The sequence below is a fragment of the Bacillus ectoiniformans genome (assembly GCF_016908875.1).
Lineage (GTDB): Bacteria > Bacillota > Bacilli > Bacillales > Domibacillaceae > Bacillus_BX > Bacillus_BX ectoiniformans.
In genome coordinates this window covers 57,672-115,342 of the sequence record NZ_JAFBES010000001.1, presented here as the reverse complement: position 1 = coordinate 115,342, position 57,671 = coordinate 57,672, and the positions used below count along the sequence as shown (strand labels likewise).

The window sequence follows — 57,671 nt, the reverse complement described above, 5'->3', positions numbered from 1 at the left end:
GCTTGTGGAACACGGAGTGAAGATTTTAGGCACGAGCCTGGAAGATCTTGACCGTGCAGAAAACCGTGACAAATTTGAGCAGACATTACAAAGTCTTGACATTCCGCAGCCGCTCGGAAAAACAGCTTTTTCAGTAGAAGCAGCGGTGGAAATTGCGAACGAAATCAGCTATCCGGTGCTGGTGCGCCCGTCCTATGTACTTGGGGGACGTGCAATGGAAATCGTGTATAAAGAAGCAGAACTGCTTCAATACATGGAAAACGCGGTTAAAGTGAACCCGGATCATCCAGTGTTAATTGACCGTTACCTTACGGGAAAAGAAATCGAAGTGGACGCGATCTCTGACGGAACGAATGTCGTGATTCCTGGCATCATGGAACACATCGAACGTGCCGGAGTTCACTCAGGTGACTCGATCGCCGTGTATCCGCCGCAGCAGCTGACACAGGAGCAAAAAGATCAAATTGTTGAGTATACAGTTAAATTGGCTAAAGGACTGAATATTGTCGGCTTGTTAAACATTCAATATGTCATCTCAAAAGGTGAAGTGTATGTGTTAGAGGTAAATCCTCGTTCAAGCCGGACTGTTCCGTTTTTAAGTAAAATCACGAATATCCCAATGGCGAATTTAGCTACAAAAGCGATTCTTGGCCACTCTTTAAGTGAGATGGGCTATTCAACAGGGCTGGCTGAAGAAAAACAAGGCGTGTTTGTGAAAGTGCCAGTGTTCTCATTCGCGAAGCTGCGCCGAGTTGATACCACTCTTGGCCCTGAAATGAAATCAACTGGAGAAGTCATGGGGAAAGATACAACAGTAGAAAAAGCGTTATATAAAGGTCTAGTAGCCTCCGGGATGAAAATTCCAACGAAGGGCTCTGTCTTAATGACGGTAGCTGATAAAGATAAAGTGGAAGCCATGGTGCTAGCTAAGAGATTCCATAATATTGGCTTCCAGCTGATGGCCACACGAGGAACGGCTGAGTTCTTAAATGAAGCAGGCATCCCGGCTATGACAGTAGCAAAAATTGGAGCCAAAGGGCCGGATATGCTAGATATCATTCGCAATGGCCAGGCTCACTTTGTCATCAATACATTGACGAAAGGAAAACAGCCAGCGCGTGACGGGTTCAGAATCCGTCGTGAAACAGTCGAAAATGGTGTGCCATGTTTAACTTCACTAGATACAGCAGAAGCGATCTTAAGAGTGCTTGAATCAATGATCTTCTCTGCAGAAGCTATGCCAAAGCCAGACTTTGTTTCAGAAATTGAGGCGGTGCTTTCATGATCAAAAAAGAGCTCATGAAAGTGACAGCCCAAGAACAAATTGCTCATAATATTTACAAGCTCACCCTAGAGGGTGAGCTTGTGCAAGAGATGAACGAACCTGGCCGGTTCGTTCATCTTAGAGTAAATAACCAAATGATGCCGCTGTTGAGACGGCCGATCAGTATTGCAGAGATCGATCAGCCAAACAGCCGATTTACTATGATTTATCGGGCAGAAGGAGAAGGCACTAGTCAGCTTGCAGAGAAAAAATTGGGCGATTCGATTGATGTGCTCGGTCCATTAGGAAAAGGCTTTCCAGTAGAAGAGGCAGCTTCTGGGGAAACGGCGATTTTAGTAGGAGGCGGGATTGGCGTGCCCCCATTATATGAGCTGTCTAAGCGGTTAAATGAGCGAGGAGTGAAAACCATTCATGTGCTCGGTTTCCAAAACCGGGAGGCAGCTTTTTACCTCGATGAATTTGAAGAGTTTGGAGAGACATATGTGGCAACAGTAGACGGATCTTTAGGGACAGAAGGTTTTGTTACCGACGTAATCCGAGAGAATGGCCTTGAAGGGGACGTACTGTTTTCATGTGGCCCTATCCCTATGCTAAAAGCGCTGGAAGAACTGAATTTTACCAAAAAAGGATTTATTTCCTTAGAACAGAGAATGGGATGCGGCATTGGCGCATGTTTTGCCTGTGTATGCCATACCCAGGATGACCCAACCGGGACAGACTACCGAAAAGTATGCAGCGATGGACCAGTATTTCCAATTGGGGAGGTGGCACTATGAAGCGATTGATCACACAGCTTCCTGGGCTTGAAATGAAAAATCCGGTTATGCCGGCATCAGGCTGTTTCGGTTTTGGACGTGAATACAGTGAGCTATATGACCTTAGTACACTAGGTGCCATCATGATTAAAGCAACAACCGAAGAAGCAAGATTCGGAAATCCAACACCGCGTGTGGCGGAGACACCAGGCGGGATGTTAAATGCGATTGGCCTGCAAAATCCTGGACTTCAAAAGGTGAAGGAAAACGAATTAACCTGGCTGGAACAATTTGATGTGCCGATTATCGCGAATGTAGCCGGCTCACAAGTTGAAGATTATGTAGAAGTCGCTAAAACGATCTCAACCGCCGAAAACGTACACGCCTTAGAACTAAATATTTCTTGTCCGAATGTGAAAACAGGCGGAATAGCTTTCGGTACCGTTCCGGAAACAGCAAAGGAACTGACGAAAAAAGTGAAAGAAGTATCCGAGGTGCCAGTGTATGTGAAATTATCTCCAAACGTCACCAACATTGTGGAAATGGCTAAAGCCGCAGAAGACGGCGGAGCAGATGGGTTAACGATGATTAACACCTTGATCGGCATGAGGATCGATATTAAAACCGGGAAGCCGATTCTATCCAACCGCACGGGCGGCTTGTCAGGACCTGCCGTCAAACCTGTTGCGATCCGGATGATTTATGAAGTCAGCCAAGCTACCAGCTTGCCGATCATTGGCATGGGCGGGATATCAACAGTAGAGGATATTATCGAGTTTTATTATGCTGGCGCCAGTGCCGTAGCGATTGGAACCGCCAATTTCGTGGATCCTTTTATCTGTCCAACGCTAATAGATCAGCTAGACCAATATTTAATAGACAACCATATCGACCATATCAGTGAATTAACAGGAAGGAGCTGGAACGCGAATGGAAAGAGAACCTATCATTGCTCTTGATTTTGCCACATGGGAGGAAACTGATCAGTTTCTTGCACTTTTTCCTGGTGAATCTTTATTTGTTAAAGTCGGGATGGAGCTATATTTACAAAATGGACCGATCATCATTGAGCAGCTCAAAAAGCAAAACCACCGAATTTTTTTGGATTTAAAACTTCATGATATTCCTCATACTGTCCAAAAAGCCATGAAAGGACTCGCAAGTCTCGGCGTCGATATGATTAATGTGCATGCAGCAGGCGGCAGACGAATGATGGAAGCGGCCAGAGAAGGACTTGAACAAGGAACGAATGGAAAACGGCCGATCTTGCTCGCGGTCACTCAATTAACTTCCACCTCTGAAGAACAAATGCAAAATGAACAGCTGATTCCGGTAACGTTAGAAGAATCGGTTCTTCACTATGCCCAAACGGCGAAACAATCAGGCTCTGATGGAGTCGTTTGCTCAGTGCATGAAGCCGGAAGAATTAAAGAAGCGTGCGGTACTGACTTTTTAACGGTAACGCCAGGTATTCGCTTGAAGGATGATGCGGCACACGATCAAACACGCATTGCTGATCCGAAACAGGCAAGAGAATTAGGCTCAAGCTTGATTGTCGTCGGCCGTTCCATTACGAAGTCCAGCCAGCCGCTTGAATCATATCAGCACGTAAAACAGCTATGGGGAGGCACACAAAATGCTTAATAAAGAAATTGCTAAACAATTATTAGAAATTAAAGCTGTATTTTTACAGCCCAATGATCCTTTTACATGGTCTTCAGGTATTCAATCACCGATTTATTGCGATAACCGTTTAACACTTTCTTACCCGGTGGTGAGAAAGACGATCGCAAAGGGCCTTGTGTCCTTGATTGAAGAACATTTCCCAGAAACAGAGCTGATTGCTGGCACAGCTACTGCAGGTATTCCTCATGCGGCATGGGTCAGTGATTTAATGGAATTGCCGATGTGCTATGTCCGCTCTAAAGCAAAAGCGCATGGAAAAGGCAATCAAATTGAAGGGAAAGCAGTACCTGGTACGAAAGTAGTTGTAGTGGAGGATTTAATTTCTACGGGCGGAAGTGCAATTACTGCGGTGGAAGCTTTGCGGGAAGCAGGCTGTGAAGTAGTTGGCATTGTTTCTATTTTTACATATGAACTCAAAACAGGCATAGAGAAATTAAAAGCGGCGGATGTGTCATCTTATAGCTTAAGTGATTATTCTGCATTGATTGAAGTTGCAAGAGACATGAATTATGTAGAAGAAAGCGACATAGCAACTCTTAAGAAGTGGCAGGAAAGCCCTGAAAACTGGGGATAATCTTCTTTCATCAACTAGCAAAGCCGGCTGTCCCGAGGCAGCCGGCTCTATTTTATTTCTTTTCCTTCAGCTTCAGTACCAAATCGGCATCAGGCGTAACAAAAACCGTTTGCTGATTATCATAAATCACGAATCCGGGTTTTGCTCCATTCGGTTTTTTGACATGACGTACTTTCGTGTAGTCTACCGGAACGGAACCGGATGATTTCGCTTTGCTGTAAAAAGCGGCAAGGTTTGCGGCTTCTAGAATGGTTGTTTCTGACGGTTCTTCACTCCTGATCACCACATGAGAACCAGGGATATCCTTCGTATGCAGCCAGATTTCATCCCGGCGGGCAAATTTATTCGTTAAGTAATCGTTTTGCTTGTTGTTTTTTCCGACAAACATCAGTGTTCCATCGCTTGATACATACGTTTCAAGTTCGGGCTGCTTGCTTCCTTGCTTTTTCTTTTTGAGGGTCCTTGCTTTCATATATCCTTCTTCTGACAGTTCTTCTCGAATCTCTTCAATGTCACGAGGCGAAGCCGATTCAATCTGCTGGAGAAGATTATCGAAGTAACGAATTTCCTCATTCGTTTTTTCAATTTGTTCTTTCACAGCTAACACCGCATTTTTTGCCTTTTGATATTTTGAAAAATACTTCTGTGCATTTTCAGAAGGAGATTTCTGCGGGTCAAGGGCAATGGTGATATTTCCGCCATTTTCATCATAATAATTGACAACGCTGATCTCAGTCATTCCTTTTTTAACCTCATACAAATAAGCGGTGAGAAGTTCACCCTGCAGCTGGAAACGATCGGCATTTTCAGCATCCGCAAGCGTTTTTTGAAGTTTCTTTAGCTTGGTTTCATTTTTTTCTTTTTCGTTTTTCATAAAACGCTCAAGATCATTGGCTTGCTGTTTCACACGGTCCCGTTCGGCTTTCCCGAAGTAAAACCGATCAAGCATCTCGCTTAAATTCGAAAATGTCTTTCGGTCTCCGCTTAGGTGAGTGAGATTGGTTAAATAAAAGTAAGATTTCTGATCTTGTTCTATAATAACCGGTTCATATTGATGTTCTTTTAACGGGGAAACAACTGTGAAAAAAGCATCGGGCAAAGTTTCTTTTGTCACTAATCCGCATTGATGAATGATCTCCTTCGCTATGAGAGGGGAGAAGCCTGCGAATTGTGAGACGAGCTGTTTCTCCATTTTGCCGCTGTTGAAATCAATTTTGTGAAGAAGACTTTCCCTCTCTGCGTCAAAAGGATTTGCTTTATCCTGAGCAGGAGGAAGAACATATTCATATCCCGGCAGGACAGTCCTGTAGCTGTTGACGACAGCGGATACATGCTTAATGCTGTCGATGATCGTGCCTTTCTGCTTATCGACTAAAATAATATTGCTGTGCCTTCCCATTACCTCTACAAACAGCTGTTTATAGGCGATATCGCCAATTTCATTTTTTCCTTTAAACTCAAAGATGATCAGCCGATCCAGACCGTGCTGGTGAATGTTCTCTAAGATCGCTCCTTCTAAATGCTTTCGCATAAGCGAGCAAAACAGCGGAGGTTCTTGAGGGTTTTCGTAGCTTTCATTCGTCAGCTGCACTCTCGCATAGCTTGAGTGGGCGGATAAAAGCAGTTTATGATTCTTTCCTTGTGAACGGATAATAAGAACCGTTTCATTTTTATAGGGCTGGTGGATCTTATTGACGCGCCCTCCGATTAATTGTTCTGTTAATTCCTTTGTCATGGCTCTTGTAAATAAACCGTCAAATGACATATGCCGTCACCTTTTCTCTGCATTGGATTTTCCTAAAATAAAAAAACTTATTCAAATGATAACATGTTTTGGCTCGCCGCTGAATAATCTTGCTATGAGAAGGACAAGTTTGTTTGTTTGGAGGGAGTGAGCAGATGAATTTTCACCAGCTCAAACAGGAAGAGGTGGAGAGTCAGCTTCAAACCAGCGTACAGCAGGGGCTGACGACAGAAGAAGCCGTAAAAAGGCAGCAGCACACAGGCTTTAATGAACTGCGTGAAGAGAAATTGCCATCTGCATGGCGGATATTTTTTCGGCAGTTTAAAGATTTCATGGTATTGGTTTTAATAGCGGCGACGGTCATCTCAGCATTGATGGGAGAGTATATCGATTCTATCGCTATCTTGGCCATTATCGTCATCAATGGGCTACTAGGTTTTATGCAAGAGAGAAAGGCGGAGAAGTCGCTTCAGGCACTGAAAGAATTATCGGCGCCACAAGCCTTAGTGCTGAGGGATGGCGAGTGGACCAAGCTTCCGTCTAAAGACATTGTACCTGGTGATGTGCTGAAATTCTCAAGCGGGGACCGTGTAGGAGCGGATGTACGATTGCTTGAAACGGTTAACCTTGAAATTGAGGAATCAGCCATGACAGGGGAATCTGTTCCATCAGAAAAAACCGTCTCCTGTATTTCGAGAGAGGAGAGGCCAGCTCTTGCTGATATGAAGAACATGGCGTTTATGGGGACGCTTGTCACAAGAGGCAGCGGTGTAGGTGTGGTGACGGCGATCGGCATGAAGACCGCTATGGGAAATATCGCGAGTATGCTTCAGCAAGCAGGCAAGACAGAAACCCCTCTGCAAAGGCGTTTAGAGCAGCTGGGCAAAATACTGATCGCAGCCGCTCTGTTTTTAACCATGCTAGTTGTCGTCATAGGCGTCTTTCAAGGGCATGATCTTTATACGATGCTGCTTGCGGGTGTTTCGCTTGCGGTAGCCGCCATTCCTGAGGGACTGCCAGCTATTGTGACCGTCGCATTATCGCTCGGTGTTCAGCGAATGATTAAGCGCAGGGCGGTAGTTCGGCAGTTAGCCGCGGTAGAAACACTAGGGTGCACAACGGTGATCTGTTCTGATAAAACAGGAACGATGACTCAAAATCAGATGACTGTTACTGACATTTGGGCCGGTGGAGATGCATGGAAGGTAACAGGCCGAGGGTATGAACCGAATGGTGATTTCTTAAAAAACGAGCGAGAAGTGGCACCATCGGCTGAAAAAAGCCTCTATCAATTGTTAATGTTCGGCATGCTATGCAATCATGCAGAGCTGAAAAAGAATGAAAAAGAGTATTTTATTCAAGGTGATCCAACAGAAGGGGCATTGCTTACTGCCGCTTTAAAAGCAGGGTTAAATAAAGAAGGCTTACTTTCTCAATACACGATTGAGGATGAAATTCCGTTTGATTCCGAGAGAAAAATGATGACGGTGATCGTGAAAGATAAAAACGGGAAACGGTTTGCGATTACAAAAGGTGCGCCAGATATTGTCATGGAGAAGTGTGATTATATTTTATGGGACGAGAAGCAGCGGGTCTATTCAAAAGAATATAAAGAACGCACCAAAGATACGATCCAGTCTATGGCGAGCCAAGCACTTCGGGTTATTGCTGTCGCATTTAAGCCTTTAACTTCCTCCCAGACTGTGAACCTGACAATGGAAGAGGGACTGACTTTCATTGGCATGGAAGGAATGATCGATCCTCCAAGGCCAGAAGTGAAACAAGCTGTAGCCGAATGCCGAGAAGCTGGCATCAAGACCGTCATGATCACAGGTGACCATGCAGCGACAGCTAAAGCGATTGCAAGTCAGCTTGGCCTGTTAAAAAAAGACGGAGCTATTCTTGATGGCCAGGCGCTGGCTCAAATGTCTGATGAGGAATTTGAAAAAGCAGCAGAAAAAACGACCGTCTATGCCCGTGTTACACCTGAGGACAAATTGAAAATTGTCCGAGCACTGCAGAAAAACGGCCATATCGTCGCAATGACAGGTGACGGAGTAAATGATGCACCGGCGATCAAAGCAGCGGATATCGGAATTGCCATGGGAATTACCGGCACAGATGTAGCGAAAGAAGCTTCTTCATTAGTACTCGCTGATGATAATTTTACAACGATAAAATCAGCTGTAGAGGAAGGACGGAATATTTACGAGAACATTCGCAAGTTCATCCGGTATTTGATGGCTTCCAATGTCGGTGAAATTCTCGTCATGCTATTTGCTATGATACTCGCGCTTCCGCTTCCGCTCGTTCCGATCCAAATTTTATGGGTGAATTTAGTTACGGACGGTTTGCCGGCATTAGCCCTCGGTTTGGATAAGGCAGAAGACGATGTCATGAAAAGAAATCCGAGACACCCGAAAGAAGGGGTGTTTGCCAGAGGTTTAGGCTGGAAAATCATTTCGCGGGGATTCTTGATCGGGATTGTTACACTGATCGCATTCATCATCAGCTACAAGCAGCACCCTGGTGATTTGGCTTATGCACAGACTGTCGCATTTGCCACATTGGTTACAGCTCAGCTGATTCATGTATTTGACTGCCGCAGTGAACGTTCGGTGCTGGCACGTAATCCGTTTGGCAATCTCTATTTAATTGCCGCGGTCATTTCCTCATTTGTGTTAATGGTCGGGGTCATTTATATTCCAGCTCTTCAGCCAATTTTCCACACGGTACCGCTCGTGCCTAGAGAGTGGATGCTCGTGATCGGAATGGGAGCTATTCCAACATTTTTACTGGCTGGCTCATTTTTTGCAAGTAATAGAAAATAAATTATGGTATAATGCAAAAGGTAGTAGAGTGACTCTCTATTGCCTTTTATTTTTGTTATAGGGAAGTGAATGGCTGATGGTAGTAAGTATGACAGGCTTTGGCAGGAGTAAAGTAAAGTCAGCCGAACATGCCGTGACGGCAGAAATGAAGTCGGTGAATCACCGATTTAGCGAATTTCATATAAGAATGCCCAGACAATTATTAAAAATTGAAGATAAAATCAAAAAAGAACTGGCACAATACATACAACGAGGTCGGCTTGAATTATTCATCACAATAGAAGGAGACGGCCTTGTCCACCGGGAACTGCAGGTGGACTGGAAACTGGTCGAAGACTATGTTCATTTGATGGAACAGCTGTCAGATAAATTTCAGCTTGCCGGACACGTAGAATTGAGAGATCTGCTCCAGCGTTCTGACCTTATTTCTGTCGAAGAAAGCGAAGAAGAAAATGAGGAATTAGAGCAGCTCGTACTGCAAGCAGTAACTGAAGCGGTTCAGCGGCTTGTAGCTATGCGCAGAGCAGAAGGCGATGAATTGAAGAAGGATTTACTTGTCCTCTTGCAAAAGTTCAAAGAAAAATTAACAGCGATTAAAGACTTAGCGCCGCTGGTTGTACAGTCTTACAGCGATCGCCTTAAGCGGCGCATGCAAGAACTGTCAGCAAGTTCATTTGATGAATCCCGCCTATTAACAGAAGTAGCTGTGTTTGCTGATAAAGCGGATATTCACGAAGAATGCATCAGGCTTGAAAGCCATCTTCAGCAATTTCGCCAAACATTAGAGGCTGGCGAACCGATCGGCCGAAAGCTGGATTTCATGATTCAGGAAATGAACCGGGAAGTGAATACCATCGGATCAAAAGCCAATGATTCAGCGATCGCTTCCGGTGTGGTTGAATTAAAAACATGTCTCGAAAAAATGCGGGAACAAGTCCAAAATATTGAATAAGCAAGATCTGTTTGAATACAGCTCGTTATTGGGAGGGCCTTATGTCCATTCGATTAATTAATATTGGTTTTGGAAATATTGTCTCGGCTAATCGGATAATTTCGATTGTCAGCCCCGAGTCTGCACCGATTAAACGCTTAGTGCAGGAAGCGCGTGACAGAGGAGCATTGATTGACGCTACATATGGAAGAAGAACAAGGGCGGTCATTATGACGGACAGCGATCATGTCATACTATCCGCCGTTCAGCCAGAAACGGTCGCCCAGCGCATTGTTTCAAAAGAAGAAGTTACTGATGAAGGGCAGGGAAAAGCATGAAAGAAAAAGGTTTGCTGATTGTATTATCAGGACCTTCCGGTGTGGGAAAAGGAACGGTGAGAAAAGAGATCTTTTCACAGCCGGATGTAAAGTTTGACTATTCTATTTCAATGACGACACGCGCCCCGCGTGAAGGAGAAGTGGACGGAGTAGATTACTTTTTTAAAAGCCGCGAAGAGTTTGAACAATTGATTGAAGAGGGAAAACTGTTAGAGCATGCTGAGTTTGTCGGCAACTATTATGGAACTCCGGTTGATTATGTTCGCCAGACCCTTGATGCCGGGAAAGATATTTTCCTTGAGATTGAAGTTCAAGGGGCTCGCCAAGTCCGCGAGAAATTTCCTGAAGGGCTGTTTATCTTTTTAGCTCCGCCAAGCTTGTCCGAGCTTCATAGCCGAATTATTAACCGCGGCACAGAAAGTGAAGAAGTCATTAAGGGACGCATGGAAAAAGCGAGAAAAGAAATTGAAATGATGGAACTTTATGATTATGTAGTAGAAAACGATGAAGTCGAGCGAGCATGCAGCCGGATTCAATCCATCGTCGTGGCAGAACATTGCCGCCGCGAACGTGTTCATTATCGCTATAAAAAAATGCTGGAGGGCGAATAAGATGTTATATCCATCAATTGATAACCTATTAACTAAAATTGACTCTAAATATTCATTAGTAAGTGTAGCGGCCAAGCGCGCACGGAGTCTTCAAGAAAACAGCCAGACGAAAATGCTTGATTCTTATGAATCACACAAATTTGTCGGCAAAGCACTTGAAGAGATCTATGCGGATGAATTAACGATGAAAGAGAAAGACCGTAACGAAACGTATTCAGATGAAGTATAATTAGAGACATGAGCATAACAACCTGTAAAAGGTTGTTATTTTTTTACAAGAAAATGAGACTGAATCAAATGATCATTTTATAATACAAGGGGTGTTGGCCGTGTTAAAAGACAAGAAAATATTACTTTGTGTAACGGGTGGGATAGCTGTATATAAGGCTGCAGCTTTGACGAGCAAGCTTACGCAGGCTGGTGCTGCTGTAAAGGTGATGATGTCAGATTCAGCCCAGGAGTTTGTCACACCCCTAACATTTCAAGCGCTGTCGCGTCATGATGTGTATACCGACACGTTTGATGAAAAAGACTCTGCCGTCATTGCCCATATTGATTTAGCGGATTGGGCGGATTTAATTATCGTCGCTCCAGCAACGGCTAACATCATCGGCAAATTGGCCAATGGTTTAGCGGACGACATGATTTCTACGACATTATTAGCGGCGACTGCCCCTGTTTGGATTGCTCCAGCTATGAACGTCCATATGTATGATCATCCGGCTGTAAAAAAGAATATTGCCACATTAGCTTCGTTCGGCTATCAATTCGTTGAACCGAGCGAGGGATATTTAGCGTGCGGATATGTGGGGAAAGGCCGGTTGGAAGAGCCAGAGAAAATCATGGCTGTAATGGAAAGCTTCTTTTCTAATCAGCAAGAACAGCCCTTAAAGGGAAAGAGCATTGTCATTACAGCAGGCCCAACGAGAGAAGCAGTTGACCCGGTACGCTTTTTGACGAATCACTCTACGGGGAAGATGGGCTATGCCTTAGCTGAAGCCGCGAGAGATTTCGGAGCAGAAGTTCATTTAATTTCCGGGCCAGTCAACATAGGCCCGCCTTCAGGAATGAAAGTGACGAATGTGCAAAGCGCGGAAGAGATGTACCAGGCAGTGATGGAAACCTTTAATCAAGCAGACATCGTTATTAAAACGGCAGCTGTTGCTGATTACAGACCAAAAACCATTCATGCTGATAAAATGAAAAAGCAAGAAGGCAGCTTAGCGCTTGAAATGGAACGGACAAAAGACATTTTAAAGACACTCGGTGAACAGAAAACGCATCAGATGCTCATTGGGTTTGCGGCTGAAACGACGAATGTGGAAGAATACGCAAGAAAAAAATTGGTCACAAAAAATGCCGATATGATTGTAGCGAATAATGTAAAAACAGAAGGCGCGGGGTTCGGCAGTGATACGAACATTATTACGATCTATAAGAAGGATGGATCGAAAAAAGACCTGGATCTAATGACGAAAAAAATGGCTGCTAAAGAAATCCTTATAGAAGCAGCAGCTGAGTTAAAAAAGGATGAGGAAGCATGCAAGTAGCAAGCGTGATTGTCGACGTAGCTGCCATGCAGACGGACCGGGCGTTTGACTACCTTATTCCAGAAAAATGGACAGGTCTCATTCAGCCTGGAATGAGAGTGATTGTTCCATTTGGCCCAAGACAAATCCAAGGCTTTGTGACGGAACTGAAACAGGCATCTGATGTGAAAAAGCTTAAATCCATTGTGGAACCAATGGATTTATTGCCGGTTTTAAACCCTGAATTGCTGGAATTAGCGGATTGGCTGACAGAAACAACACTTTGCTTTAAAATTTCAGCCTATCAAGTCATGCTTCCGGCAGCAATGAAAGCGAAGTATGATAAAGTGTTCCGTTTAAGAGAAAGCAGTGAAGGAATCGAGCAAGAAACGATTCAGCTATTCGGCGGACGGAAGGAAATAGCCTGGGATGAAGTGGAGTCCGCTGGCATGCTGACACGTTTTCGCCAAGAAGTAAAAGCAGATCGTGTAGAACTTGTCTACCAAGTAAAGAGCAAAGGCAATAAAAAAACGATGCGGATGATTGGAAGCAGAAGGGCTAAAAAAGAATTAACTGCTTTAGCGAATGAGATTCCTGCGAACGCTCAAAAACAAAAGCTCGTGCTGGCCTATATATCTGAACAGACGAAGGAAACAATCTCAGCAAAAGAGATAATGGAAGCTACCGGTGCGTCCAATTCGACCATCAAGACATTGACTGACAAAGGAATTCTATTTGAAGAACAGCAAGAAATCTACAGAGATCCCTACGAGCATGCAAACTTTCGCCAGACAAAGCCGCTCGATTTAACCGATCAGCAAGCAAAGGCCATCGAGCCGATCATAAATACAATTAATAAAAACACTCATGATACCTTCTTGCTTTACGGTGTGACAGGAAGCGGGAAAACCGAAATTTATTTGCAGTCCATACAAAGAGTGCTCGAAAAAGGCAAAGAAGCCATTGTGCTGGTGCCTGAGATAGCTTTAACTCCGCAAATGGTCAATCGGTTCAAAGGCCGTTTTGGCGATGATGTAGCTGTTCTTCACAGCGGGCTATCTGTCGGGGAAAAGTACGATGAATGGCGCAAGATCCAGCGCAAAGAAGTAAAGGTCGTCGTCGGAGCACGCTCTGCAGTGTTTGCACCATTTGAGAATCTTGGCATCATCATCATTGATGAAGAGCATGAAACGAGCTATAAGCAAGAAGAAAATCCCCGCTACCATGCGAGAGAAGCAGCGATTAAGCGGGCGAGCCACTATTCATGTCCTGTTATTCTAGGGAGTGCAACACCGTCATTAGAGAGCTTTGCGCGTGCGCAAAAAGGAGTTTATCAGCTATTAACCCTGTCAAAGAGAATGAACGATCAAGCACTTCCTGATGTGAATATTATTGATATGAGGGAAGAATTGAGAGAAGGAAATCGTTCCATGTTCTCAAGAACTCTGTTTGAAAAACTCGAAGACCGGATAGCAAAAGGAGAACAAACGGTTCTGTTTCTAAACCGCCGAGGCCATTCTTCGTTTGTCATGTGCAGAGATTGCGGTTACGTAGCAGGATGTCCGAACTGTGATATTTCCTTAACCTATCATAGACATAGTCATCATATGAAGTGTCATTATTGCGGATACGAAGAGCGGGTGCCGAATATCTGCCCGGAATGTCAAAGCGAACATATCCGTTATTTCGGCACAGGCACTCAAAAAGTAGAAGAAGAATTAGGAAAGCTGCTTCCTCATGCCCGCGTCGTACGGATGGATGTGGATACAACGAGCAGGAAAGGCTCTCATGAGAAGTTATTGCGGCAATTTGAGGAAGGCAAAGCTGACATTTTGCTTGGAACCCAAATGATAGCCAAGGGGCTCGATTTTCCAAACATCACGTTAGTTGGTGTGCTGAGTGCTGATACAATGCTCCACATTCCGGACTTTCGTTCATCAGAAAAAACATTTCAATTATTAACGCAAGTAAGCGGAAGAGCAGGAAGGCATGAACTTTCAGGTGAAGTGGTTATTCAGACATACACTCCCGAACATTACAGTATTCAGCTCGCCGGCAAGCAGAATTATGACCAGTTTTACGAGCAGGAAATGATGATTAGGAAGATGGGGAACTATCCCCCTTTTTATTACTTGGCGCTAGTGACAGTCAGCCATGAAGATGTCATGACTGCATCATCTGTCACAGAAAAAATCACGCAGTTTATCGGGTCGCGAATTTCCAGCCAAGCCATCATCCTTGGTCCGGTTGCCTCGCCCATCCCCCGGATCAACAATAGATATCGTTACCAATGTTTGATAAAATACAAGCGTGAACCGAAATTAAATGAGGCATTAAAAAAAGTGACGGAACACTACACCAAACAATATAAAGACAAAAGTTTACAGGTCGCAGTAGATGTGAATCCTTTCATAATGATGTAGAATAAACGTTTGCGATAAAATAGAAAGTGGGGAGATAGAACTTGGCACGTTTACCGATTGTTTTTCACCCAAATGAAATTCTTGAGACAGAATGCCAGCCGGTGACTAATTTTGATAAAAAGCTGAAGAAGCTAGTTTTAGATATGCAGGAAACGATGATTGAAGCGGATGGGGTAGGCTTAGCTGCTCCGCAAATCGGAAAGGATCTTCAAGTGGCCGTGGTGGATGTAGAGGATCACCATGGTTTAATCCCATTGATCAACCCGGTTATTCTAGAATCAAAAGGAAGTCAAACAGACGTTGAGGGCTGTTTAAGCTTCCCGGGAGTATATGGCGAAGTCACGCGCCCTGCTTATGTAAAAGTGAAAGCGCAGGATGTGAAAGGCAGATTTTTCATGATAGAAGCGCATGATTTTCTGGCTCGGGCAATTCAGCATGAGATTGATCATCTTCACGGGGTTTTATTTACATCTAAAATAGAAAAATATCTTACGGAAAAAGAATTGGAAGGAATGGGAGCCGAATGACAAATATCGTATTCATGGGGACACCGGATTTCTCAGTTCCTGTTCTTCAAACATTAATTAAAGATGGCTACAGCATTCAAGCGGTAGTTACGCAGCCGGACAGGCCGGTAGGAAGAAAACGAGTATTAACCCCTCCTCCTGTAAAAGTGGCGGCTTTAGAACATAATATACCCGTCTTGCAGCCTGAGAAGTTAAGGACATCGGAAGAGCTGCAGCAGATCATTGATTTACAGCCTGACATTATTGTGACGGCCGCTTACGGTCAGATTTTGCCTAATCAATTGTTAGAGGCGCCGAAATTCGGCTGTGTGAATGTCCATGCGTCTTTGCTGCCTGAACTTCGCGGCGGAGCACCTATTCATTACTCGATTCTGCAAGGGAAAGACAAAACAGGTATAACGATCATGTATATGGCAGAAAAACTGGATGCGGGCGATATTATTAGCCAGGCAGAGGTTATAATAGAAGAAACGGATCATGTAGGAAGTCTTCACGATAAATTAAGTGAAGCTGGTTCCGCGTTATTATCAGAAACTCTGCCAAACATTCTGGCAGGGGATATTTCTCCAATGAAACAAAATGAATCAGAAGCTACTTTTGCCTCCAATATTAAACGAGAACAAGAGAGAATAGATTGGTCGAAAGACGGGGAAATGATTTATAACCATATTCGCGGTCTTCACCCATGGCCGGTTGCCTACACTACGCTTGACGGCCAAGTAATGAAAATATGGTGGGGAGAAAAAACAGCCTCGTCTAAACAGGCCGAACCTGGGACTGTCATTGAAATAGAATCTGACGGGTTTATTGTTTCCACAGGGAATGAAACAGCCATTAAAGTGACTAATCTTCAGCCTTCAGGAAAAAAACGGATGTCAGCGGAACAATTTTTAAGAGGTGCGGCCTCTGGACTTGCCATTGGCAAGAAGTTAGGAGAATGAAATGAAACAAAGTAAAAAGTCAGTGCGGGAACTCGCGCTAGATTTGCTTGAAGCTGTCGAGAAAAATCAATCATACAGCAATTTATTATTGAACTCAGCTATTGAAAAAAACCGTCTTTCCTCACGTGATGCCGGTTTACTCACAGAATTAACCTATGGAACGATTCAAAGAAAAATGACGCTCGATTATTATTTAGCGCCTTTTGCCAAAAAGAAGCTAGAATCTTGGGTTAGGCAGCTTCTAAGACTGTCGTTGTACCAAATGGTGTACTTGGATAAAATCCCGGAACGCGCGGTAATTCATGAAGCGGTGGAGCTCGCTAAAAAAAGAGGCCATAAAGGAATCTCCGGTTTAGTCAATGGAATATTACGGTCCATCCAGAGAGAAGGAGTGCCGAGTCTAGACGAAATAAAAGAACCTGCTGAAAGAATATCTATTGAAACAAGCCATCCGCTTTGGTTAGTGAAAAGATGGATTATGCAGTTTGGTGAAGAACGAACGAAGAGTATGTGCCAGACCAACTTGATGGCGCCTACTCAGTCTATCCGCGTCAATACAACAAAAGCGAGCAGAGAAGCGGTGCTTGAGCTTTTAAAACAGGAAGGCTATGAGGCAGAGCCAAGTGATATGGTGCCAGAAGCGATTCATATTTTAAAAGGAAACATTGCGCAGTCGGATGTATTTAAGACGGGGCTTGCCACGATTCAAGATGAGAGCTCTATGCTGGTGGCTTATGCGCTGGATGTTCAAACGGGACAAACCGTGCTGGATACATGTGCGGCCCCGGGTGGAAAAACGACACATATCGCAGAGAAGCTAAATAATACAGGAAAAGTGTCTGCGCTGGATTTGCATGAACATAAAATGAAGTTTATTCATGAAAATGCATCTCGTCTTGGTTTAGCAAATATAGAAACCAAAGCCCTAGACAGCCGCAAAGCTGGAGAAATTTTTGAAGAAGAAAGCTTTGACCGCATATTGGTGGATGCGCCTTGCTCGGGACTTGGGGTGCTGCGACGCAAGCCGGATATAAAATATGTAAAAAAAGAAGAGGATTTACTGTCTTTGCAAAAAGTTCAATTAGATATTCTGCATGCGGTATCCCCGCTTTTGACAAAAGGCGGATCTCTTGTTTATAGTACGTGTACGGTAGATAAGGAAGAAAACCTCGGCACTGTGGAAAAATTCTTAGAGAATCACAGTGATTTTGAACTAGCCACTTTAGAAGGGCTGCCTCAAAGTGCGGCCGCTCTGACTGAAAACGGCATGCTGCAAGTCTTGCCGCAAGATTTTGGCGGAGATGGGTTCTTTATCTGCAAATTTAGAAAGAAGGTGCAATAATGGAGCAAACAACAACACAAGATAAGGCGCAAAAAGAGCTGCAAATGCCTTCAATATATTCACTAGAATTACATGAATTGAAAGACTGGTTAAAGGAGCAAGGAGAAAAGCCGTTTCGAGCGGAACAAATTTTCGATTGGCTGTATAAAAAGCGGGTCGTGTCTTTTGAAGATATGCTGAATTTATCAAAAGAACTTCGGGACAAGCTGGCTGCTCACTTTACGATTACCACATTAAAAACACTAATTCAGCAAGAATCCTCTGATGGAACGATCAAATTTTTATTTGAACTTCATGACGGATATTCGATTGAAACAGTTTTAATGCGGCATGAATATGGCAATTCTGTTTGTGTAACGACACAAGTGGGCTGCCGGATTGGCTGTACGTTCTGTGCTTCAACACTTGGCGGCCTAAAGCGTCATTTAGAAGCAGGAGAAATTGTGGCTCAAGTAGTAAAAGTACAGCAGGCATTAGATGAAAGTGATGAGCGGGTAAGTTCAGTCGTTATTATGGGGATTGGCGAGCCGTTTGATAATTATGACGAGATGATGTCCTTCTTAAAAATTATCAATTTCGATCAAGGGTTGAATATCGGCGCTCGGCACATTACCGTTTCTACAAGCGGCATTGTTCCTAAGATTTACAAGTTTGCTGATGAGGAGCTGCAAATCAACTTTGCGATTTCACTGCACGCATCTAACAATGAATTGCGTACGAAGCTAATGCCAATTAACCGTGCATACAAGCTAGATGATTTAATGAAGGCGGTTCGCTATTACGTTGAAAAAACAGGACGCCGCATCAGCTTTGAATACGGATTGTTTGGCGGTGAGAATGATTCGATCGCTCATGCTGAAGAGTTAGCCAAATTAATTAAAGGCATTAAGTGCCATGTGAATTTAATTCCGGTTAACTATGTTCCGGAGCGCGATTATGTGCGCACACCGAAAAGACAAATTTTTGAATTTGAGAAAACATTGAAGAAACATGGAGTAAATGTAACCATTCGCCGTGAAAATGGTCACGATATTGATGCCGCATGCGGCCAGCTTCGTGCGAAAGAGCGGTCAGAAGAGACGAGGTGAGACACTATGGATTCTGTCTTTCGAACGGACAGAGGTCGAATTCGTGCTCATAATGAAGATAATGGCGGTGTGTTTGTAAATACCGTAAATGATTGCCTAGCCATCGTAGCCGATGGCATGGGCGGTCATAATGCGGGTGACATTGCCAGTCAAATCACAATTGAGTCGATGAAGTCAAAATGGGAAACTGTCAAACAAATTGAAACACCAAATCAGGCGCAGGAGTGGCTTGAATCTGCGATCTATGAAGTCAATCAGGCAATTTTTGCCCATTCAAAAGGAAATGAAGAATGTTCTGGAATGGGAACCACTTTGGTAGCAGCGATTTGCACCACCCGTTTTTGCACTATTGCCAATATTGGTGACAGCCGATGCTATTTGTTTAATGAAAGCGGATTTAATCAAGTGACTGAAGATCATTCTTTAGTCAATGAACTAGTCAAATCAGGTGAAATTACGAAAGAAGATGCTGAACACCATCCGAGAAAAAATGTTTTGACTCGTGCACTGGGGACAGACTCTGTGGTGAAGGCGGATTTTAAAACCATCACTTTTGAAGAGGGAGATTCCCTGTTATTATGTTCAGATGGTTTATCGAATAAACTAACACAACAAGATATTCAGCAAATTTTACAGGCCAATTTACTACTTGAGGAAAAAGCTGATGCGTTTGTCCGAGTGGCAAATGAAAACGGCGGTGAGGACAATATTACATTAATTATTCTCGAACATTCTGCTGGCCTTGAAAGCGGGTGAGAGAGTTATGCTAATTGGAAAGCGCTTAAACGGCCGCTACAAAGTCATCAAAATGATCGGCGGCGGCGGAATGGCAAATGTGTATTTGGCACGGGACATTATTTTAGAACGAGATGTTGCCATTAAAGTGCTGAGACTGGAATTTGCCAGTGAAGATGAATTTTTAAGACGTTTTCATAGAGAAGCTCAATCGGCAACTAGCCTTGTTCATCCTAACATTGTAAATATATATGATGTTGGCGAAGAAGAAGGCATGAACTTTTTAGTGATGGAATATGTGGACGGAATGACACTGAAGGAATTTATTCAAAAGTCGCCCATTCCTGTCGAAAAAGCGATAGATGTTATGAAACAATTGGCATCAGCCATCGCATTTGCTCATCATAATTCAATCATTCATCGTGATATTAAACCTCACAATATTTTGATTGACCACGACGGGAACGTAAAAATCACTGATTTTGGTATTGCCATGGCCTTAAGCGCCACCTCTATTACACAAACAAATGCTGTTCTGGGCTCCGTTCATTACATATCTCCTGAACAGGCAAGAGGAGGAATGGCAACAAAGAAGTCTGATATTTATGCTTTAGGGATTGTCATGTTTGAATTATTGACAGGAAAGCTGCCCTTCTCTGGCGAGTCAGCTGTTTCGATTGCGATCAAGCATTTACAGACTGAAACGCCTTCATTAAAGGAATTTCAGCCGGGCATTCCGCAAAGTGTCGAGAATATCGTCATGAAAGCGACTGCGAAAGATCCATTGCATCGATACGAAACAGTAGAGGCAATGGAAGAAGATTTAGCCACCGCATTAGACCCTGAGCGTTTAAATGACCCTAAATTTATGATCCCTGATTTAGATGATGAAGCAACAAAAGCGATTCCTATTATTAAAGACCCGGCGATAGCAGAGGCCGAGGAAGAGACGAAGGTTCGTCCGAATCCAGCTATGAAGCAGGCGACAGCTGAGATTAAAGAAAAAAAACCGGAAAAGAAAAAAAGAAAATGGCCGCTTATTGTTTTCATCTTTTTATTATTGGCGGCACTAGCTGGGCTTGCTGCAGCATTTATTCCGGGGTTAATTGGACCGAAAGATATGGAAGTACCTAATGTAAATGGGAAGAAGCTCGATGCCGCAGTATCAGAAATAGTGACGAAAGGGTTAACTGTAGGCGAAACCACCGAGCGTTTTAGTGATGAAGTGCCAGAAGGAATGGTCATTGAAACAAAGCCAGAGGCTGGTTCTAGCGTGAAAGAAGGAGATTCTATTGATCTGCTTGTCAGCGCAGGGAAAGAAACAGTGGAATTCGGTGATTATCAAGACGAAAATTATGAAGAGATAGCAGAAGAATTAGAAAAAGAAGGCTATAAAGAAGTCAGTCAGGAACTGGTGTACGATGAAAGTGAGCCGGGAACGATCATTGATCAGGATCCGGAAGCAGGGAATAAAATCATTCCAGGTGAAACAGAAGTCGTATTTACAGTCAGTCAAGGACTAGAGAAAGTTTCGCTGATTGACCTGACCGATTATAATCAAAAAAGTTTGCAAGATTACGCTCAATCCACTGGATTAAATATTGAAGTCATCAAAGAGGAATACTCAGACACGGTTGGAGAAGGACTGGTGATCTCTCAATCTCCTGAACAAGGATCCAAGCTGCATGTGGGCGAGAAAGTGGAAGTCGTCGTCTCTAAAGGGAAACGTGAAATTCCCCCGAAAACAGTGACGAAAGAAATTATCATTCCGTATGAACCAGAGATTGATGGAACTCCTCAAGAGGTACAAATTTATGTGGAAGATATGAATCGCAGTATGACGGAGCCGTATGAAGTCTTTATGATTCAGGGAGAAACGAAAAAGACACTTGAGTTTATTATGCAAAGAGGGATGAAAGCAGGCTATAAAGTCATACGCGATCAGCGGGTCATTATGGATGAAACGATTCCATATCCAGAAGAAGAAGAGAATAATGAAGGAGGCGCCTGATGCCAGAAGGGAAAATTATTAAAGCGTTGAGCGGCTTTTATTATGTGCTTGATGGAGAACGCGTCGTACAATGCCGGGGAAGAGGCATTTTTCGGAAAAGAAAAGTGTCTCCCCTCGTTGGAGACTATGTCGAGTACCAAGCTGATAATGATAAAGAAGGAACGATTGTAGCAATAGAGGATCGGAAAAACGAAATGATTCGCCCGCCAATTGCCAATGTGGATCAAGCGATTTTGGTCTTTTCTGCAGTTCAGCCTGATTTCAGCACGGCTTTATTAGATCGCTTTCTTGTGTTAATTGAGTCGAAGCAGATCGAACCTCTGATATGTATTACCAAGATCGATTTATTGTCCGAAGCAGAAACCAAGCAGATTCAGCAGTATGCAGATGAGTATCGGTCTATCGGGTATTCGGTTCTTTTAACATCTTCCATGGAAGAAGACGGATTAGAAGAATTATTAAGTTATTTGCATAAACGGATCTCTGTATTTGCTGGGCAATCCGGAGTGGGGAAATCCTCTCTTCTAAATGCATTAAGGCCTGAATTAGAACTGAAAACGAATGAAATTTCAGATTCGCTTGGCCGGGGAAAGCATACGACGAGACATGTTGAATTGATCAAAGTAAACGATGGATTAGTGGCTGACACCCCTGGTTTTAGTTCGCTGGAATTTACCGAGATTGAAGCGGATGAACTTCCTTTCTGCTTTCCAGAAATGGTGAAGCTGAGTCAGGATTGCAAGTTTCGGGGCTGCCTGCATTTAAATGAACCGAAATGTGCAGTGAAAGCAGCTGTTGAAGCCGACGAATTGCTGCCGTACCGATATAAGCATTATCTGCAGTTTATGGAAGAAATTAAAGAGAGAAAGCCGAGGTATTAATATGGTAAAAATCGCACCGTCAATATTATCAGCTGATTTTTCTAAATTGGGAGAGGAAATTAAAGAAGTAGAGGCAGGCGGAGCCGATTACATTCATGTAGATGTGATGGATGGCCACTTTGTGCCGAACATTACAATTGGGCCATTAATTGTGGAAGCGATTCGTCCGGTTACGAAGCTTCCGCTTGATGTCCATTTAATGATCGAAAATGCCGATCAATATATCGAAGCCTTTGCGAAAGCCGGAGCCGATTATATTACCGTTCACGCGGAGGCTTGTCCGCACCTTCACCGTACGATCCAGCTGATTCGCTCATTTGGGGTGAAGCCTGGAGTGGTTCTAAATCCGGCTACTCCGGCGGAAGCCATTCAGCATGTGTTAGAAGATATCGATATGGTGCTGATCATGACCGTCAATCCTGGTTTCGGCGGACAGTCGTTTATTCATTCGGTCGTACCCAAAATCCGTCAGGTGAAGCAAATGATTGTGGACCGCGGACTGGATATTGAAATCGAAATTGATGGCGGCGTCAATGCAGAAACAGCTAAGCTCGGTACAGATGCCGGCGCGGATGTGTTAGTTGCGGGATCTGCCGTTTATAACCAGCCTGACCGTAAACAAGCGATTGAAGCGATTAAGCAGTCGATTGAAATAATGTAAAGCCCTTTTTGAACCAGGCTTTAATTGAAAAACTGGACTCATTCCATTCTGGATTGGTCCAGTTTTTATCGTTTATCTGTAACCGACTAGCATACATATTCTTGAACAAATTGGCCAAGTCACATAAAGAAATAAAGGAGTTGGCCGTTTTTTGCAGTAGGATTAAGATAATAGGTTACTAGCGTTAGGTTAATTGGAGCGGAAGGTGCGAGACTCCTGCGGGATCAGCGGGACAGGTGAGACCCCGCAGGTGCTTTAGCGCTGAGGAGGCTCACCGCACGCCCCGCGGAAAGCGAAGCATCCTGGAGTTCCAATCAACCGGCATGTTTAACAAAGTTACCTTAAGAATTTTTAAAGCAGTTTGTCTTACGAATTGTACATAAGGAGGGGATGAAATGAAAATAGCTCTAGTTGCCGGAGGGCCAGAATCGGAACTGGCTGATATTCGTTCTTTTATCGATCAGGATCTATTGTGGGTCGGTGTGGATAGAGGAGTCCTTTACTTATTAAAAAGAGGGATTCGTGTATCTCGCGCGTTTGGCGATTTTGATTCGGTTACACTCGATGAATTTCAAAAGATACAAAACCATGTGCCGGATGTAATGAGAGTGCGGGCTGAAAAAAATGAAACGGATCTTGAGCTGGCCTTGCTTTGGGCTATGCAGCAAAACCCAGAAACAATTTATATTTTTGGTGCTACGGGCGGAAGGCTAGATCATTTTTTCGGCAATGTTAATCTATTATTGAAGAAACAATTTCTCACTTCGCATATAGATATAAGGATAGTGGATCAGCGCAATCAGCTGTCTTTATATGAACCGGGGTGCTATCAGGTATTGCCGGATCCAAACTTAACATACTGTTCTTTCTTTTCGATTCTTGGGGATGTGACCGGTCTCACACTTGAAGGGTTTAAGTATCCTTTAAGAAATCATACGATCGAAACAGGGTCAACTTTATGCGTGAGTAATGAGTTAATAAGAGAAAGCGGTACTTTTTCTTTCGGGACCGGCATATTAATGATGGTAAGAAGTTCTGATGCTGAAGCAGTTTAAACTGGAGGGGTGGCAATCATGAAATTTTATACCATTAAACTTCCTAAATTTTTAGGCGGCCTGGTGCGAGCCATGCTTGGAACAATGAAAAAATAACTTCAGGCAATGGACAGAGATAGATGAATGTTACTACATGCAGGCTTGAGTAGAAAAAAGGTCAAAAAAAGAACAACCGGCTGAATTCAGCTGGTTGTTCTTTTTTTGGAAAGTATTATACACGCTCAATTTTTCCGGATTTAAGTGCTCTTGCTGAAACCCAAACACGTTTAGGTTTTCCGTCTACAAGAATGCGAACTTTTTGAAGGTTAGCACCCCAAGTACGCTTATTGGCGTTCATTGCGTGGGAACGAGCGTTACCGGAACGAGCTTTACGACCTGAAACAACACATTTTTTAGGCATGTTATTCACTCCTCACTGATTGAAGCAGAACATCATTAGTTTCATCACTTCATTATAGTCTAAAAGATACTTTAATAATTTACCACACAACTTTTTCGATTGCAATAGTTCTCTGAAAGTCTTTCAAGAAAAAAACCTTGACATTAGATAGAGAATTTTGAAATGATAGGGTGCGGATAGTTGATTGCTTTTAAAAACACAATAAGTATAGTAAAATGTCTGTAGCGTAGCAACAATCATAAGGGGGGTTCTCTGTGACTATTGAGCTTAAAACGAAGTACGGACAAATTGATATTTCTAACGATGTGATTGCGATGATTGCAGGCGGAGCAGCAGTTGACTGTTACGGCATCGTCGGTATGGCATCCAAGAAACAATTGAAAGATGGACTGACTGAAATTCTTCGCCGCGAAAACTTTACGCGCGGAGTGGTGGTTCGTCAAGAAGAGGATCAGGTTCATATTGATATGTACATCATTGTCAGCTATGGAACGAAGATTTCAGAAGTAGCCAATAATGTCCAGTCAGTAGTTAAGTACACTCTAGATAAAACAGTCGGATTATCTGTCGACTCTGTAAATATTTTTGTACAAGGTGTTCGGGTGACGAACCCATAGTGTGAGGAGGAAAGATTCGTGTCAATTACTTCATTGGATGGGAAACGTTTTGCCCAAATGATTCAGGCAGGAGCCAGCCATCTTTCAGCAAATGCGCAAATGGTGGATGCGCTAAACGTTTTTCCTGTTCCTGATGGTGATACAGGAACAAATATGAATTTATCAATGACTTCTGGTGCGAAAGAAGTCCAGCAGCAGCCAAGTGAACATTTCGGCAAAACAGCCGCTGCTCTTGCAAAGGGCCTTTTAATGGGCGCACGCGGAAATTCAGGTGTAATCTTATCTCAACTATTCCGCGGTTTCTCAAAAGCCATCGAGCAGAAAGAAACAGTCAGCACGAAAGAACTGGCTCAAGCATTTGATGCCGGCGTTCAATCCGCGTATAAAGCAGTCATGAAACCTGTTGAAGGCACGATTTTAACTGTAGCCAAGGATGCGGCTAAAAAGGCAGTTTCTGCTGCTAAGAAGCAAACAGATATTGTTCAATTGATGGAAGCCATTGTAGAAGAAGGCAGAGCCTCACTTGCCCGCACTCCGGATTTGTTGCCAGTTCTAAAGGAAGTTGGCGTGGTTGACAGCGGCGGACAAGGACTTCTGTTTGTCTATGAAGGATTTCTTGCGGAACTGAAAGGTGAAAAGCTTTCAAATGTGAGTGTATCCGCTCCTAAGCTTGACGATCTTGTCCGGGCTGAGCACCATAAGAGCGTGCAAAGCTTCATGAATACAGAAGATATTGAATTCGGCTACTGTACCGAGTTTATGGTGAAATTCGAAGCGGACAAAGCGAAAGCGAATCCGTTTATTGAAGAGAAATTCCGTGAAGATCTTAGCCAGTATGGAGATTCTTTACTCGTGATTTCTGATGATGAAATCGCCAAAGTTCATATCCATTCCGAACAGCCAGGCGAAGTTCTGACATACGGTCAGCGCTACGGCAGCTTGATCAGCATGAAAATTGAAAATATGCGTCAGCAGCATACAGAGCTATTGTTTGACACTGCTCAGCACACTGAAGCGCCTCCTGTGAATAAAGAACAGCAGGAATATGGAATTGTCACAGTGGCAATGGGTGAAGGAATTGCAGAATTATTTAAAAGCGTCGGCGCTTCAGCGGTCATTGAAGGCGGACAGACAATGAATCCAAGTACGGAAGATATTGTCCGTGCAGTGGAGAAAGTCAACGCGAAGAAAGTGATCATCCTGCCTAATAACAAAAACATTATCATGGCTGCAGAACAGGCTGCGGAAGTGATTGACGGAGAAGCCATCGTCATCCCTTCTAAAACAGTTCCTCAAGGCATATCTTCTTTATTAGCTTTTAATCCTGAAACGGGATTAAAGGAAAATGAATCGGTTATGACAGCTGCCTTGAAAAATGTAAAAACAGGCCAAATCACTTTTGCCGTCCGAGATACGAGCATTGATGGCATTGAAATAGCTAAAGATGATTTCATGGGCATTCAAGAAGGCAAAATTGTTTTAACAGGCAAAGACCGGAAAACGACAGCTGAAGGCTTGCTTGAAAAAATGATTGATGACGAATCAGAAATTTTAACGATTATCTATGGAGAAGATGCTACTGAAGAAGAAGTAGAGCATGTAACGTCCTTCATGGAAGAAAACTATACAGATGTAGAAGTGGAAGTTCATAACGGCAAACAGCCGCTTTATTCTTTCATTTTTTCAGTGGAATAAGAAGGAGGGGGAAACCCCTTCTTTTTCCTTATGTTTAAATATGGGTAAACGATGGACAATAAGGGTTGAAGGAGGCATGGCAATGAAGTATAAAAGTGTCTTTGATATTATAGGTCCAGTGATGATTGGTCCATCAAGCTCGCATACGGCGGGAGCTGCTCGGATAGGGAGAGTAGCCAGAAGCCTGTTTGGACGGGAACCGAAGTGGGCAAAAATTTCCCTTTACGGATCTTTTGCTCAAACCTATAAGGGTCATGCGACAGATGTGGCCATTATTGGGGGACTGCTGGATTTTGATACATTTGATGAACGGATTAAAGATGCGATAAAAATTGCAGAAGATAAGGGCATGTCTATTCAGTTTATTGAAGAAGAAGCTGTTCCAGAGCATCCGAATACAGCCCGATTGAAGATTGGAGACGACTCGGGAGAAATGGAGCTCGTGGGCATTTCAATCGGTGGCGGAAAAATTGAAATTACCGAACTGAATGGTTTTGAATTAAAACTTTCTGGACATCACCCGGCGATACTTGTGGTGCATAATGATCGTTTCGGTGCAATTGCAACTGTTTCTAATGAACTAGCTAAGCATCAAATTAATATTGGCCACATGGAGGTTTCCCGAAAAGCGAAAGGGGATATGGCCTTAATGACAATTGAAGTCGACCAAGGGCTTGATGAAACCATTCTAGATGCGATTCGAGGTCTTCCTCATATTATTCAAGTGGCAAGGATCGCTGAATAACTAATAAGTATGGTGGCGCTTACACCAAAGGAGGCGAGTGACTTGTTTAAAAATGCAGCTGAATTAATTGAACTGGCCGAGAAACGGCAGAAGAAAATATCACAGATTATGATTGAGCAAGAAATGGAAGTAACCGGGAAAAGCTTAGATCAAGTAATGGAGCAGATGGATCAAAACTTGACTGTAATGGAACAGGCGGTTGAAAGAGGAATTAAAGGTGTTCATTCCTTGTCCGGATTGACAGGTGGAGATGCCGTTCTTCTTCAGCAATATATTTCAAAAGGCAATACGCTCTCCGGCACGCTGTTACTCGACGCTGTCAGCAAAGCGGTTGCTACCAATGAAGTGAATGCAGCCATGGGTACGATTTGCGCAACTCCGACAGCGGGAAGTGCCGGCGTGGTGCCAGGCACGTTGTTTGCCGTAAGGGAAAAATTAAAGCCATCACGTGAAGAAATGATCCATTTCTTGTTTACAGCGGGGGCATTTGGTTATATTGTCGCGAATAACGCTTCCATTTCAGGTGCAGCAGGAGGATGTCAGGCTGAAGTAGGGTCAGCATCTGGCATGGCTGCGGCAGCAATTGTAGAAATGGCTGGCGGAACACCCGCCCAGTCGGCAGAAGCCATGGCGATTACATTGAAAAATATGCTCGGTCTCGTTTGTGATCCAGTAGCTGGATTAGTGGAAGTGCCGTGTGTGAAACGAAATGCGATGGGGGCTGCTAATGCGATGGTCGCAGCTGATATGGCGCTTGCTGGTGTCACAAGCCGAATTCCTTGTGACGAAGTCATTGATGCGATGTATAAAATAGGACAGACGATGCCGGTTGCACTTAGAGAAACAGCCGGTGGCGGACTTGCTGCTACACCGACGGGGCGAAAGCTGGAGGAGAAGATTTATGGAACATCCATCCGTAAAGACAAATCATGATCACCAGCCGCTCCATCAGCCTGTCCACACATTAAAAGGAATTGGAAAAGAAACGGCTGCCCAGTTATCAGAACTTGGCATCTTTACAATTGAAGAGTTGCTTGAGTATTTTCCTCATCGTTACGAGGATTATCGTTTGCGTGACCTGGCAGAAGTGGCTCACGATGAACGTGTAACAGTGGAAGGGAAGGTACATAGCGTACCTTCTTTAATGTTTTATGGCAAAAAAAAATCAAGGCTGACACTGAAAGTTCTTGTCGGCCGTTATTTAATCAGTGTCGTATTTTTTAACCAGCCTTACTTAAAGAATAAAATGAATGTCAATGATACAGTCACTATAACGGGAAAGTGGGATAAACATAGACAGACCATTAATGCCCAATTATTTGAAGCAGGCCCTCATCAAAAGCAAGGAGATTTTGAGGCGGTATATGCCCTAAAAGGTCTTGTGTCAGGAAAGCAGTTCCGAAAATATATGGGTCTTGCTTTATCTCAATTTAGCGACCATCTGCATGAAACGCTGCCGGATTCGTTTTTGCAGAAGTATAAATTGCTGCACCGGCGTGAGGCATTGCGAAGCTTGCATTTTCCTGCTTCACAGGAAGAAATGAAGCAGGCGCGGCGCCGATTTGTCTATGAAGAATTTTTATACTTTCAATTAAAAATGCAAGCGCTCAGAAAATTCGAAAGAGAACAATCGAAGGGGATGTCTCAATCCTACGATTTACAAAAGCTTAAACAATTCATCGATTCACTGCCGTTTTCATTAACCGGCGCGCAAAAGCGGGTAGTTAATGAAATCTGTGCCGACCTGTTATCGCCATATCGCATGAACCGTCTGCTGCAAGGTGATGTAGGAAGCGGAAAAACTGCCGTTGCGGCAATTTGCCTGTACGCAACAGTAACAGCAGGATTCCAAGGTGCGTTAATGGTGCCGACAGAGATTTTAGCGGAACAGCATGCGGAATCTTTGCATGCGATGCTTGAGCCGATGGGAGTAACGGTGGCTCTTTTGACAAGCTCAGTTAAAGGCAAGAGGCGAAAAGAATTACTTGGAAGATTAAGTGCAGGGGAAATAGATATATTAATAGGGACGCATGCTTTAATTCAAGACGAAGTTGATTTTCAACGGCTCGGTTTGGTCATAACTGATGAGCAGCACCGCTTTGGCGTGCAGCAGCGCCGGGTACTTCGGGAAAAAGGAGAAAGTCCGGATGTATTATTCATGACGGCTACTCCGATTCCGCGAACATTGGCCATTACGGTATTTGGTGAGATGGATGTATCCATTATTGATGAAATGCCAGCGGGAAGAAAGGCGATTGAAACCTATTGGGCAAAAGAAGAAATGCTTGATCGAGTGTTAGGATTTATGGAAAAGGAATTAGTGAAAGGGAGACAAGTGTATGTCATTTGTCCGCTGATTGAAGAATCAGAAAAGCTGGATGTGCAAAATGCGCTCGATGTCCATTCTCAGCTCGTTCACTATTTTCATAGCAAGTATCAAGTGGGTCTTATGCACGGACGCCTGCCTTCTGAAGAAAAGGATCGGGTGATGAAAGAATTCAGTGATAATCAGCTGCAGGTTCTTGTCTCCACAACTGTCGTTGAAGTAGGTGTAAATGTGCCGAACGCGACCATGATGGTGATTTATGACGCGGAGAGGTTTGGCTTATCCCAGCTTCACCAGCTTAGGGGACGAGTAGGCCGAGGAAGCGAGCAATCTTATTGCATTTTGCTGGCCAATCCGAAAACAGAAGTCGGCCAGGAGCGGATGAAAGTTATGACTGAGACGAATGACGGATTCGTTTTAAGTGAAAAGGACTTGGAGCTTCGGGGACCAGGAGACTTTTTCGGCAGAAAGCAGAGCGGCCTTCCGGAATTTAAAGTAGCGGATATGATTCATGATTATCGTGCGCTTGAAGTGGCAAGAGACGATGCGAAAAGATTAATAGAATCAAAAGAATTTTGGGAATTAGAAGAGTATGCTGTCATGCGGGAGTATTTAGTGCAAACCGGTGTCACTTCAGGTGAGAAATTGGATTAATGGCAGAATGTAAGTTTTTCCTTGCATTCTGCTTTTTTTGATTTTATACTACTATTAGTACCTAGTCCTAATATCGGATGGTGTGAATTTATGAAACGTTCAAAGAAAGATAGACAGCGCCAGCTGCAGGAAAAAATTAAAGAGCAGCCGTTTGTGACGGATGAAGAGTTAGCAGATTTCTTCGGGGTCAGTGTTCAAACCATTCGTTTAGACCGAATGGAACTGTCCATTCCGGAGCTGCGGGAAAGAATTAAACATGTAGCTGAGAAGAAATTAACAGACGAAGTCCGGTCTCTTCCGATTGAGGAAGTGATTGGAGATGTAATTGATATAGAGCTTGATAAGAGTGCGATTTCCATTTTTGATGTAAAAAAAGAACATGTATTTAAAAGAAACGGGATCGCGAGAGGCCATCATTTATTTGCGCAAGCGAATTCTTTGGCGGTTGCGGTGATCAATGATGAACTAGCGTTGACCGCGAAAGCGAATATTCGCTTTACTCGTTCAGTGAATGAAGGTGAACGAGTGGTCGCTAAAGCAAAAGTAACAGAGATCCAGGAACGTAAAGAACGGACAACTGTTCAAGTCAGCAGTTATGTCGGCCAGGAATTAGTGTTTGAAGGGGACTTTATCATGTACCGTTCCAATACATCAGTAAAGGATGAAACCAATGAAAATAGCTATTGATGCAATGGGCGGAGATCACGCGCCGAAGGAAATTATTTTAGGAGTTAATCAGGCGTTGAAAGAATTGCCGAATCTTGAAGTGATGATTTTCGGTGATGAAAAAGAAATCAGCAAATATTTAGAGGCCAATGACCGGGCGGAAGTCATACATACAGAAGAAAAGATTTTAGGAACAGATGAACCGGTCAGAGCCGTCAGACGGAAAAAGCAAGCGTCTATGGTTTTGATGGCTCAAGCAGTGGCGGATCAGAAAGCATCTGCCTGTGTATCAGCTGGAAATACAGGGGCTTTAATGGCAGCAGGGCTTTTCATTGTCGGACGGATCGAAGGCATACAGCGTCCTGCACTAGCACCAACCTTGCCGACTATTGACGGTAAAGGGTTTGTGATGCTTGATTTAGGAGCGAACTCAGATGCGAAGCCAGAACACCTAATGCAGTATGCCCTAATGGGGTCCATCTATGCGGAAAAGGTGCGCGGTATTGCCAATCCACGAGTCGGACTTCTCAATATTGGAACAGAAGAAAAAAAAGGTAATGATTTGACGAAAGAAAGTTACAGGTTATTGAAGCAAAGCGGCGAATTAAACTTTATAGGCAATGTGGAATCCCGCGATTTACTAAACGGCGTGGCAGATGTTGTCGTGACAGACGGGTTTACAGGTAATATGGTGTTGAAAACACTAGAAGGAACTGCCTTATCGATTTTTTCTATGCTGAAGTCTTCCTTAACTTCTTCACTGAAAGCAAAAATCGGTGCAGGTCTATTAAAAACAGAACTTTATAGTCTTAAGAACAAAATGGATTATACAGAATATGGCGGAGCGGGACTATTCGGTCTTCGTGCGCCTGTCATCAAAGCCCATGGTTCATCGAACGCCAATGCGTTTTATAATGCATTGAAACAGGCTTATACGATGGCTGAAGCAGATGTGCCAGATAAAATTAAACAGGCAGCCAAATTAATGCCAAACTCAGAACAAGAATAAGGGGGAGAAAAGTATGGGGAAAATAGCGTTTATTTTTCCGGGACAAGGGTCTCAAACAGTTGGTATGGGGAAGACACTTGCGGATGAGCATCAAGAGATTAAAGAGATGTTTTCAGCTGCGGATGAACGGTTAGGTTATGATCTAAGCGAGATTATTTTTAATGGTCCGCAGGAGCTGCTGACGCAGACGACGAATGCGCAGCCAGCGTTATTAACTGTGAGCCTGGCGGTTTTGAAACGGTTTGAAAAAGAAGGAATCAAACCTGACTTTGTGGCCGGACATAGTTTAGGAGAATACACGGCTCTCGCTGCAGCAAAAGCGATCTCGTTTGAAGATGCTGTTTACGTTGTACATAATAGAGGACGTTTCATGGAGCAAGCTGTCCCATCCGGAGAGGGAACGATGGCGGCTGTGCTTGGATTAGATCGGACTGCCTTGCAAGAAGTGTGTGCAGAGGTATCTGAACGCGGTGATCTAGTAGGACTGGCCAACCTAAACTGCCCGGGACAAATTGTCATTTCAGGAACAAAAGCTGGAGTTGAGCAGGCAGGAGAACTGGCGAAGGAAAAAGGTGCGAAACGAGTGCTGCCTCTAAACGTCAGCGGACCGTTCCACTCAGAATTAATGAAGCCAGCGACAGAACAGCTGGAGAAAGTATTAAATGAAGTGGAAATCAAAGATTGCCAAGTGCCTGTGATTGCGAACGTGGATGCCTTGCCAGTCGAAAAGTCAGCGGACATTCAAGCTAAATTATTAAAGCAGCTGTATTCACCAGTATTATGGGAAGACAGTGTTGAAACATTGCTGGCAAATGGTGTGGATACATTTATCGAAATCGGCCCTGGAAAAGTGCTTTCCGGCTTAGTAAAGAAAGTGAACCGCCGAGTTCGTACATTTGCTATTCAAGATGAAGAAACGATTCAAGCAGTAATCGAAGAGTTAAAGGAGGCCGCACGATGAATTTACAAGGGAAATCTGCACTCGTTACAGGGGCTTCTAGAGGAATCGGCCGTGAAATCGCGCTCGAACTTGCCCGTCAAGGTGCGGATGTAGCGGTCAATTATTCAGGAAGTGAAGCAAAGGCTGCCGAAGTAGTTGATGAGATTAAGGCGCTAGGCAGAAATGCTTTTGCTGTACAGTGCAATGTATCGGATAGTGAAGCCGTTCAAGAAATGGTCAAAATGACGGTAGAAACGTTTGGGAAGCTAGATATTTTAGTCAACAATGCAGGAATTACGAAAGACAATTTATTAATGCGCATGAAAGAATCCGAGTGGGATGATGTCATTAACATTAATTTAAAAGGTGTGTTTTTGTGCACCAAAGCGGTTACGCGTCAAATGATGAAGCAGCGCAGCGGACGCATTATTAATATTTCTTCGATTGTCGGCGTGAGCGGAAATGCAGGCCAAGCCAATTACGTAGCGGCTAAGTCTGGTGTGATCGGTTTAACGAAAACGACAGCAAAAGAACTTGCTACACGCGGAATCACAGTCAATGCGGTTGCACCGGGATTTATTTCAACTGACATGACAGATGCTCTTCCGGAAGAAGCGAAAGAAGCGATGCATAAGCAGATCCCGCTTGCCCGTTTTGGCGAGCCGCAAGATATTGCTAAAGTAGCAGCCTTTTTAGCATCAGATGATTCGAAGTATATGACAGGTCAAACCTTGCATGTAGATGGCGGAATGGTCATGTAACGGATGATTTTTTGAGGGTGCTATTCCTAATTGTGAATTGTTCATTGCACCGTTTTCATTTATAATGACTTGAGGGGAGGTGAACGTGTAATGGCAGATGTATTAGAGCGCGTAACAAAGATTATTGTGGATCGTCTTGGAGTAGAAGAATCACAAGTGAAACTTGAAGCTTCTTTTAAAGAAGATTTAGGTGCAGATTCTCTAGATGTAGTAGAACTTGTTATGGAATTGGAAGATGAGTTCGATATGGAAATTTCTGACGATGATGCAGAAAAAATTGCAACAGTGGGTGACGCTGTGAACTACATAAACAGCAAAAACTAATCGTTAGAAGATAAGCAAGGCTCCGTTATTAAACGGAGCTTTCTTTCTTTTGCGCTTCTTGTGATTTTAGACTAGAATTGGTTTTGTATGTACACTAGTTTTTGATAACGGGGGAAGTCCTATGAAGAAACCAAATAAAGATTTTCGAAAAACATCCTATAGACGAGATGAACAATTTAAGTTGTTTCAAGAGAGAATCGGCATTAAATTTAACAATGAGAAATTATTAAAACAAGCATTTACTCATTCATCCTATGTGAATGAGCATCGGAAAAAACCTTATGAAGACAATGAGCGCTTAGAGTTTTTAGGCGATGCTGTCCTCGAATTAACGGTGTCACAATATTTATTTCTAAAATACCCGCTGATGTCAGAAGGCGATTTGACTAAGCTGCGAGCAGCCATTGTTTGTGAGCCTTCACTTGTGACGTTCGCCAATGAACTGAATTTCGGCGAGCTTGTCCTCCTTGGCAGAGGAGAAGAATTGACAGGCGGACGGATGAGGCCTGCTTTATTAGCGGATGTATTTGAAGCGTTTATTGGGGCTTTGTATTTAGACCAGGGACTAGAACAAGTCATTCCGCTGTTGGATCAAGTGGTCTATCCGAAAATTAACTCCGGTGCTTTTTCTCATATGATGGATTATAAGAGCCAGCTTCAAGAATTGGTTCAGCGTAAAACAAAAGGCCAGCTTGAATATAAAGTGCTTCAAGAAAAAGGGCCTGCTCACAGCAAGGAGTTTGTTTCCCAAGTCACGATGAATGGTGAAGTGCTAGGCACAGGCACAGGCCGGTCGAAAAAGGAAGCGGAGCAATTCGCTGCCCAAATGGCATTAACATCATTGAAAGAACTTACAGAATAGAAGGTAGGAAAGAGAGAATGTTCCTGAAAAAATTGGATATTGTCGGTTTTAAATCATTTGCCGAAAGAGTATCCGTTGAATTTGTAGATGGAGTTACGGCCGTGGTTGGTCCCAATGGGTCGGGGAAAAGCAATATTACGGATGGGATCAGATGGGTTCTTGGCGAGCAGTCAGCTAAAAGCCTGCGCGGAGGAAAAATGGAGGATATCATTTTTGCCGGAAGCGACAGCAGAAAGCAATTGAATTTTGCTGAAGTGACTTTAACGCTAAATAACGAAAATCAAGTGCTGCCGATTGAATATAACGAAGTAAATGTGACTAGGAGAGTGTACCGTTCAGGCGAAAGTGAGTTTTATATTAACAAGCAGTCCTGCCGTTTAAAGGATATCGTAGAATTATTTATGGATTCGGGTCTTGGGCGAGAAGCGTTTTCGATTATCGGGCAAGGCAAAGTCGAAGAAATCCTCAACAGCAAGCCAGATGACAGGCGCGCTATTTTTGAAGAAGCAGCAGGCGTGCTGAAATATAAAACGCGAAAAAGAAAAGCGGAACAGAAGCTTTCAGAAACACAGGAAAATTTAAACCGCGTGCAAGATATTCTCTTTGAATTAGAAGGACAAATTGAACCGCTGAAAATTCAAGCCTCCATTGCAAAGGATTTCTTAGAGAAAAAAGAAGAATTAATGGAATTAGATATCGCCTGTATCGTCTATGATATTGAACAGCTGCACAGTGAATGGGAGCAGTTAAAAGCCGATCTTTCTAGGCATCAAGGTGAAGAAATTGGCTTATCTGCAGGTGTTCAAGCAAAGGAAGCGCTTGGAGCAGAGCTTCGTGATCAGATTTCGGCCATTGATGAGTCCGTGAATGAACTGCAAAGTGTGCTACTTGCGGCAAGTGAAGAACTTGAAAAGCTTGAGGGACGCAAGCAGGTGTTAAAAGAAAGAAAAAAGAATGCAACGCAGAATGAGGAACAGCTGGCCAAAAGCTTAGATGAAGAAAAACATAAAATTGAACGCCTCACCGAGCAATTCAGAAAGCTTAAAGATAAGGCAGCAAGCGATCAAGCAGAAGCGGACAGGCTCTCCGTTGCATTAAAAGAAAAGCAATCAGAAATGAAAAGTTTATCTGAAAACGTTGAGGAGAAAATTGAATCCTTAAAAGCAGATTATATCGAAGGACTTAATAAGCAAGCCGCTGCTAAAAATGAACTTCAGCATATAAAGCAGCAGCTGGAACAATTGGCTAGAAGAAAAGAACGGCTCGATACGGAAAACGCTAAATATGTGAATGAGCGCCAGCAAATCGAATCTGAAAAAGCACACATCGAGGAGCTTCTGGCAAAGGCACAATCCGATCTTGCGCGTCACGTGGAACAATTCCGTGATAGCGAACAGACGATTGACGTCTTAAAGAACAAGTACGCCAAACAGGAATCGAACCTCTATCAAGCGTATCAAATTTTGCAAGAAGCTAAATCCAGAAAGGAAATGCTTGAAACATTAGAGGAAGATTATTCAGGCTTTTTCCAGGGAGTAAAAGAAATTTTAAAAGCGAGAAATACGAAACTGACAGGAATCGAAGGCGCAGTGGCAGAATTAATTGATGTGCCAAAAATGTATGAAACGGCGCTTGAGATAGCACTTGGAAGCAGTATGCAGCATATTGTCACAAGCGATGAATCTGCCGCCCGCGGCGCTATTTCTTTTTTAAAGCAGCATCGGTTTGGGCGCGCAACATTTTTGCCATTAACCGCGATGAGAGGAAAAGTATTTCCTAGTGCCCTATTATCCCAGCTTCAAAACGACAGCCGCTTTGTCGGAATAGCTTCTGACTTAATTCAATACGACAGCCGTTTTGAACAGGCGATTACGAATCTAATTGGTCATGTAGTGATTGCAAAAGATTTGACTGGGGCGAATGGATTAGCGAAAACACTAGGATACAGGTATCGGATTGTTACGCTTGATGGTGATGTAGTCAATCCAGGCGGCTCCATGACAGGGGGCGCGCTAAAGCAGAAAACGTCTTCTTTGTTAAGCAGAAAGAATGAGCTTGAAGCACTGAAGACTAAGCTTAAAGCGATGGAAGAGAAAACATCAGCTGTAGAAAGAGAAGTTAAAAAGTTAAAAGAAAGCATTGTGGAAAAAGAAGCTGAAGTGAATGATCTGCGCACACGCGGGGAAGCACTTAGGCACAAAGAGCAAGAATGGAAGAACGAATTGCTGGAATCGCAGTTCTCATTTAAAACGATGAATGATCGCCTCGCGCTTTATGATGCGGACAAACAAGAGTTTGCCGAAGAAAGTGCCCGGTTGAATTCTCGGATGACAGATGCACAGCAGCAGATTGCCGATAGTGAAAAGGCCATCGAACAATTGGATAAAGAGATTAAAGTATTGACAGAGAAGAAGCAAAAAGAGCAGGTGCTAAAGGAAACGCTTGTCTCTGTCATAAGCGATCTAAAATCCAAATTGGCTGTAAAAATCGAACAAGTCACTTCAGGGCAATTGCTTGTCGATCAGGTGGAATCAGACCTGAACGAATCGAAAAAGAAATTTGATAACTGGCAGGATAATTTAAAGTGGCTGAAGTCAGAAATGCACAATAGCGATCAAGGGGAAGAGGAGCTTGACGCGGCGGCTGCAAGGAAGCTTGTGGATAAGCAAGAGACCGCGAAACTGATCTCACTGCGCCGGGAAGAACGGATGGAGAAACAAAAGCAGCTTGAAGATGTTGACATCGAACTAAAAGAAGCGAAAAGACTTCATAAAGCGATGAGTGAAGCCATTCAAGATGAAGAAGTAAAAGTGAACCGTCTTGATGTAGAATTGGAAAACAGGCTGGAGCAGCTTAGACAGGAATACACTTTATCTTTTGAAGCAGCCAAAGAGAAATACCCGCTGTCTGCACCGATCGAAGACGTCCGTAATCAGGTCAAGCTGATAAAGCTCGCGATTGATGAACTAGGACAAGTAAATCTCGGCGCCATTGAAGAGTATGACCGGGTATTTGAGCGATACACGTTTCTTCACTCGCAGCGGACAGATTTGCAGGAAGCGAAGGATACGCTTTCTCAGGTCATTAAGGAAATGGATGAGGAGATGGCTAAAAGGTTTAAAGACACGTTCCAAGCGATTCGCACAGAATTTCTGCCGGTCTTTAAAGCATTATTCGGCGGAGGAAGAGCGGAACTGAAACTAACGGATCCCGCGGATATCTTAAATACAGGTGTGGATATTGTCGCTCAGCCGCCAGGGAAAAAGCTGCAAAATCTTGGGCTGCTATCCGGAGGAGAACGGGCATTAACGGCGATCGCTTTATTATTTGCCATTTTAAAAGTCCGCCCTGTTCCTTTCTGCGTCCTCGATGAAGTGGAAGCTGCGCTTGATGAAGCCAATGTGCACAGGTTCAGTCAATACCTTAAACAATTCAGTGCAGATACACAGTTTATTGTGATCACCCACAGAAAAGGAACGATGGAAGAGGCAGACGTACTGTATGGCGTGACGATGCAGGAGTCCGGCGTATCGAAGCTGGTATCTGTCCGAATGGAAGAAACGAAACAGCTGGCACAAACCTAATAAGAATATTTCTGAGGAAGAGAGAGTGTGAATATGAGTTTTTTTAAGAAGCTGAAAGAGAAACTGACAACGTCAACTGATCAGGCCACTGAAAAGTTTCGGTCAGGTTTAACGAAAACCCGCGATAATTTTTCCAGCAAAGTAAATGACCTTGTAGCCAGATACCGGAAAATAGACGAAGATTTCTTTGAAGAATTAGAAGAAATTTTAATCGGCGCCGACGTTGGCTTTGATACGGTAATGGACTTAATCGAACAATTGAAAATAGAGGTTAAGCGCAGAAACACGCAAGATCCAGCCGTGGTGCGCGACATTATCACTGAAAAATTGGTTGAAATCTACGAAGGTGGGGACTCTTCCTCAAGTGAGATGAATATGCAAAATGGTCAGTTGACCGTCATTTTGTTTGTTGGAGTAAATGGAGTCGGAAAAACAACTACCATCGGCAAGCTCGCTCACCAGTTTAAATCGGAGGGCAAGAAAGTGATGCTGGCTGCGGGAGATACGTTTAGAGCGGGCGCCATTGATCAGCTCGAAGTCTGGGGAGATCGAGTAGGAGTTGAGGTGATCAAGCAAGGCGAAGGGTCAGACCCTGCTGCTGTCATGTACGATGCTGTCCGCGCAGCGAAATCCAGAAAAGCTGATGTTTTACTATGCGATACAGCAGGCCGTCTGCAAAACAAGGTGAACTTAATGAATGAACTGCAAAAAGTGAAGCGGGTCATTGAACGGGAAATTCCAGACGCGCCTCACGAAGTTCTCTTGGTGCTCGATGCAACTACCGGACAAAATGCCATGGTTCAGGCAAAGACGTTCAAAGAGCTAACAGACGTTTCAGGCATTGTTTTAACTAAGTTAGATGGAACGGCTAAAGGCGGGATCGTGCTCGCCATTAGAAAAGAGTTAGAGATTCCTGTGAAATTTGTTGGACTGGGTGAGAAAGTAGATGACCTTCAAGCTTTTGATGCAGAAAAGTATGTATACGGATTATTCTCCAATATGTTTGAAGAAAATGAAGAGAGTGACGAAACAGAAGAAAAATAAGAGACTGGTTCTCTTTTAGGATGTAAAGAAATTTTCTTGACATTCTTTTATGAAGTAAGTAAACTAATTTATTGTAAAGGTTTTTCACTTAACAAAGGAGGGCTGCACATGCTTGAAAAAACAACGAGAATGAACTATCTATATGATTTCTATCAATCGTTGTTGACCGATAAGCAGCGCAGTTATATGTCCCTCTATTATTTAGATGATTTCTCGCTTGGTGAAATTGCTGAAGAATATGCTGTAAGCCGTCAAGCGGTTTACGACAATATTAAACGCACAGAAGCTATGCTTGAGGAATATGAAAATAAACTGTTGCTATTTAAAAAGTTTCAAGAGCGTATTCAATTGCTGAAACAGCTGAGGGATTCTTGTGATGAACAGATGCTGCCGATCATTGATGAGCTTGAGAAATTAGATTAGGAGGCGGCATTAATGGCATTTGAAGGATTAGCCGACCGACTGCAAAATACGATGCAAAAAATTCGCGGCAAAGGCAAAGTAACAGAAGCTGATGTAAAAGAAATGATGCGTGAAGTGCGCCTCGCTCTTTTGGAAGCCGATGTAAACTTTAAAGTTGTGAAGGAATTTGTAAAGAAAGTCAGCGAGCGCTCTGTCGGTCAGGAAGTCATGAAGAGCTTAACACCGGGCCAGCAGGTCATTAAGGTGGTTAAAGAAGAATTGACCGAACTGATGGGCGGAGAACAAAGCCAGATTGCTGTAGGGAAACGTCCTCCGACGGTCATTATGATGGTGGGTCTGCAAGGGGCAGGTAAGACGACTACCACAGGTAAATTGGCAAATGTATTACGTAAAAAATACAACCGCAAACCAATGTTGGTAGCTGCCGACATTTACCGCCCAGCAGCAATTAAACAGCTTGAAACGCTCGGGAAGCAGCTCAGCATGCCGGTGTTTTCATTAGGCGATCAAGTGAGTCCAGTGGAAATTGCCAAACAGGCGATTGAAAAAGCCAAAGCGGATCATCACGATTATGTGCTGATTGATACAGCTGGACGCTTGCACGTGGATGAAAACTTGATGAATGAGCTGAAAGAAATCAAGGAGCTTTCTAAGCCGGATGAAATCTTCCTCGTTGTTGATGCAATGACAGGACAAGATGCGGTGAATGTCGCTCAAAGCTTCGATGATCAGCTCGGTGTCACGGGCGTTGTGCTAACGAAACTTGACGGCGATACACGAGGCGGTGCGGCGTTATCTATTCGTTCTGTAACCGGTAAACCTATTAAGTTTGTTGGTATGGGTGAGAAGCTGGATGCGCTTGAACCGTTCCATCCGGAGCGTATGGCTTCTCGTATTCTCGGAATGGGCGATGTATTGACATTGATCGAGAAAGCCCAAGTCAATGTAGATGAAGAGAAAGCGAAAGAATTAGAACAAAAAATGCGGACAATGTCATTCACTTTTGATGACTTTCTAGAACAGCTTGGCCAAGTGCGTTCCATGGGGCCATTGGATGAGATTATTAAAATGCTTCCAGGCGCCAACAAAATGAAAGGCTTGAATAATGTGCAAGTGGACGAAAAGCAAATCGGCCATATCGAGGCGATTATCCGTTCCATGACTACCAGTGAGAAGGAACACCCTGAAACCATTAACTCAAGCCGTAAAAAAAGGATCGCCAAAGGCAGCGGAACTTCCATTCAAGAAGTCAACCGCCTTCTCAAGCAGTTTGAAGAAATGAAAAAGATGATGAAGCAGATGTCAGGCATGCAGCAAAAAGGCAAGAAAAAAGGCGGAGCATTTAAGTTCCCGTTTATGTAAGGAAAGCGTAATCTGCCGTTTAGGCTCGAAAACATAAGACAGACCGACAAGGCGGCGCCTTTTGTCGCATAGGCGGGATGGGTTATGTGCGAGAGACTGGCAGATGGAGCTGGACAGAAAAGCGTAACTTGCCAGATTTTATTTTTGGCTGGGATGAGTTCGTCTTTATTAAATTAAATGTAAAGAAAAAAACCTTTACAAACAATAGTGTTATTTGTTATCATTTTATCTTGTGTGAAACTATTCGGAGGTGCTTTAAAAATGGCAGTAAAAATTCGTTTAAAACGTATGGGTGCAAAAAAATCCCCATTCTATCGTATTGTAGTAGCAGATTCTCGTTCTCCTCGTGATGGACGTCAAATTGAAACAGTTGGAACATACAATCCAGTTGTTCAGCCAGCAGAAGTAAAAATCAACGAAGAGCTTGCTCTTAAATGGCTTCAAAACGGAGCGAAACCATCTGATACAGTTCGTAACCTTTTCTCTAACGAAGGTATCATGGAAAAATTCCACAACGCTAAACACAGCAAGTAATTAGCTAAATGGAAGATATAATCTTAGCAATAGTGAAACCGCTTGTCGATCATCCGGAAGAGGTTACTATCGATACTCAGGAAGAAGAAAGCCGGATTACTTACCGTCTTTCTCTGCATCCTGAAGATATTGGAAAAGTCATAGGTAAACATGGCCGCGTTGCTAAGGCGATCCGTACCATAACCACAGCAGCGGCCAATGCCGCTCACCAGAAAAAAGTGTATGTAGAAATTGCCGAATAGGGAGGGATAACCTCCCTTTTTGCGTATCGTTTTTTAAGTCTTCTCAAAAAACACCGGGAGGCAGAGATCCCACATGCAAATTATTCAAAACGTGACGGTCAAACAAGTGTTAACTGAAAAGACAAAACACACATTGATAAAGGCTTATCAAGCAAAGATCACCCAACTGCAGCATGAAATCAGCCAATTTCAGTTTGAGCAGAAAAAAGCGGAAAAACAGCATCCGAAGAGCCGTGCTGAGGCAGCTGCCTTATTTGAAAAGGAACTGGCAGATCGCCAGAATAAAATAAATAATATCGAATTCCAGATGAATCAGCTCCTTCTTCTCCCCCTTGGAAGTGAATTAAAAGACGGGGAAGTGCAGATGCTGACAGAAGTAAGGGTTGGCGACTGCTGGGAAGAAATCAGCAAAGGAAAAACCATTGTTGTGAAAGAGGGCACAGTAATTGATATTCGATAGAGGTGAATGGAATGGAAAAATGGTTTAATGTCGGAAAAATCGTCAATACTCATGGACTCCAAGGAGAATTAAGAGTGTTATCAAAGACGGATTTTCCCGAAAAAAGATATAAGCGGGGCAATACCTTATATGTGTTTATGCCTGGGGACCAGGAAGGCACACCAGTAACTATTGAGAAGCATCGCCAGCATAAATCGTTTGATTTGCTGACATTGAAGGATTATGAAAATATCAACAAAGCAGAGGCGCTGAAAGGCGGAATTCTTAAAATTCGCGAGAGCCAGCTCGGGCAGCTGGAAGAAAACGAATACTTTTTTCATGAAATCATCGGCTGTTCTGTAAAAACGTTAGAGGAAGAAGAGATTGGAACAGTCAAAGAGATTTTAACTCCAGGCGCCAATGACGTTTGGGTTGTAAAGGGAAAAGCGGGGAAAGAACATTATATCCCATACATTGAAGATGTCGTAAAAAAAGTGGATATAGCCAATAAAGTGATCTTTATTGAACCGATGGAAGGCTTGCTTTCATGATGAAGATTGATATTTTATCATTGTTTCCGGAAATGTTTGAAGGTGTGCTGCACACATCCATTTTAAAAAAAGCCAAAGAAAAAGGCAAAGTAGACTATGATGTCGTGAATTTCCGCGAATTTGCTGAGGGGAAGCATCACACGGTGGATGATTATCCATACGGCGGTGGAGCCGGAATGGTATTAAAGCCGCAGCCGATCTTTGATGCAGTCGAGCATGTAAAAGAGACAGCTAAAAGCAAAGCGCAGCGCGTCATTCTCATGTGCCCTCAAGGTGAAAGGTATACCCAGCAGAAAGCAGAAGAGCTGGCAAAGGAAGAGCACCTGATCTTTATTTGCGGACATTATGAAGGTTATGATGAAAGAATTCGAGAACATATTGTCACAGATGAAATTTCTATCGGGGATTATGTACTGACCGGAGGAGAACTAGGGGCAATGGTGGTCGTAGACAGTGTGGTGCGCCTCCTGCCAGATGTACTTGGAAATGAAGATTCTCCGGTGCTCGATTCCTTTTCCTCTGGACTTTTAGAACACCCTCAATATACTCGTCCGGCTGATTTTCGAGGAATGAAGGTGCCAGAGGTGTTAACTTCCGGAAACCATAAATTGATCGATGAATGGCGAGACAAGCAATCTTTAAAAAGAACATGGGAGAGGCGTCCTGACCTTCTTGAAACCTATTCTTTAACGGCACAACAGAGAAAGTGGCTAAAAGAGTGGGAGAAGTGAAAAACGCTTGATTTGGTTTAGTGATTATGATAAGATTTTAGTCGTGGCTTAAGGAAACGTCCTTAAGCCCATTAAAACGGTGTTCCGCTGGAGCCAACAAGCTTTAATGAGCATCTGTTAGAAGGAGAGGAAAACCATGCATAAACTTATTCAAGAACTTACTCAAGAACAACTTCGTTCAGATCTACCAGCTTTCCGTCCAGGAGACACTGTTCGCGTACACGTGAAAGTTGTCGAGGGTACTCGTGAGCGTATTCAGTTGTTTGAAGGTGTAGTGATTAAACGTCGTGGAGGCGGAATCAGCGAAACATTTACAGTACGTAAGATTTCTTACGGTGTAGGCGTTGAGCGTACATTCCCGCTTCACACTCCAAAGATCGCTCAACTTGATGTAGTTCGCCGCGGTAAAGTTCGTCGTGCGAAACTTTACTACCTGCGTAACCTACGTGGTAAAGCTGCTCGTATTAAAGAAATCAGATACTAATATTAGTATGGAAAAAGGAGCTTGGAAACAAGCTCCTTTTTTAAATTGAAAATAAACGTTCCCTTTGCTTCTCTCGATGTTGGCTCTCATGATATGATGGATACATAAAAAAATAGGTGGTGTCAAACGTGTCAAATGGTAAAAGTGAATTTTGGGAATGGACAAAGGCATTATTAATTGCTGTAGGACTAGCTGCAGTCATCCGCTACTTTATATTCGCGCCAATTGTAGTCGACGGACTCTCGATGATGCCGACTTTGCAAAATGGTGACCGTATGGTTGTAAATAAAATAGGGGATCCTGAACGCTTTGACATAGTGGTTTTTCATGCTCCTGAAAATAAAGACTACATAAAAAGAGTCATTGGCCTCCCAGGTGATACAGTGGAGTATAAAAATGATAAATTGTATGTGAATGGGAAATATTATGAGGAACCATACTTAGATGAATACAAGAGCCAGCAAGATGGCCCGTTGACGTCAGACTTTACGCTTGAAGAAATCACAGGTCAAAAGACAGTTCCTGAGGGCGAAATTTTTGTACTTGGAGATAATCGTCTGTTCAGTAAAGATGGCCGGCATATAGGGACGATTAAAATGGACGAGGTTGTAGGGGATACAAGCATTGTCTATTGGCCGTTTGATAAAATAAGAATCGTGAACTAAATAGATAGCATATTGAAGAATGGAGGGCGCAATCATGGTAATACAATGGTTTCCCGGCCATATGGCAAAAGCGCGCCGCGAAGTAACGGAAAAACTAAAGCTAATAGATATTATTTTTGAATTAGTGGATGCAAGACTGCCTTTATCATCACGTAATCCAATGATCGATGAAATAATTCAGCAAAAGCCAAGACTTGTTTTGTTAAATAAAGCGGATATGGCAGACCCGGAATTAACGAACAAATGGCTAGCTTATTTTAAAGGACAGGGAATTGCTGCCCTGGCAATTAATTCGCAAGCAGGCAGCGGTTTACAAGCGATCAATAAAGCGGCTAAAGAAATTCTTAAAGAGAAATTCGACCGCATGAAATCTAGAGGAATTAAACCTCGTGCGATCCGGGCAATGATCGTTGGAATTCCGAATGTCGGAAAGTCGACACTGATCAATCGCCTCGCTAAGAAAAATATTGCTAAAACCGGCAATATGCCTGGCGTGACGAAAGCGCAACAGTGGATTAAAGTAGGCAAGGAAATGGAGTTGTTAGATACCCCAGGAATCCTGTGGCCGAAATTTGAAGATGAAGAAACAGGGTACAAGCTGGCGTTAACCGGCGCGATTAAAGACAAAATTCTGAACTTGCAGGACGTGGCTATTTTTGCTTTGAAATTTCTTGAAGCACATTACCCTGAGCGTCTAAAAGATAGATACGGCTTTAGCGAAGTGCCGGAAGAAGTGGTAGAACTCTTTAATCATATCGGCAAGCTGCGCGGCTGCTTATCAAGCGGATCAGAAGTTGATTATGATAAAACAACGGAAGTCATCATTAGAGACATCCGCGGTGAAAAATTCGGCAAACTGACATTTGATATTCCGGAAAAAGCATAAGCAACGAGGCTGTCCTATTGGGCAGTCTTTTCTTATGGCAAAAATCTTGAATATGAAAGAAACAAGCCGATATTACTATAAAACCCTGGCGGAAAAATTGGGAATCGCAATCCTTACATTAGAAGAAAACATTCGTTTGTCATCGAGATTTATTTTATAATAGAAGTTTCAGCAAGCAATAAACGAAAGAGCATTTAACCTTAAGGCAATGAAAGGAAACGATATGACACATTCAATTTCAGAAATTAAAGATAGAATGAAAGATATAGAATCGGAGCATGATCCTTTGTTTATGCAGTGGAAAGAAGATCACCGAAAAGGAGTCCAGCAGCTCATTAAAAGCTGGTACAGAGCGAAAGAGAAGCAGGAGCAGGAAAGAGAACTTTACCAAACCATGTCTCTAACAGAAAATGAATTAAAATCAAAAGGTATTTCCTTAATAGCCGGTATAGACGAAGTAGGCAGAGGACCGCTTGCAGGACCAGTTATCGCCGCAGCCGTTATCTTGCCGCTTGACTTTTATCTGCCGGGTTTAACCGATTCGAAAAAGGTAAGTGAAGCAAAGCGGAACCTGTTTTATGAAATGATCACAGGACAGGCTGATGTGGGAATTGGAATCATTGAACCTGATGAAATAGATCGAATTAATATTTATGAGGCAACGAAACAAGCGATGATCCAAGCGATAGGCAATCTAAAGCAGGCTCCTGAACATTTGCTTATTGATGCCATGAAATTAGACCTGCCCACTCCGCAGACATCCATTATTAAAGGAGATGCAAAGAGTGTTTCGATCGCCGCAGCCTCTATTATCGCAAAGGTAACAAGAGACCGGCTCATGGCAGACTATGCCGAGGTTTATCCGGAGTACCGTTTTGAAAAAAATATGGGGTACGGCACGAAGGATCATTTAGAAGGTCTAGATCAATATGGGCCTTGTACGATTCATCGAAAAAGCTTTGCGCCAGTTAAAGATATGTGCTAGAACGTAATCTCATAGAGGAGGGGACATAGTGAATATTCAGCATACGTCTATTCATATGCCGGCATCGAAAGCAGCTCAGCCACTAGTCATGAAGGATGGGCAAGTATTTAACGGAAAAGTGGGCAAGATCCTGCCGCAAGGAATGGCTGAAATTAATGTGGGAGGCCAAACAGTAATCGCTCAATCAGAAGTGCCCCTTCAAGCAGGAGAAAGATACTGGTTCCAGGTCGCTTCAACAGAAGGGAAGCTGCATTTAAAAGTCATTTCCCCTCCAGCAGGTACTCAAGCCGATGCAGGAAAGTTAATTGAAACCATTTTGCTCAAGATGTCGCTTCCGCTGACAGAAGAAAACAAACAGCTAGCCGGAATGCTGATGAAAGATCATACTTTTTTAACAAAAGAGCTGATCACTAAAGCATCTGAATGGGTAAAAGCCGGACAAGCAGATGAAGGGCTTCAAGTAATTAAAGCCATGATTGACCGCTCACTGCCTTTTACCAAAGATGTATTTCAGTCTCTTCTAGCTGCGCGTTCGCCCGTCTCTATCAGTCAGCAGCTCGAGGAATTAAACACCCTCTTGAAGGGGCTGCCAGAACAGCCGCCAGCGGTTCAAGAAACGCTGAAGCTGTTAACTGCCTTGCAGTCGCCGCTTGAAAAGAGTGCTGTACTAAAATTGTTCACTTCCATATATGAAACACTCATGAGCAAGGAGACGGCTCCAGCTGCTAAATCACCTGCATTGGATATTTTAAAAAGCTTTGGTATTCTGCCGTCTGCTGCAAGGCAGCCAGAAGAAGCATTGCAGCAGATCGTTAAACAATGGGCAGTAGAACCGAAAAATGCACCGATTAGTAAAGGAATGGCTGAAGGGTTTCAAGAAACAGCTAAACAACCATCGCAAGCACTGAAATCAGAGAGTGTGGTTGTCCTTCCCAATGCTACTGTTCGTGAACCAATTGCACTGTTTAAAGAAGCGGCGGTGCAATGGCTGAAAGACCCGGTAAATAAGCAGAATATTCACCAGCTGCAACAGGCACTGCAACAGCTCGCTAAAGGTTCGAATGATCAGATTGAGCCAAAGGCAGCAGAAGAGATCAAGCAGCTGATGACTGTTGTAAGCAAAACGGGAGCTACCCAGCAAAATATCGTTTCGATTCTTCATGCTGCAGTCAAGTTCAGCCTCAGCCAAAATGACAGCGGGCAAGCTCTGCGCCAATTCGGCCAGCTGTTTAATAAAGATGCCGATCAATTAATCCAAATGGTCAAAAACGAAACAGCTAGAATTGAATCGCGGCCATTGCAAGCTTTACCCCGAAAAGACGCGGTCTTCCACCAGCTGCTGCTAACCGCAGAAGGTCAGCTTAGAAGTGATTTGCAAAATAAAGAAGCACTGACATTAATTAAACAAAACTTTCAGCTTTTAGGAACCGATTTGGAAAATAGGCTATCAAGCAGGTTGAATCAGATCAATGAGATAGAATCCACTTTAAAACCTCATTTGCTGAGGCTTATGAATGAAACCGCTGTTCCGATGACCGTGCGCGAATCAGCTGAACAACTGATCGGCAGAATGAACGCGCAACAGCTATTGTCTGCTGATACGGGTCAATTACAGCAGTTAGTTATGCAAGTGCCTATGCAGCTGTTTGGCTTTCAGACAGACTTGACTCTTCAATGGTCAGGCAAGAAAAAAGAAGACGGAAAACTTGATGCCGATTTTTGCAGGGTCCTGTTTTATCTGCAGCTGGAATATATGAACGAAACTGTTGTTGATATGCAGGTGCAAAACCGAATGGTGAACGTACAAGTGTATAATGATACGCCGAATATTAAATTATTAGCGGAACCGATGATCCCAAATGTCAAGGCCGGCTTAGAAAAAATAGGCTATCACCTGTCTGCTATTCAGTTTAAGGCACCTGAAAAAGAATATGAGAGACCTATCGTCCAAATGATGAGCGAACTGCCATATACAGGAGTGGACCTGCGGATATGAGAAGAGAAAACGACAGCGAGAAAAGAAGGCAAGCGGCAGCTTTGTCTTATAACCCTGATGGCAGCGGGGCACCTAAGCTTGTTGCCAAAGGAAGAGGAAAAATTGCCGATAATATTATCGCCAAAGCAGAAGAATATCAAATTCCGATACAGCAGGATTCCAGTCTGGTTGAAATATTAGGACAACTGGAAATAAATGAAGCGATTCCTGAAGAATTGTACCAGGCGGTAGCAGAAATATTTGCTTTTATTTATCGGCTGGATCAAAAGGCTGATCGAAGGTAAGATGTATTCAATGAAATTGAAAATTTCTGAGATCTTTTTTGTTCATACGGTGCATTTATAACTTTCATTTGATATACTTGGCAAGGAAGAAGAATGAAGTAGGCAGCCAGTCGTGTTAAATGCAGGAAATTTATTAGGTGCAATACCTAGACAGAATTTCAGAGTTTTTATACAATGATAACGCAGTCTATTTTTGTTTGAGATTGATAGGAGGATGGAATATGAATATCCATGAGTATCAAGGTAAAGAAATCCTCAGAAGTTACGGGGTAGCCGTGCCAAATGGCAAAGTGGCATTTTCTGTTGAAGAAGCTGTTGAAGCAGCAAAAGAACTAGGCACACAAGTGTGTGTTGTAAAAGCTCAAATTCATGCTGGAGGCCGCGGTAAAGCTGGCGGTGTTAAAGTAGCAAAGAATTTGGATGAAGTGCGTACATATGCAGAAGAAATTTTAGGTAAGACGCTAATCACGCATCAAACGGGCCCTCAAGGCAAAGAAGTAAAGCGCTTACTGATTGAAGAAGGCTGCGATATTCAAAAAGAATATTACATCGGCCTAGTGCTTGACCGTGCCACTTCTAAAGTTGTGTTAATGGCATCTGAAGAAGGCGGAACGGAAATTGAAGAAGTGGCGGAAGCGACTCCTGAAAAAATCTTTAAAGAGTATATTGATCCTGTAACCGGTTTAATGCCTTATCAAGCGCGCCGTGTAGCGTTCAATATCAACATTCCTGCGAAATTAGTGAACAAAGCAGTTAAATTCATGATGGGTCTTTACACAGCATTCGTTGAAAAAGATGCATCAATCGCTGAAATTAACCCTCTTGTTGTAACAGGCGACGGCAATGTTATGGCTTTAGATGCGAAATTGAACTTTGATTCAAACGCATTATACCGCCATAGCGATATCATGGAATACCGTGATCTTGAAGAAGAAGATGCAAAAGAAATCGAAGCATCTAAATATGACTTAAGCTATATTTCACTTGATGGAAATATCGGCTGTATGGTTAATGGTGCAGGTCTTGCGATGGCAACGATGGATATCATTAAACATTACAGCGGTGACCCAGCCAACTTCCTTGATGTAGGCGGCGGAGCTACTGCAGAGAAAGTAACAGAAGCGTTTAAAATCATTCTTTCTGACGAAAAAGTGAAAGGGATCTTCGTTAACATTTTCGGCGGAATTATGAAATGTGACATCATTGCGACAGGCGTAGTTGAAGCGGCTAAGCAATTGGGACTTTCTGTGCCATTAGTGGTGCGTCTAGAAGGAACGAATGTTGACTTAGGAAAGAAAATTTTAAATGAATCCGGCTTAAACATTGTTGCGGCTGAGTCAATGGCTGACGGTGCGCAAAAAATTGTTGAGCTTGTTGGTAAATAAATTCGAATAGTTGACAATAGAAAGGCAGGTATAGGCATGAGTGTATTTATTAATAAAGACACGAAAGTAATCGTTCAAGGGATCACAGGTGCAACTGCCCTTTTCCATACAAAGCAAATGCTTGAATACGGCACGAAAATCGTTGCTGGAGTAACACCAGGAAAAGGCGGCACAGAAGTAGAAGGAGTTCCTGTATTTAATACAGTGGAAGAAGCAGTGAAAGCGACAGGCGCTAACGCTTCAGTTATCTATGTACCGGCTGCGTTTGCTGCTGATGCAATTGCAGAAGCTGTAGATGCTGAATTAGATATCGCGATCTGTATCACTGAGCATATTCCAGTCCTTGATATGGTAAAAGTAAAGCGTTACATGGAAGGCAAGAAAACTCGCTTAGTGGGACCAAACTGTCCTGGAGTAATCACGCCTGACGAGTGTAAAATCGGGATCATGCCTGGTTACATTCATACAAAAGGCCATGTAGGTGTTGTTTCACGTTCTGGAACTCTAACTTACGAAGCAGTACATCAGTTATCTCAAGCTGGCATTGGCCAATCAACAGCTGTTGGTATCGGTGGCGACCCTGTGAACGGCACGGACTTTATCGATGTATTAAAAGCATTTAACGAAGATCCTGAAACAAAAGCTGTGATCATGATCGGTGAAATCGGCGGTACGGCTGAAGAAGAAGCAGCTATGTGGGTAAAAGAAAACATGACAAAACCTGTCGTTGGATTTATCGGCGGACGCACAGCACCTCCAGGGAAGCGTATGGGACATGCTGGGGCGATCATCTCTGGCGGTAAAGGTACAGCAGACGAAAAAATCCGTGTCATGAATGAATGCGGAATTAAAGTTGCTGATACTCCATCTGTTATGGGAGAAACGTTAATCGAAGCAATCAAAGAAAAAGGTATTTACGAAGAGTGTAAAACTCACTAATTATCAAAGGGTTACTAAATCCTTTGATAATTAGACAGTTCACTTTCGTTTTACGAATATTCTAAAGAACAACAGCCTCTTGACGATTGTTAAGGGGCTGTTCGTTCTATAATAAGGAGGCTTTAAATGACCATAAGTGAAGATTCACTAGCCCAAAAAATAATCCATTTGCAGCTTTGCGACGGCATTGGCTGGAAGTCCATTTATTATCTTTTAAAAAAGGAAGCTGATCTGAAAAACTTATATAGTTATTCCCCTGCTTATCTATCAAACACTCTCTCCATTTCTTCCTCTAATGCAACGAAAGTTCTCCATCAGCTATTTCAAATAGATATTCATTCGATGCTCAAAAGTCTGGAAAATAACCGCATCTCATTTATTCCTATTGACCACCCTATTTACCCTGAACTTCTTCTCACATTGCCACAGCCGCCATGGGGTCTTTATGCAATGGGTGACCTAAAATTACTCGAGAATAACCGAAAACTTGCCATAGTAGGCGCGCGAAAAGCAGATGATTATGGTCGCACGTCCTTGCAAACAATTATGCCAGATCTAGTTAAAAACGACTGTGTAATTGTCAGTGGATTAGCGAAAGGTATAGATACAATTGCTCATTCAGAAACCATCCGTTTAGGAGGAAAAACCATTGCGGTCATTGCTGGAGGCTTCTCTCATATCTACCCTAAGGAAAACATTCCTCTTGTAAAGGAGATCATTAAAAACCATTTGCTTCTTTCAGAATACCCGCCAACTGTTCGTCCAGCGAGATGGCAGTTCCCCGCTAGAAACAGGCTGATTAGCGGCTTATCGTTAGGGACAGTCGTCGTTCAAGCCGATGAAAGAAGCGGTTCTCTTATTACAGCTTATTGTGCGCTTGATCAGGGCAGGGACGTTTTCGCTGTTCCTGGCCCTATCGACGACCCTTTATCGAAAGGCACCAATACTTTGATAAGTGAAGGAGCAAAAATAGTGAGAACGAGTGAAGATATTCTAAGTGAATTAAGGCAAATATAAATGTAATATAATGAAGAAACAGGTGAAATTTTCAAATAAACCCTCCTCTAAAAAGTAAGTTTTTTTGAAAAAAGGTTGCATTTATGTTAAAACTGTTATAAATTTTGCAACAGAATCATCCTTTTAAAAATAACTGGAATTTTTACTAAAAGTCAGAGAAAAAAACAAATAGATGGAAAAATAATCATAATGAATTGACAATGTCGATTGAAAAGAATGATAATGAATCCTATAACTATTTATTTTACCTCTAGGGGAGGTTAATGTATGTCAGATTTTCTTGTAATAGTGGAATCCCCTGCAAAAGCAAAAACGATTGAACGTTACTTGGGGAAAAAATATAAAGTAAAGGCATCAATGGGACATGTACGGGATCTACCTAAAAGCCAAATGGGTGTCGATATAGAAAATAAGTATGAACCTAAATATATTACAATCCGGGGTAAAGGACCTGTAATGAAAGAATTGAAAACAGCGGCTAAAAAGGCTAAAAAAATCTATCTCGCAGCTGACCCCGACAGAGAAGGGGAAGCAATTGCCTGGCATTTAGCTCACAGCTTGGACTTAGATATTGGCTCGGATTGCCGGGTTGTATTCAATGAAATAACAAAAGATGCGATTAAAGAATCTTTTAAACATCCGCGCCCGATTAATATGGATCTAGTGGATGCACAGCAAGCGCGCCGAATACTCGATAGACTTGTAGGCTACAACATCAGCCCGCTGCTTTGGAAAAAAGTAAAAAAAGGCTTGAGTGCGGGCCGGGTACAATCTGTTGCACTGAGGCTGATCATTGATAGGGAAAAAGAAATTCAAGATTTTAAACCAGAAGAGTATTGGACCATTGAAGCGGACTTTACAAAAGATAAGCAAACCTTTCAAGGATCCTTCTACGGTAGAGGCGGCAAGAAACTGCCTCTAAAATCGGAAGCAGAAGTGAAGGAAGTACTAGCTGCCATTAAGGGCAATGAATTCGAATTGGCGAATGTCACCAAAAAAGAGCGCAAACGTAATCCGGCTCTTCCTTTCACCACTTCTTCCTTGCAGCAAGAAGCAGCAAGGAAATTAAACTTCCGTGCAAAAAAGACCATGATGATTGCCCAGCAGCTATATGAGGGGATCGATCTTGGAAAAGAAGGCACAGTCGGTTTAATCACCTATATGCGTACAGATTCAACGAGAATTTCTGATGTGGCCCAAAAGGAAACACAGGAATATGTGATCGCTCAGCATGGGAAAGAATACGTCAAAAACACAGAAGAGAAAAAAGAAAAGAAAGACAAAAAACAGTCCAATGCACAGGACGCCCATGAAGCGATTCGTCCAACAAGTATTTTGAAGGAACCAAGCAGTTTGAAAGAGTTCCTGTCGAGAGATCAATTGAGACTGTATAAATTGATTTGGGAACGCTTCCTTGCAAGTCAAATGTCAGCTGCGATTATGGATACAGTCAGCGCGGATATCGCAAATGGTGACGTGGTGTTCCGGGCAACAGGATCAAAAGTGAAATTCCCAGGCTTTATGAAAGTGTATGTAGAAGGTTCTGATGACGCCAAGGAAGAAAAAGAAAATCAGCTGCCTACACTTGAAAAAGGCGACAAAGTAACATCTGAAGTCATCGATCCGAAGCAGCACTTTACTCAGCCTCCGCCAAGATATACGGAAGCAAGACTTGTAAAGACACTTGAAGAACTTGGAATAGGCCGGCCGTCAACCTTCGCTCCTACATTGGATACGATCCAAAAAAGAGGCTATGTCGCTCTCGACAATAAACGATTTGTTCCAACTGAGCTTGGTGGAATTGTACACGAAGTAATGGTGGAATTCTTCGCAGACATTATTGATGTCGAGTTTACAGCTAAAATGGAAAAAGATCTTGATAATGTAGAAGAAGGCCAAGTTCAATGGGTGAAAGTCATAGATGAGTTTTATAAAGGATTCGAAGGCCATTTAGTTAAAGCTGAAGAAGAAATGGAACAGATAGAAATTAAAGATGAACCAGCTGGAGAAGATTGTGAAAAATGCGGTTTTCCAATGGTATTCAAGATGGGCCGATATGGCAAGTTCATGGCTTGCAGCAATTTTCCTGACTGCCGCAACACAAAAGCGATCGTAAAAGAAATTGGGGTAAAATGCCCGACCTGTCATGAAGGGAATATAATAGAAAGAAAAAGTAAAAAGCGGCGCATTTTTTACGGCTGTGATCGGTACCCAGAATGTGAATTCCTTTCTTGGGATAAACCGATTGAACGAAAATGTCCAAAATGTGAAAAGCTGCTAGTAGAGAAAAAATTGAAAAAAGGTGTGCAAATTCAATGCACAGCGTGTGATTATAAAGAAGAAACACAAGCTTAAAAGCGGGCATTAGCTCGCTTTTTTATACTTTTTAAAACTTTTAGCTTTTTTTATAGGAATGACTGTTGTACAATGCTTTAAGGATATCATGTACGTACCACTTATACAGTGTAGGAGGTTCTTGAAATAATGGAACAAATAGTAAACGTCATTGGAGCCGGACTCGCAGGAAGCGAAGCGGCTTTTCAAATAGCAGAACGAGGCATAAAAGTACATTTATATGAAATGAGACCGGTGAAGCAAACCCCTGCTCACCATACAGATCAATTTGCGGAACTTGTATGCAGCAACTCCCTGCGTTCGAATACATTAACGAATGCTGTTGGCGTATTAAAAGAAGAAATGAGACAGTTAAACTCAGTTATTATTTCTGCAGCAGACGATTGTGCCGTTCCTGCCGGAGGAGCATTAGCTGTTGATCGTCATGAATTTGCTCAATTGGTAACTGAAAGAGTAAAGAATCACCCGAATGTAACAGTATTTCATGAGGAAGTAACAGAAATTCCAGAGGGAATCACAGTGATGGCAACAGGCCCATTAACAAGTGAATTACTTTCAGGGAAATTGAAAGAACTGACAGAAGAAGAATATTTATATTTTTATGACGCTGCTGCTCCTATTATTGAAAAAGACAGCATAGATATGAATAAAGTGTATTTAAAATCCCGTTACGATAAAGGGGAAGCGGCTTACTTGAACTGTCCGATGACAGAAGAAGAGTTTGACCGTTTTTATGAAGCGTTAATTTCGGCAGAGACAGTCCCGTTGAAAGAGTTTGAAAAAGAAATCTTTTTTGAAGGCTGTATGCCAATTGAAGTCATGGCTTCCCGAGGCAAGAAAACAATGCTATTTGGACCAATGAAACCTGTAGGATTAGAAGATCCTAAGACTGGCAAACGTCCATACGCAGTTGTTCAATTGCGGCAAGATGATGCAGCGGGCACACTTTATAACATTGTAGGCTTTCAGACACACCTGAAATGGGGCCCTCAAAAGGAAGTTCTTAAATTAATTCCGGGACTTGAGAACGCTGAGATTGTTCGTTATGGTGTCATGCACCGAAATACGTTTATCAACTCTCCGAAGATGCTAGAGCCCACATATCAATTCAAATCTCGTGAAGATTTATTCTTTGCCGGTCAAATGACAGGTGTCGAAGGGTATGTAGAATCTGCAGCAAGCGGTCTGCTTGCAGGAATTAATGCAGCCAGAAAAGCAAAAGGAGAAGAGTTAGTGGTAGCTCCAGCTGAAACGACAATCGGTAGTATGGCACGTTATATTACAACGACCAATGCGAAAAATTTTCAGCCGATGAATGCGAATTTTGGTTTACTTCCAGACTTACCTGTCAAGATTAAGAATAAGAAAGAGCGATATGAAGCGCATGCAAACCGTGCGTTAGAAACAATTCAAACTTTTGTGAAAAGTTTGTAAACTTCATTGCCAAGGCTACTGAATTGTGATAGTATTTAGTAGCTTTGAAGAGGTGTTGAGATGTCAAAACTTTTCGAAAAATATTTCCAGTCTTTTATAGAATACCTTCAAATTGAAAAAAATTATTCTGTATATACCGTTGACCAATATCGATACGACATTGAGGAATTTTATAAGTTCATTGTTGAACAAAGTCTTGAAAATATTCAAGAGATAGAATATTTAGATGTTCGGTTATATTTAACTGCTTTGCATGAGAGACAGATGGCAAGAGCGAGTATTGCCAGGAAGATCTCAAGCCTAAGAAGTTTCTTTCGGTATTTGGTGCGTGAGAAATATTTATCTGAAAACCCTTTTTCTCTCGTGCAGCAGCCAAAAGGAGCAAAAAAGATTCCCTCTTTTTTTTATGAAGAAGAAATGAAGGAGCTTTTCGCCGCTTGTGAAGGTGATGAACCGCTGACAGTCAGGAATAAAGCATTGATTGAGCTTTTATACGCGACCGGGATTCGGGTCAGTGAGTGTGCATCCATTAAGCTTATGGATATTGAATTTGAGCTGTCTGTTTTGCTTGTGAAAGGAAAAGGAAATAAAGAACGATATGTTCCGTTTGGCATCTATGCTCTTGAAGCGATCGAGACTTACATAGCAGAAGCAAGGAGCAAGCTATTAAAGTCTGCTGAAGAACATTCTTATTTATTTCTTAATCACAGGGGACGGCCGCTGACAGCAAGAGGTATTCATCACGTGCTGAATAAGGTCATTGAAAAAGCGACATTGACGGGGAAGATCCATCCTCATATGCTTCGCCATACCTTTGCTACCCATTTATTAAACAATGGGGCAGATATGAGAACGGTTCAAGAACTGCTTGGCCATGCTCATTTATCTTCAACTCAGATCTACACTCATGTGACGAAAGAACATTTGCGGAATACGTATTTGACGCATCATCCGCGTGCATAAAGGAGGAGTCCTAGATGGGTCAATTTCATGCAACGACTATTTTTGCGGTTCAGCATAAAGGCCAATGTGCTATGTCAGGAGATGGACAGGTAACATTTGGAAATGCTGTTGTTATGAAGCATACTGCCAAGAAAGTGCGAAAATTGTTCAATGGAAAGGTGCTTGCTGGATTTGCAGGCTCTGTGGCAGATGCTTTTACTCTCTTTGAACTGTTTGAAAACCGTCTTCAAGAATACAATGGCAATTTGCAGCGGGCAGCTGTAGAGCTTGCGAAAGAATGGCGTTCCGATAAAGTTCTTCGCAAACTTGAGGCGATGTTAATTGTAATGGACGCAAAAAATGTGCTGTTAATTTCTGGTACTGGAGAAGTGATTGAACCGGATGACGGAATATTAGCGATCGGTTCAGGCGGTAATTATGC

The 57,671-nt window shown here is 43.0% G+C and carries 57 protein-coding genes (2 of these 57 cut by a window edge); 55 read left to right on the top strand and 2 right to left on the bottom strand.

The features are described 5' to 3' along the window. The 5 genes in view from carB to pyrE are tightly spaced (each overlapping or abutting the next) and all read left to right on the top strand, a layout consistent with a single transcriptional unit that may run on beyond the window. Positions 1-1,285: the end of a carbamoyl-phosphate synthase large subunit gene (gene carB / locus JOC78_RS00585; RefSeq protein WP_204552000.1), read on the top strand. It extends 1,934 nt beyond the left edge of the window; only the last 1,285 of its 3,219 coding nucleotides appear in the window; its start codon lies beyond the left edge, outside the window; the stop codon is at positions 1,283-1,285. After that, entirely contained in the window at positions 1,282-2,061 is a 780-nt protein-coding gene (locus JOC78_RS00580; RefSeq protein WP_204551998.1) for a dihydroorotate dehydrogenase electron transfer subunit, read from the top strand. Before carB ends, JOC78_RS00580 begins: the two co-directional genes overlap by 4 nt. Continuing rightward, a complete protein-coding gene (locus JOC78_RS00575) occupies positions 2,058-2,999 on the top strand; it encodes a dihydroorotate dehydrogenase (RefSeq protein ID WP_204551996.1) in 942 nt (313 codons plus the stop codon). The genes JOC78_RS00580 and JOC78_RS00575 overlap by 4 nt, the downstream gene beginning before the upstream one ends. Then, the gene (pyrF, locus tag JOC78_RS00570) at positions 2,971-3,684 is read left to right on the top strand and encodes an orotidine-5'-phosphate decarboxylase (protein WP_204551994.1); all 714 of its coding nucleotides are present in this window, start codon (positions 2,971-2,973) and stop codon (positions 3,682-3,684) included. Before JOC78_RS00575 ends, pyrF begins: the two co-directional genes overlap by 29 nt. Next, positions 3,677-4,300 (top strand): orotate phosphoribosyltransferase, encoded by a 624-nt coding sequence (pyrE, locus tag JOC78_RS00565; RefSeq protein WP_204551992.1) that lies wholly within the window; start codon positions 3,677-3,679, stop codon positions 4,298-4,300. Before pyrF ends, pyrE begins: the two co-directional genes overlap by 8 nt. A gap of 52 nt (positions 4,301-4,352) precedes the next feature. On the opposite strand, the gene JOC78_RS00560 is transcribed toward pyrE, so the two are convergent. Next, complete coding sequence (locus tag JOC78_RS00560) at positions 4,353-6,065, bottom strand: Rqc2 family fibronectin-binding protein (RefSeq protein ID WP_204551990.1); 1,713 nt, start codon at positions 6,063-6,065, stop codon at positions 4,353-4,355. 134 nt (positions 6,066-6,199) lie between these two features. Here JOC78_RS00560 and JOC78_RS00555 point away from each other — a divergent pair, with 134 nt between their 5' ends. From JOC78_RS00555 to spoVM, 17 genes are all read left to right on the top strand, one after another. Next, entirely contained in the window at positions 6,200-8,875 is a 2,676-nt protein-coding gene (locus JOC78_RS00555; RefSeq protein ID WP_204551988.1) for a calcium-translocating P-type ATPase, SERCA-type, read from the top strand. Positions 8,876-8,951: 76 nt separating this feature from the next. Next, positions 8,952-9,827: a YicC/YloC family endoribonuclease gene (locus JOC78_RS00550; protein WP_204551986.1), complete on the top strand. Its 876-nt coding sequence runs from the start codon at positions 8,952-8,954 to the stop codon at positions 9,825-9,827. Between the two features lie 41 nt (positions 9,828-9,868). Further along, complete coding sequence (gene remA, locus JOC78_RS00545) at positions 9,869-10,144, top strand: extracellular matrix/biofilm regulator RemA (protein ID WP_204551984.1); 276 nt, start codon at positions 9,869-9,871, stop codon at positions 10,142-10,144. Beyond that, positions 10,141-10,755 carry a guanylate kinase gene (gene gmk / locus JOC78_RS00540; protein WP_204551982.1) on the top strand — a complete coding sequence of 205 codons (615 nt, stop codon included), beginning with the start codon at positions 10,141-10,143 and terminating at the stop codon, positions 10,753-10,755. The genes remA and gmk overlap by 4 nt, the downstream gene beginning before the upstream one ends. Before the next feature lies 1 nt (position 10,756). After that, entirely contained in the window at positions 10,757-10,984 is a 228-nt protein-coding gene (gene rpoZ / locus JOC78_RS00535) for a DNA-directed RNA polymerase subunit omega (protein ID WP_204551980.1), read from the top strand. 100 nt (positions 10,985-11,084) lie between these two features. Further along, positions 11,085-12,305 (top strand): bifunctional phosphopantothenoylcysteine decarboxylase/phosphopantothenate--cysteine ligase CoaBC, encoded by a 1,221-nt coding sequence (gene coaBC / locus JOC78_RS00530; protein WP_204551978.1) that lies wholly within the window; start codon positions 11,085-11,087, stop codon positions 12,303-12,305. Continuing rightward, complete coding sequence (priA, locus tag JOC78_RS00525; RefSeq protein WP_204551976.1) at positions 12,296-14,707, top strand: primosomal protein N'; 2,412 nt, start codon at positions 12,296-12,298, stop codon at positions 14,705-14,707. The genes coaBC and priA overlap by 10 nt, the downstream gene beginning before the upstream one ends. 41 nt (positions 14,708-14,748) lie before the next feature. Further along, on the top strand, positions 14,749-15,234 hold the full coding sequence (def, locus tag JOC78_RS00520; RefSeq protein WP_204551974.1) for a peptide deformylase: 486 nt from the start codon (positions 14,749-14,751) through the stop codon (positions 15,232-15,234). Continuing rightward, on the top strand, positions 15,231-16,175 hold the full coding sequence (gene fmt, locus JOC78_RS00515) for a methionyl-tRNA formyltransferase (protein WP_204551973.1): 945 nt from the start codon (positions 15,231-15,233) through the stop codon (positions 16,173-16,175). The genes def and fmt overlap by 4 nt, the downstream gene beginning before the upstream one ends. A 1-nt stretch (position 16,176) precedes the next feature. Beyond that, positions 16,177-17,517 (top strand): 16S rRNA (cytosine(967)-C(5))-methyltransferase RsmB, encoded by a 1,341-nt coding sequence (rsmB, locus tag JOC78_RS00510; protein ID WP_204551971.1) that lies wholly within the window; start codon positions 16,177-16,179, stop codon positions 17,515-17,517. Continuing rightward, positions 17,517-18,605: a dual-specificity RNA methyltransferase RlmN gene (rlmN, locus tag JOC78_RS00505; RefSeq protein ID WP_204551969.1), complete on the top strand. Its 1,089-nt coding sequence runs from the start codon at positions 17,517-17,519 to the stop codon at positions 18,603-18,605. Before rsmB ends, rlmN begins: the two co-directional genes overlap by 1 nt. A gap of 6 nt (positions 18,606-18,611) precedes the next feature. Further along, positions 18,612-19,361, top strand: a complete 750-nt coding sequence (locus tag JOC78_RS00500) for a Stp1/IreP family PP2C-type Ser/Thr phosphatase (RefSeq protein ID WP_204551967.1) — start codon at positions 18,612-18,614, stop codon at positions 19,359-19,361. A 7-nt stretch (positions 19,362-19,368) separates the two neighbouring features. Next, the gene (gene pknB, locus JOC78_RS00495; protein ID WP_204551965.1) at positions 19,369-21,351 is read left to right on the top strand and encodes a Stk1 family PASTA domain-containing Ser/Thr kinase; all 1,983 of its coding nucleotides are present in this window, start codon (positions 19,369-19,371) and stop codon (positions 21,349-21,351) included. Further along, positions 21,351-22,232: a ribosome small subunit-dependent GTPase A gene (gene rsgA, locus JOC78_RS00490; RefSeq protein WP_204551964.1), complete on the top strand. Its 882-nt coding sequence runs from the start codon at positions 21,351-21,353 to the stop codon at positions 22,230-22,232. Before pknB ends, rsgA begins: the two co-directional genes overlap by 1 nt. A 1-nt stretch (position 22,233) precedes the next feature. Then, positions 22,234-22,893 carry a ribulose-phosphate 3-epimerase gene (gene rpe, locus JOC78_RS00485; protein ID WP_204551962.1) on the top strand — a complete coding sequence of 220 codons (660 nt, stop codon included), beginning with the start codon at positions 22,234-22,236 and terminating at the stop codon, positions 22,891-22,893. 395 nt (positions 22,894-23,288) lie between these two features. After that, a complete protein-coding gene (locus tag JOC78_RS00480; RefSeq protein ID WP_204551960.1) occupies positions 23,289-23,948 on the top strand; it encodes a thiamine diphosphokinase in 660 nt (219 codons plus the stop codon). A gap of 18 nt (positions 23,949-23,966) precedes the next feature. After that, positions 23,967-24,044 (top strand): stage V sporulation protein SpoVM, encoded by a 78-nt coding sequence (gene spoVM / locus JOC78_RS00475; protein WP_204552891.1) that lies wholly within the window; start codon positions 23,967-23,969, stop codon positions 24,042-24,044. Positions 24,045-24,159: 115 nt separating this feature from the next. On the opposite strand, the gene rpmB is transcribed toward spoVM, so the two are convergent. Continuing rightward, a complete protein-coding gene (rpmB, locus tag JOC78_RS00470) occupies positions 24,160-24,348 on the bottom strand; it encodes a 50S ribosomal protein L28 (RefSeq protein ID WP_204551958.1) in 189 nt (62 codons plus the stop codon). 254 nt (positions 24,349-24,602) lie between these two features. Between rpmB and JOC78_RS00465 the strand changes: the two genes are divergently transcribed. The 33 genes from JOC78_RS00465 to hslV all read left to right on the top strand — a co-directional run. Beyond that, the gene (locus JOC78_RS00465) at positions 24,603-24,965 is read left to right on the top strand and encodes an Asp23/Gls24 family envelope stress response protein (protein WP_204551956.1); all 363 of its coding nucleotides are present in this window, start codon (positions 24,603-24,605) and stop codon (positions 24,963-24,965) included. 18 nt (positions 24,966-24,983) lie between these two features. After that, positions 24,984-26,660: a DAK2 domain-containing protein gene (locus tag JOC78_RS00460; RefSeq protein WP_204551954.1), complete on the top strand. Its 1,677-nt coding sequence runs from the start codon at positions 24,984-24,986 to the stop codon at positions 26,658-26,660. A gap of 82 nt (positions 26,661-26,742) precedes the next feature. Continuing rightward, positions 26,743-27,405, top strand: a complete 663-nt coding sequence (gene sdaAB, locus JOC78_RS00455; protein WP_204551952.1) for an L-serine ammonia-lyase, iron-sulfur-dependent subunit beta — start codon at positions 26,743-26,745, stop codon at positions 27,403-27,405. Positions 27,406-27,447: 42 nt separating this feature from the next. Then, a complete protein-coding gene (gene sdaAA, locus JOC78_RS00450; RefSeq protein WP_204551950.1) occupies positions 27,448-28,338 on the top strand; it encodes an L-serine ammonia-lyase, iron-sulfur-dependent, subunit alpha in 891 nt (296 codons plus the stop codon). Continuing rightward, positions 28,307-30,385 carry an ATP-dependent DNA helicase RecG gene (gene recG / locus JOC78_RS00445; RefSeq protein ID WP_204551948.1) on the top strand — a complete coding sequence of 693 codons (2,079 nt, stop codon included), beginning with the start codon at positions 28,307-28,309 and terminating at the stop codon, positions 30,383-30,385. The genes sdaAA and recG overlap by 32 nt, the downstream gene beginning before the upstream one ends. 90 nt (positions 30,386-30,475) lie before the next feature. Beyond that, complete coding sequence (fapR, locus tag JOC78_RS00440; RefSeq protein ID WP_204551946.1) at positions 30,476-31,072, top strand: transcription factor FapR; 597 nt, start codon at positions 30,476-30,478, stop codon at positions 31,070-31,072. Then, entirely contained in the window at positions 31,056-32,060 is a 1,005-nt protein-coding gene (plsX, locus tag JOC78_RS00435) for a phosphate acyltransferase PlsX (RefSeq protein ID WP_204551945.1), read from the top strand. Before fapR ends, plsX begins: the two co-directional genes overlap by 17 nt. Positions 32,061-32,073: 13 nt before the next feature. Beyond that, positions 32,074-33,021: an ACP S-malonyltransferase gene (fabD, locus tag JOC78_RS00430; protein WP_204551943.1), complete on the top strand. Its 948-nt coding sequence runs from the start codon at positions 32,074-32,076 to the stop codon at positions 33,019-33,021. Beyond that, positions 33,018-33,761, top strand: a complete 744-nt coding sequence (gene fabG, locus JOC78_RS00425) for a 3-oxoacyl-[acyl-carrier-protein] reductase (RefSeq protein ID WP_204551941.1) — start codon at positions 33,018-33,020, stop codon at positions 33,759-33,761. Before fabD ends, fabG begins: the two co-directional genes overlap by 4 nt. Positions 33,762-33,851: 90 nt before the next feature. Continuing rightward, complete coding sequence (gene acpP, locus JOC78_RS00420; RefSeq protein ID WP_094835667.1) at positions 33,852-34,085, top strand: acyl carrier protein; 234 nt, start codon at positions 33,852-33,854, stop codon at positions 34,083-34,085. A gap of 121 nt (positions 34,086-34,206) precedes the next feature. Then, positions 34,207-34,947: a ribonuclease III gene (rnc, locus tag JOC78_RS00415; protein WP_204551939.1), complete on the top strand. Its 741-nt coding sequence runs from the start codon at positions 34,207-34,209 to the stop codon at positions 34,945-34,947. A gap of 17 nt (positions 34,948-34,964) precedes the next feature. After that, the gene (smc, locus tag JOC78_RS00410) at positions 34,965-38,531 is read left to right on the top strand and encodes a chromosome segregation protein SMC (protein ID WP_204551937.1); all 3,567 of its coding nucleotides are present in this window, start codon (positions 34,965-34,967) and stop codon (positions 38,529-38,531) included. 33 nt (positions 38,532-38,564) lie between these two features. Further along, positions 38,565-39,575 carry a signal recognition particle-docking protein FtsY gene (gene ftsY / locus JOC78_RS00405; RefSeq protein ID WP_204551935.1) on the top strand — a complete coding sequence of 337 codons (1,011 nt, stop codon included), beginning with the start codon at positions 38,565-38,567 and terminating at the stop codon, positions 39,573-39,575. Positions 39,576-39,683: 108 nt separating this feature from the next. After that, the gene (locus JOC78_RS00400) at positions 39,684-39,998 is read left to right on the top strand and encodes a putative DNA-binding protein (protein ID WP_204551933.1); all 315 of its coding nucleotides are present in this window, start codon (positions 39,684-39,686) and stop codon (positions 39,996-39,998) included. Between the two features lie 12 nt (positions 39,999-40,010). Next, complete coding sequence (gene ffh, locus JOC78_RS00395; protein ID WP_204551931.1) at positions 40,011-41,360, top strand: signal recognition particle protein; 1,350 nt, start codon at positions 40,011-40,013, stop codon at positions 41,358-41,360. Between the two features lie 261 nt (positions 41,361-41,621). After that, entirely contained in the window at positions 41,622-41,894 is a 273-nt protein-coding gene (gene rpsP / locus JOC78_RS00390; RefSeq protein ID WP_204551929.1) for a 30S ribosomal protein S16, read from the top strand. Positions 41,895-41,902: 8 nt separating this feature from the next. Beyond that, positions 41,903-42,136, top strand: a complete 234-nt coding sequence (locus JOC78_RS00385) for a KH domain-containing protein (protein WP_204551927.1) — start codon at positions 41,903-41,905, stop codon at positions 42,134-42,136. A gap of 73 nt (positions 42,137-42,209) precedes the next feature. Then, positions 42,210-42,596: a YlqD family protein gene (locus JOC78_RS00380; protein WP_204551925.1), complete on the top strand. Its 387-nt coding sequence runs from the start codon at positions 42,210-42,212 to the stop codon at positions 42,594-42,596. Between the two features lie 11 nt (positions 42,597-42,607). Further along, a complete protein-coding gene (gene rimM / locus JOC78_RS00375; RefSeq protein ID WP_204551923.1) occupies positions 42,608-43,126 on the top strand; it encodes a ribosome maturation factor RimM in 519 nt (172 codons plus the stop codon). Then, the gene (gene trmD / locus JOC78_RS00370; RefSeq protein ID WP_204552889.1) at positions 43,126-43,857 is read left to right on the top strand and encodes a tRNA (guanosine(37)-N1)-methyltransferase TrmD; all 732 of its coding nucleotides are present in this window, start codon (positions 43,126-43,128) and stop codon (positions 43,855-43,857) included. The genes rimM and trmD overlap by 1 nt, the downstream gene beginning before the upstream one ends. Before the next feature lie 136 nt (positions 43,858-43,993). Then, positions 43,994-44,341: a 50S ribosomal protein L19 gene (rplS, locus tag JOC78_RS00365; protein WP_204551921.1), complete on the top strand. Its 348-nt coding sequence runs from the start codon at positions 43,994-43,996 to the stop codon at positions 44,339-44,341. Positions 44,342-44,469: 128 nt separating this feature from the next. Continuing rightward, positions 44,470-45,006 (top strand): signal peptidase I, encoded by a 537-nt coding sequence (gene lepB / locus JOC78_RS00360; RefSeq protein WP_204551919.1) that lies wholly within the window; start codon positions 44,470-44,472, stop codon positions 45,004-45,006. A 34-nt stretch (positions 45,007-45,040) separates the two neighbouring features. Next, positions 45,041-45,892 (top strand): ribosome biogenesis GTPase YlqF, encoded by an 852-nt coding sequence (gene ylqF, locus JOC78_RS00355; RefSeq protein WP_204551917.1) that lies wholly within the window; start codon positions 45,041-45,043, stop codon positions 45,890-45,892. 223 nt (positions 45,893-46,115) lie between these two features. Further along, entirely contained in the window at positions 46,116-46,877 is a 762-nt protein-coding gene (locus tag JOC78_RS00350) for a ribonuclease HII (protein WP_204551915.1), read from the top strand. A gap of 28 nt (positions 46,878-46,905) precedes the next feature. Then, the gene (locus tag JOC78_RS00345; protein WP_204551913.1) at positions 46,906-48,873 is read left to right on the top strand and encodes a hypothetical protein; all 1,968 of its coding nucleotides are present in this window, start codon (positions 46,906-46,908) and stop codon (positions 48,871-48,873) included. Continuing rightward, entirely contained in the window at positions 48,870-49,157 is a 288-nt protein-coding gene (locus tag JOC78_RS00340; RefSeq protein WP_204551911.1) for an EscU/YscU/HrcU family type III secretion system export apparatus switch protein, read from the top strand. The genes JOC78_RS00345 and JOC78_RS00340 overlap by 4 nt, the downstream gene beginning before the upstream one ends. Before the next feature lie 221 nt (positions 49,158-49,378). Further along, complete coding sequence (gene sucC, locus JOC78_RS00335; RefSeq protein WP_204551910.1) at positions 49,379-50,542, top strand: ADP-forming succinate--CoA ligase subunit beta; 1,164 nt, start codon at positions 49,379-49,381, stop codon at positions 50,540-50,542. A gap of 36 nt (positions 50,543-50,578) precedes the next feature. Beyond that, positions 50,579-51,481 (top strand): succinate--CoA ligase subunit alpha, encoded by a 903-nt coding sequence (gene sucD / locus JOC78_RS00330; RefSeq protein ID WP_204551908.1) that lies wholly within the window; start codon positions 50,579-50,581, stop codon positions 51,479-51,481. Positions 51,482-51,607: 126 nt separating this feature from the next. Beyond that, the gene (dprA, locus tag JOC78_RS00325) at positions 51,608-52,498 is read left to right on the top strand and encodes a DNA-processing protein DprA (RefSeq protein ID WP_204551906.1); all 891 of its coding nucleotides are present in this window, start codon (positions 51,608-51,610) and stop codon (positions 52,496-52,498) included. 267 nt (positions 52,499-52,765) lie between these two features. Beyond that, positions 52,766-54,853, top strand: coding sequence for a type I DNA topoisomerase (gene topA, locus JOC78_RS00320; protein WP_204551904.1), 2,088 nt, complete (start codon positions 52,766-52,768; stop codon positions 54,851-54,853). 126 nt (positions 54,854-54,979) lie between these two features. After that, positions 54,980-56,287: an FADH(2)-oxidizing methylenetetrahydrofolate--tRNA-(uracil(54)-C(5))-methyltransferase TrmFO gene (trmFO, locus tag JOC78_RS00315; RefSeq protein WP_204552887.1), complete on the top strand. Its 1,308-nt coding sequence runs from the start codon at positions 54,980-54,982 to the stop codon at positions 56,285-56,287. Positions 56,288-56,347: 60 nt separating this feature from the next. Further along, positions 56,348-57,250, top strand: a complete 903-nt coding sequence (gene xerC / locus JOC78_RS00310; RefSeq protein ID WP_204551902.1) for a tyrosine recombinase XerC — start codon at positions 56,348-56,350, stop codon at positions 57,248-57,250. Positions 57,251-57,264: 14 nt separating this feature from the next. Continuing rightward, on the top strand, positions 57,265-57,671 hold the 5' portion of the coding sequence (gene hslV / locus JOC78_RS00305) for an ATP-dependent protease subunit HslV (RefSeq protein WP_204551901.1). It continues 139 nt past the right edge of the window; 407 of the gene's 546 nt are visible here — the first part of the coding sequence; its start codon is at positions 57,265-57,267; its stop codon lies beyond the right edge, outside the window.

Excerpts from the sequence above, each read along its gene's own strand:
- JOC78_RS00580 (WP_204551998.1), top strand. The coding sequence starts at position 1,282 with ATGATCAAAAAAGAGCTCATGAAAGTGACAGCCCAAGAACAAATTGCT.
- JOC78_RS00575 (WP_204551996.1), top strand. The coding sequence starts at position 2,058 with ATGAAGCGATTGATCACACAGCTTCCTGGGCTTGAAATGAAAAATCCG.
- pyrF (WP_204551994.1), top strand. The coding sequence starts at position 2,971 with ATGGAAAGAGAACCTATCATTGCTCTTGATTTTGCCACATGGGAGGAA.
- pyrE (WP_204551992.1), top strand. The coding sequence starts at position 3,677 with ATGCTTAATAAAGAAATTGCTAAACAATTATTAGAAATTAAAGCTGTA.
- JOC78_RS00560 (WP_204551990.1), bottom strand. The coding sequence starts at position 6,065 with ATGTCATTTGACGGTTTATTTACAAGAGCCATGACAAAGGAATTAACA.
- JOC78_RS00555 (WP_204551988.1), top strand. The coding sequence starts at position 6,200 with ATGAATTTTCACCAGCTCAAACAGGAAGAGGTGGAGAGTCAGCTTCAA.
- JOC78_RS00550 (WP_204551986.1), top strand. The coding sequence starts at position 8,952 with ATGGTAGTAAGTATGACAGGCTTTGGCAGGAGTAAAGTAAAGTCAGCC.
- remA (WP_204551984.1), top strand. The coding sequence starts at position 9,869 with ATGTCCATTCGATTAATTAATATTGGTTTTGGAAATATTGTCTCGGCT.
- gmk (WP_204551982.1), top strand. The coding sequence starts at position 10,141 with ATGAAAGAAAAAGGTTTGCTGATTGTATTATCAGGACCTTCCGGTGTG.
- rpoZ (WP_204551980.1), top strand. The coding sequence starts at position 10,757 with ATGTTATATCCATCAATTGATAACCTATTAACTAAAATTGACTCTAAA.
- priA (WP_204551976.1), top strand. The coding sequence starts at position 12,296 with ATGCAAGTAGCAAGCGTGATTGTCGACGTAGCTGCCATGCAGACGGAC.
- fmt (WP_204551973.1), top strand. The coding sequence starts at position 15,231 with ATGACAAATATCGTATTCATGGGGACACCGGATTTCTCAGTTCCTGTT.
- rsmB (WP_204551971.1), top strand. The coding sequence starts at position 16,177 with ATGAAACAAAGTAAAAAGTCAGTGCGGGAACTCGCGCTAGATTTGCTT.
- rlmN (WP_204551969.1), top strand. The coding sequence starts at position 17,517 with ATGGAGCAAACAACAACACAAGATAAGGCGCAAAAAGAGCTGCAAATG.
- JOC78_RS00500 (WP_204551967.1), top strand. The coding sequence starts at position 18,612 with ATGGATTCTGTCTTTCGAACGGACAGAGGTCGAATTCGTGCTCATAAT.
- pknB (WP_204551965.1), top strand. The coding sequence starts at position 19,369 with ATGCTAATTGGAAAGCGCTTAAACGGCCGCTACAAAGTCATCAAAATG.
- rsgA (WP_204551964.1), top strand. The coding sequence starts at position 21,351 with ATGCCAGAAGGGAAAATTATTAAAGCGTTGAGCGGCTTTTATTATGTG.
- rpe (WP_204551962.1), top strand. The coding sequence starts at position 22,234 with ATGGTAAAAATCGCACCGTCAATATTATCAGCTGATTTTTCTAAATTG.
- JOC78_RS00480 (WP_204551960.1), top strand. The coding sequence starts at position 23,289 with ATGAAAATAGCTCTAGTTGCCGGAGGGCCAGAATCGGAACTGGCTGAT.
- spoVM (WP_204552891.1), top strand. The coding sequence starts at position 23,967 with ATGAAATTTTATACCATTAAACTTCCTAAATTTTTAGGCGGCCTGGTG.
- rpmB (WP_204551958.1), bottom strand. The coding sequence starts at position 24,348 with ATGCCTAAAAAATGTGTTGTTTCAGGTCGTAAAGCTCGTTCCGGTAAC.
- sdaAB (WP_204551952.1), top strand. The coding sequence starts at position 26,743 with ATGAAGTATAAAAGTGTCTTTGATATTATAGGTCCAGTGATGATTGGT.
- recG (WP_204551948.1), top strand. The coding sequence starts at position 28,307 with ATGGAACATCCATCCGTAAAGACAAATCATGATCACCAGCCGCTCCAT.
- fapR (WP_204551946.1), top strand. The coding sequence starts at position 30,476 with ATGAAACGTTCAAAGAAAGATAGACAGCGCCAGCTGCAGGAAAAAATT.
- plsX (WP_204551945.1), top strand. The coding sequence starts at position 31,056 with ATGAAAATAGCTATTGATGCAATGGGCGGAGATCACGCGCCGAAGGAA.
- fabD (WP_204551943.1), top strand. The coding sequence starts at position 32,074 with ATGGGGAAAATAGCGTTTATTTTTCCGGGACAAGGGTCTCAAACAGTT.
- fabG (WP_204551941.1), top strand. The coding sequence starts at position 33,018 with ATGAATTTACAAGGGAAATCTGCACTCGTTACAGGGGCTTCTAGAGGA.
- acpP (WP_094835667.1), top strand. The coding sequence starts at position 33,852 with ATGGCAGATGTATTAGAGCGCGTAACAAAGATTATTGTGGATCGTCTT.
- rnc (WP_204551939.1), top strand. The coding sequence starts at position 34,207 with ATGAAGAAACCAAATAAAGATTTTCGAAAAACATCCTATAGACGAGAT.
- smc (WP_204551937.1), top strand. The coding sequence starts at position 34,965 with ATGTTCCTGAAAAAATTGGATATTGTCGGTTTTAAATCATTTGCCGAA.
- ftsY (WP_204551935.1), top strand. The coding sequence starts at position 38,565 with ATGAGTTTTTTTAAGAAGCTGAAAGAGAAACTGACAACGTCAACTGAT.
- JOC78_RS00400 (WP_204551933.1), top strand. The coding sequence starts at position 39,684 with ATGCTTGAAAAAACAACGAGAATGAACTATCTATATGATTTCTATCAA.
- ffh (WP_204551931.1), top strand. The coding sequence starts at position 40,011 with ATGGCATTTGAAGGATTAGCCGACCGACTGCAAAATACGATGCAAAAA.
- rpsP (WP_204551929.1), top strand. The coding sequence starts at position 41,622 with ATGGCAGTAAAAATTCGTTTAAAACGTATGGGTGCAAAAAAATCCCCA.
- JOC78_RS00385 (WP_204551927.1), top strand. The coding sequence starts at position 41,903 with ATGGAAGATATAATCTTAGCAATAGTGAAACCGCTTGTCGATCATCCG.
- JOC78_RS00380 (WP_204551925.1), top strand. The coding sequence starts at position 42,210 with ATGCAAATTATTCAAAACGTGACGGTCAAACAAGTGTTAACTGAAAAG.
- rimM (WP_204551923.1), top strand. The coding sequence starts at position 42,608 with ATGGAAAAATGGTTTAATGTCGGAAAAATCGTCAATACTCATGGACTC.
- trmD (WP_204552889.1), top strand. The coding sequence starts at position 43,126 with ATGAAGATTGATATTTTATCATTGTTTCCGGAAATGTTTGAAGGTGTG.
- rplS (WP_204551921.1), top strand. The coding sequence starts at position 43,994 with ATGCATAAACTTATTCAAGAACTTACTCAAGAACAACTTCGTTCAGAT.
- ylqF (WP_204551917.1), top strand. The coding sequence starts at position 45,041 with ATGGTAATACAATGGTTTCCCGGCCATATGGCAAAAGCGCGCCGCGAA.
- JOC78_RS00350 (WP_204551915.1), top strand. The coding sequence starts at position 46,116 with ATGACACATTCAATTTCAGAAATTAAAGATAGAATGAAAGATATAGAA.
- JOC78_RS00340 (WP_204551911.1), top strand. The coding sequence starts at position 48,870 with ATGAGAAGAGAAAACGACAGCGAGAAAAGAAGGCAAGCGGCAGCTTTG.
- sucC (WP_204551910.1), top strand. The coding sequence starts at position 49,379 with ATGAATATCCATGAGTATCAAGGTAAAGAAATCCTCAGAAGTTACGGG.
- sucD (WP_204551908.1), top strand. The coding sequence starts at position 50,579 with ATGAGTGTATTTATTAATAAAGACACGAAAGTAATCGTTCAAGGGATC.
- dprA (WP_204551906.1), top strand. The coding sequence starts at position 51,608 with ATGACCATAAGTGAAGATTCACTAGCCCAAAAAATAATCCATTTGCAG.
- topA (WP_204551904.1), top strand. The coding sequence starts at position 52,766 with ATGTCAGATTTTCTTGTAATAGTGGAATCCCCTGCAAAAGCAAAAACG.
- xerC (WP_204551902.1), top strand. The coding sequence starts at position 56,348 with ATGTCAAAACTTTTCGAAAAATATTTCCAGTCTTTTATAGAATACCTT.